This is a genomic window from Nocardioides potassii (genome assembly GCF_021648885.1).
Classification (GTDB): domain Bacteria; phylum Actinomycetota; class Actinomycetes; order Propionibacteriales; family Nocardioidaceae; genus Nocardioides; species Nocardioides potassii.
This window is the reverse complement of sequence record NZ_JAKJHZ010000009.1, coordinates 113,128-169,874: the sequence shown is the minus strand read 5'-3', so window position 1 is coordinate 169,874 and position 56,747 is coordinate 113,128. Positions and strand designations below refer to the sequence as shown.

The window sequence follows — 56,747 nt, the reverse complement described above, 5'->3', positions numbered from 1 at the left end:
GCAGCTCCTCGGGGTAGGGGTGCAGGGCCTCTCGGATGAGGTCGTTGACGACGTCGGGACCGTAGAACTGGGCGGTGTCGATGTGGTCGACGCCGAGCTCGATCGCACGCCGCAGCACCGCGCGCGCACCGTCGGGGTCGGCCGGGGGACCGAAGACGCCCGGGCCGGCGAGCTGCATGGCACCGAAGCCGATGCGGTGGACGGGCTTGTCGCCCAGGAACGAGGAGTGGGAGGTGGTCATGGCTCCACCGTGCGTCGGTCCGCGGACCCGGGCCAGTGGACCCGTTGTCCTGGGAAGGGGAGTACCACCGTCGAGGAGCGCGGCTACAGCCCGAGCATCCGCCCGATGATCTCCTTCTGGATCTCGGTGGTGCCGCCGTAGATCGTCTGGATGCGCGAGTCGACGTAGGCCTTCGAGATCGGGTACTCGTTCATGTAGCCGTAGCCGCCGTGCAGCTGGACGCCCGCGTCGACGACGCGCTTCTGGAGCTCTGTGGTCCACCACTTGGCCATCGAGGCGAGGGCGGTGTCGACCTGCCCGGCGTTGAGCTTCATGACGCAGTCGTTGATGAAGACCCGAGCGATGTGGGCCTCGGTCGCCATCTCGGCCAGCACGAAGCGGTTGTGCTGGAACTTCCCGATCGGCTTGCCGAAGGCCTCCCGCTCCCTGGCGTAGGCCAGGCACAGGTCGAGGACGTGCTCGATCGCGGCGACGGCGATGCAGCCGATCGAGATCCGCTCCTGCGGCAGGTTCTCCATCAGCGAGATGAAGCCGGAACCCTCGGCGCCCAGCAGGTTCTCCTTCGGGACGTGCACGTCGGTGAACGACAGCTCGGCCGTGTCCTGCGCGTGCAGCCCCATCTTGTCGAGGTTGCGGCCACGTTCGAAACCCTCCATCCCGCGCTCGACCACGAGCAGCGAGATGCCCTGGTGGCCGGCGTCGGGGTCGGTCCGGCAGACCACGATCACGAGGTCGGCCAGGATGCCGTTGGAGATGAAGGTCTTGGAGCCGTTGAGGACGTAGTGGTCGCCGGCGTCGACGGCGGTCGTACGGATGCCCTGCAGGTCCGAGCCCGCGCCCGGCTCGGTCATCGCGATGGCGGTGACGATGTCGCCCGAGACGCAGCCGGGCAGCCAGCGCCGCTTCTGCTCCTCGGTGCCGAGGGAGGAGATGTAGGGGACGATGATGTCGGTGTGCACGGCGAAGCCAGGGCCCGAGGCCCCGGCGCGGGCCGACTCCTCGGCGAGCACCATGTTGTAGCGGAAGTCCCTGATGCCGGGTCCGCCGTACTCCTCCTCGACGTCGAAGCACAGCAGCCCGCGCTCGCCGGCCCTGCGCCAGACCTCGCGGTCGACGATCCCGGCCTCCTCCCAGGCGGGGTGGTGCGGCACGACCTCCTTGTCGAAGAAGGCGCGCGCGACGGCACGGAAGTCCTCGTGCTCCTGCTCGAGGATCGACGGTCGGTCAGGCATGTGACTGGCTCCTTGGTACGAGTTGGTCCGGGTCGTCCTGCAGGGTGAGGTGTTGCGGTGGCGCCGCGTCTACCGTCGCTGGATGGGTCTCGTGAGCACGTCCGTCCGCGCAACGCACCTCGTCACCAACGCCGCCTGGTTCGGCGGATCGCTGTTCGGCGCCGTCGGGCTCAACCCGGCCGCGCGCGAGCCCGACACCGAGCGTGAGCGCGTCGAGGTCTCGGGGACCGGTTGGGAGCGCTGGGGGCCGGTGCAGGGCGCGGCCATCGCGCTGCACCTCCTGAGCGGCCTGGCGATCACGGCGGACAACCGCAACCGCGTGGCGAGCCATCCGCCGACCACGGCCACGACGATCGCGAAGACCGTCCTGACCGGTGCTGCGCTCGCCTCGACCGCTGCGGCCTACGTGTACGGCGAGCGGCTCGGTGACGCGTCCGGTGAGGACGGCCATCCGAAGGACCCCGGCGTCGCCGAGGATGCTCGTGACAAGCTCATGTGGCTGCAGTGGGCCACGCCGGCCCTGACCGGAGCGGTCCTCGTGCTGGACGCGCTCCTGGGCGAGCAGCAGCGAGGCGCTGCCGGCCTGCTCGACCGTCCGTGGTGACGTGGTCATGAGGCTGTCCTGTTGAGGTGGTCGAGCATGGACAGCGGGCCGAGGTCCTCGAGCCGGTAGCCGTGCGGGTAGGTGAGGGGTCGGTGGACGTACGCCGTCCGCCGGGGCGGTGCGAACCGGAGCAGGCGACCGCGCAGCCGCAGCCCGCCGCGGACCGCCCGGACGAACCACCGCGGCTGCCGCGGCAGGCCGAGCGCCTCGCGGAGCGGCTCGTCCATCACCGCGATCGTGACCCGGCGCAGCAGGGGCCGCATCCACGGAGGGGACACCTCGCGGGCGATCCGGATGGACGACTCGGCCAACCGTGTGGCGGCGGGCGTGCGGGCGAACAGCCGCCGCTCGGTGTCGACGAGCAGCGTGAGGTAGCCGTCGTACGTCGTCGGCAGGCCCTTGATGCCCATCAGCTCGCCGAAGCGCGTCGTCACCTTGGCGATCGCGGCGAGCTCCTTCGGGTCGAGGCGGCGCCAGCCATAGGCGTCGATCCAGCGGACCGGTCCGACGATCGTGGTCGCGAGGACGTAGGCGAGCTCCTCGTTGGTGATGTCGTAGTGGCCGTGGATCCGGTTGAGCCGGCGCAGCGCGGCGTGCGAGCGCGGCGAGTCGATGCCCTCGAGCGTCGCCTCGTCGCCGATCAGGATGGTGTCGTCGTAGCGCTTGGCGCCGTGGTCTGCGAACTCCCGCGTGCGGTCGAGCAGCTCGGCGATCGAGGGGATCCCGTAGTCGCGCAGGAACGCGATGCCGGTGCCCTGTGTGTAGTCCCACGGGAACTCGAAGCGCGCCGTGAGCCGCAGGATCTCGTCGTGGTCGACCTCCGGGTCCAGGGCCTGGATCCTGCTCAGGTTGGCGAAGCGGCCGGGCGCGTGGAGCTTCAGGACACCCATTCCTTCACCTGGGCCACCGTCGCAGCCGGGTCGTCGCTCACCGGGGTGATGTTGAGGTCGGTCACGCCGGCCTCCTGGAAGGCGGCGATCCGCTCCTTGACGTAGGACTCCGGGCCGACGAGGTTGGCGGCCTCGAGCCACTCGGTGGGGATGAGCGCCTCGGCCTCCTTCTTCTTGCCGGAGAGGTAGAGGTCCTGGATCTCCTCCGCCTCCTTCTCGTAGCCGTAGGCGCGGGCGACGTCGTTGTAGAAGTTCTTGCCCTTGGCGCCCATCCCGCCGACGTAGAGCGCGAAGACCGGTCGCGCGAAGTCGAGCAGCGCCTTGGTCTCCGGGCCCTCGCCGATCGCGACCATGCCGCCGGCCATCACCTGCAGCGGGTCGAGGCCGTCGAGACGCTTGGCGTTGCCGGCCGCGAGCGCGTCGCCCCAGACCAGGTGCGCCTTCTCGGGGTGGAAGAGGTGGGGGATCCAGCCGTCGGCGATCTCGGCCGTCTGCTCGACGTTCTTCGGGCCGAGGGCGGCGATCCAGATCGGGATGGTGTCGCGCTCGGGCCTCGTCAGCAGCTTGAGCGGCTTGCCGAGGCCGGTGACGGCGCCGTCCTCCTTGGTCAGCGGCAGGTGGAACTCACCGTCCGCGCTGAGCGGCTCCCGCTTCAGGCCGCTGCGGATGATCTCGACGACCTCCTGGGTGCGCGCCATGGGCTTGCGGTAGGGGACGCCGTGGAAGCCCTCGATCACCTGCGGCCCACTCACGCCGATGCCCAGGATCGCGCGACCGCCGCTGACGTTGTCGAGCCCGGCCGCTGTCTGCAGCAGCGCTCCCGGGGTGCGCGAGTAGATGTTGAGGATGCCGGAGCCGATCTTGACGGTCTCCGTCTTCGCGGCGAGGTAGCCCATCAGCGTGGGGGAGTCGAAGCCGTAGGCCTCCGCGACCCACACGCTGTCGAGGCCCGCCCGCTCCAGCGCGACCACGTCGTCGGCCGCCTTCCTCGGGTTGCCGTCGTACATCAGCAGGGTGGCGAGGCGCATGCCGCAATCGTGACAGTGACGCTGTCACGATGGCAAGAGTGCTGCGACCGCCTCCGCGTCGTCGGGCGGCAGATCGAAGAAGCCGAACCGGATCCGGCTGGTCGGGAGGTGGTCGCGCACGGCGTCCAGCGGCACCGGCTCGATCTCGCGCAGGCTGGCCGCGCGCTTCCACCCCCCTTCGATGACCGTGCTCGGCTCCGGCTCGTCGCCCGTGACCTCGCCGACGAACGTGATCGCCCGCAGCGGCTCGCCCTGGGGGAACGTGGTCGTGGGGGAGTAGACGAGGACCCGGTCACCGACGGACATCCTGGCCACCGGCGCCCGCTTGCCGTGGTTGGCCATCACGAACCCCTCGTCCGCGCCGCGCCGCGCGTGGTCGCGGGAGGCGACGAGGACCCACGTTCGTGTCATGCGATCCACGTTAGGTCGAGGGTCCGACAACACGTGTCCGAGAGATGGCCCCGATTCGGCCGATCCCGGGGCCACGACGCGGACACGTGTACGCCGTCAGCGACGGAGGTCGTCGAGGATCCGCTGCGCCGAGGATGGACCGCGGGCTACTCGACGACCGTGGTGGAGCCGTGCCAGGACTCCCAGAGGGCGGCGTAGGAGCCGCCGGCGGCGACGAGGTCGTCGTGGGAGCCGAGCTCGGAGATGACCCCGTCCTCGACGACGGCGACCCGGTCGGCGTCGTGGGCGGAGAAGAGGCGGTGGGCGATCGCGATGACCGTACGTCCCTCGAGCACCGCCGCCAGCGAGCGTTCGAGGTGGCGGGCGGCGCGCGGGTCGATGAGCGAGGTGGCCTCGTCGAGGACGAGGGTGTGCGGGTCGGCGAGCACCAGCCGGGCGAGCGCGACCTGCTGGGCCTGGGCGGGCGTGAGCGCGCGGCCGCCGGAGCCGACGACGGTGTCCAGGCCCTCGGGGAGCGCGGACACCCACTCCCACGCGTCGACGGCGTCGAGCGCGGACCGGATCGCCTCGTCGGAGGAGCCGGGGCGGGCGAGGACGACGTTGTCGCGCAGGGTGCCGACGAAGACGTGGTGCTCCTGCGTGACCAGCGCGACGTGGCCGCGCAGGTCGTCGAGCGGCAGCTCGACCAGGCCGACGTCGCCGACGGTCACGCGCCCGGTGCGCGGCGGGTGGATGCCGGCGAGCAGGCGGCCGAGCGTCGACTTGCCGGCACCCGACGGGCCGACCATCGCGATGCGCTCACCCACGCCGACATCGAGGTCGACGCCGTGCAGCACGTCGCGGCCCTCGATGTAGGAGAACCGCACGTCCTCGGCGTCGATCTTCTCGTCCACCGGCACGGCTCCCGTGACCGAGCGGTCGTCCGGCACCTCGGCCACTCCCAGCAGCCGGGCGAGCGAGGCCGCACCCACCTGGAGCTCGTCGAGGATCGAGATCAGCCGGTCGACCGGGTCGATGAGCATCTGGACGTAGAGCGTCGCGGCGGTCACCTCGGCGAGCGAGACCTGCCCCCGCGTGTAGAGCCAGCCGCCGAAGAGCAGCGTGCCGACGACCGGCAGCAGGTAGGCGATCTCCATCGACGGGAAGAACACGGTGCGCAGCCGCAGCGTGTAGCGCTCGGCGTCGTAGGACGCCTTGCAGTCCGCGTCGCCACGAGCGACCCGGTCCGCCCCGAGACCGAGCGACTCGACGGTGCGGGCGCCCTCGACGGTCTCGGCGAGGGTGGTGGTGATCTGGCTGTACGACGCCGACTCGCGCTCGTAGCCCGGGCGGGCGCGCCGGAGGTACCACCGCAGCCCCGTCACGAGCGGCGGCAGCGCGAGCAGGCAGGGCAGGAAGACCCACCAGCCCACGGACACCGCGGCGGCGAAGGTGAGGACCGCGGTGACCACCGCGATGGTCCACTCGGGCAGCGCGTAGCGCACCGACCAGCCGAGCTGGTCGACGTCGCGGCTGGTCCGGGTGAGCAGGTCGCCGGAGCCGGCCGACTCGACCGTGCCGACCGGCAGTGCGAGGGCGTTGGCGACGAAGTCCTCGCGCAGCTCGGCCAGCACCTGCTCGCCGAGGGCCTGGGACAGGTAGCGGGCGTAGCGCGTCAGCACCGTCTGCAGCAGGAGGAACCCCGCGAGCAGGACGGCGACGCGGTCGACGTGCGAGACGGTCGTGCCGTCCTCGACGGCCTGCACCAGGCCGCCGAGGAGCCGCGGTGCGGCCAGCCCGGCGCACGCCGCGAGGACGTGCAGGGCGAGCGCCGACCACAGCATCCGCGGGTGGCGGCGGGCGATGTCGCGGGCGTAGCGCCGTACGGCAGCGGGGTCGGCGACCGGCAGGCGCTGACCGGTGCTCACGACGCCACCTCCGACACGTCGCGGGTGACGACCGCGCGGTAGACGGGGTCGGTCTCGAGCAGCTCGGCGTGCGTGCCGGTCGCGACGACCCGCCCGTCGACCAGGAGCGCGACCTCGTCGACCGCGTCGAGCAGGAGCGGGCTGGCGGTCGTCACCACGGTCGTCCGCCCCGCGCGGTGATCGCGCAGGCGCGAGGCGATCCGTGCCTCGGTGTGGGCGTCGACCGCCGAGGTGGGCTCGACCAGCACGAGGACCTCGGGGTCGGTGGTCAGCGCGCGGGCGAGCACGAGCCGCTGCCGCTGACCGCCGGAGAACGTCCGGCCACGCTCGGCGACGACCGTGTCGAGGCCGTCGGGCAGCCCGTCGAGGACGTCCTCCGCCGAGGCCGTGTGCATCGCAGCCTCCACCCCGCCGCGTCCGCCCACGTCGAGGCCCGCGGCGAGCGGACCGCTGAAGAGCATGCTGCTGGTGTCGGACACCACGATGCGGCGGCGCACCTCGCCCAGCGCCATCGCCGTCAGCGGTACGCCGCCCAGCGTCACGTCGTCGTCCACGGTCGCGGCGCCGAGGCCGAGGCGGTCCGCCAGCGCCGCGGAGTCGTCGGGCTGGTCGCTGACGATCGCCACCATCCGGCCGGGCTCGGCGCGGAAGCCCGAGCGGGCGTCAGCGAGGACGCTGCCGGCCGGCGGAGCAGGGCGGGGTGCGGCGGGGTCGACGACGTCCGGGTCCAGGTCGAGCAGGAGGCACACGCGGCGAGCCGCGACGTGGGCGCGGATGAGCTTGTTGCCGAACTCCGTCGCGGTGCGCAGCGGCAGGAGGAGGAAGGCGGCGTAGCCGTAGAACGCGACGAGCTCGCCGGCGGAGATCCGCCCCGACACCGCCGTCCGTGCGCCGAGCCAGACGACCAGCACGACGAAGACGCCGGGCAGCAGCACCTGGAGGGCGTCGAGCACGGACTGGATCCGCGCGACCCGCACACCTGCGGAGCGTGCCGCCTGCGACTCGCGGCGGTAGCGGTCGAGGAACACCTGCTCCCCGCCGACGCCGCGCAGCACGCGCAGCCCGCCGACGATGTCGCTCGCGGTGTTGGCGAGCGCGCCCATCAGGTGGCGCTGGTCCGCGCTCCGCGCCTGCAGGGGCTTGAGCAGCGGGCCGATCGCCAGGACCAGGAGCGGCACGCCGATCAGCACCACGAGCCCGAGCGTCACCGACGTGCGCAGCAGCAGGACGGCGACGAGGAAGAAGGAGACGACGGAGCCGGTGAACCGGGCGCTGATGTCCATCAGGCCCCCGATGTAGGACAGGTCGTTGGTGCCGATGGCGACGACCTCGCCGGTCGACACCTTGCGCGGGAGGGTGCCGCCGAGTCGGACGGTCTGGCGGGTCACCAGCTGCACCGTGCGGTACGCGGCGGTGAGCCAGTTGGTGACGGCGAAGCGGTGCCGCATGATCCCGCTGACGGCCTGCACCAGGCCCACGCCGAGCATCACCCCGGTCCAGAGGACCAGCTGGGAGGTGTCCTTGTCGGCCACGCCGCGGTCGATCGCCAGGCCGAGGATCGCCGGCATCACGGCCTGGGCCCCGCCCCACAGGATGCCGAAGAACATCCCGCCGAGGAGGGTGACCCGCTGGCGCCGCGCCATCCACCACAGGAACCGGCCTGGTGTGCGGTGGTCCGCCGTTCCTGGGTCCGGGACGGGGAGGCTGCGCACCGGCCGATCGTAGGTTCGGCCTCCGGCGGGCGACGAATCCTTTTCGGCGCCGCTGTCAGCCGAGCAGCGTCGACACCACGAAGTCGGTCGCCCACTCCTCGAAGTCGCGTCCGTGGCGCAGCATCGCGTGCCTGCCGCCCTCGATCGTGACGCGCTCGACTTCGGTGCCCGCGGCCAGGCGTCGTACGAAGTCCGCCGAGCGCGACGGCAGCGCGACCCGGTCGTCGGTGCCGTGGACCACGAGGACGCGGCGACCGCGCAGGTCGACGGTGTCGGTGGGCAGCACCCACGGGTTCAGCGCGACGACGCACCGCACGTGCGGGTCGTCACCAGCGAGGAGCGCGGCCCGGCCGCCGAGCGAGTGGCCGACGAGCGCCACGGGCAGGTCGCCGTGCTGGTCGCGGACCTGCTCGATCGCCCACCGCGCGTCCATCACCGGCGTCGTCCGGCTGTCCCACCCGCGGTGCGAGTTCAGGAGGCGGTGGACGGCGAGCCGGGACCGGCCGGCCCGGGCGATCCGGCGGGCGATCGGGACCATCCGCAGCACCGACAGCTGGGTGGGGCTCACCATCACCTGCTCACCGCGGCTCGCGCCACCGTGCAGCAGGATGACGACGCCCTCGGGGGAGCGGGGCGTACGGACGGGGACGAGGCGCGCGTGCGTCATGGCGTGCGGCCCGTACCCGGGACGGTGCTGGGCATGCCTAGCGACCGAGCCCGTCGACGACCTCCGCACCGGGCAGGTCGGCGAGCAGCCGGCCGGGGACCAGGAGCTTGGAGCGTCGTACGCCGCTGCCGACCACGACCACCGGCTCGTCGAGCAGGGCGTCGTGGACCAGCAGCCGCCAGGCCGGCGGCAGGCCGAGCGGGGTGATGCCGCCGTGCTCCATCCCGGTCTCCTCGACCGCGCGGTCCATCGGGTGGAAGGAGCACTTGCGCACGTCGAGCAGCTTGCGGACGAGGGTGTTGACGTCGGCGCGGGTGTCGGCGCGGACGACGCAGGCAGCGATCCGCTCGTCGCCGGCGCGGACGCCGGAGACGATGACGCAGTTGCCGCTCGCGGTCAGCGGGATGCCGTACGCCTCGCTCATGGCGGCCGTGTCGGCGAGGTCCGGGTCGATGTCGACGACGGCGACCTCGGCGGCGCCGGCCCAGCCCGCGAGGGCGGTGGCGACCGGCGGGGCCACCAGCTCGGGGTGCTCCACGGCGGGCAGCGACGAGAGGGACGGGAGGCTCGGGAGCGTCACGCGGACATCATGCGGCATTCATCTCGCCGTCATCGTCCTGTCCACAGAGGGGGCCACCTTCGTCTCGTGACGGTGACACGCGAGGCGATCGAGCAGACCCCGTCGTTGGTCCTCACGCCCGCCGTGGTTGCGCACCGCGGCGCCAGCGGTCACCGTCCGGAGCACACCCTCGACGCCTACCGCACCGCCATCCGGATGGGTGTCGACGACATCGAGCTCGACCTCGTCGCCACCCGCGACGGGGTGCTCGTCGCCCGGCACGACCTCGAGCTCAGCGCGACCACCGACGTCGCGTCGCGCCCGGAGCTCTCCCACCTGCGCCGCACCCGGGTCGTCGACGGTGTGGAGCAGCAGGGCTGGTTCGTCCAGGACCTCACCCTGGCCGAGCTCAAGACCCTCGCCTGCCGTGAGCGGATGCCGGGCACCCGGCCCGCCAACACGGCGTACGACGGCGCGGAGGGGGTCCCCACGCTGACCGAGGTGCTGGCCATGGTCGGTGCCGAGTCGGTCCGCCGCGGCCGGCAGGTCGGCCTGCTGCTCGAGCTCAAGCACGCCGCCCACCACGACGCCCTCGGGCTCCCGCTCGACGGGGCGCTGCTGCGGGTGCTGGCGCGCCACGGCCTCGACCACCCGTGGGCGCGGGTCGCGCTGATGTCGTTCGAGCCCGGGATCCTGCGCCGTCTCGCCGGGCGCACCCGGCTCCCGGTCATCCAGCTCGTCGACCTCCCGCAGCGCGGGATGCTCACGCCCGAGGGCCTCGAGGACGTCGACGAGTACGCCGACGGGATCGGGCCGCACGCGTCGCTCGTCCTCCCGCGCGACGCAGGGGGAGCGATCGGTGCCCCGTCGACGGTGGTCCGCGACGCGCACCGGCTCGGCCTGACGGTCCACGCCTGGACCGTCCGCGGCGAGAACCGCTTCCTGCCGAGCAACCTCCGCCACGGCGACGCCCCCGACGCACTCGGTGACATGGCCGGACACGTCCGTGCGCTGCTCGCCGCCGGGGTCGACGGCGTGATCACCGACCATCCGGAGGACGCACTCGCCGTGCTCCGCGAGTGAGAGGCGGAGCCTTCCACCGGCGTACCCTCGGCCCGTGTCCCTCCTCGAGCGCATCCGCGCGTCCGTGATCGGCGACGACCAGGTCATGCACGGCCCCTACGGCCCGCGCCGGGTGACGTACGCCGACTACACCGCGTCGGGTCGCAGCCTGAGCTTCATCGAGGACTTCATCCGCCACGAGGTCCTGCCCGCCTACGCCAACACGCACACCGAGGCGAGCGGCACCGGGCTCCAGACGACGCGGCTGCGGGAGGACGCGCGACGGATCATCCGCGACGCGGTCGGCGGTGACGACGAGACCGTCGTGGTCTTCTGCGGCTCGGGCAGCACGGCCGCGATCGACAAGCTCATCGGCATCCTCGGCCTGCGGATCCCGGCCGCGCTCGACGACCGCTACGACCTCAGCGCGGCCATCCCCGCCGACCAGCGCCCCGTCGTCTTCATCGGTCCCTTCGAGCACCACTCCAACGAGGTCAGCTGGCGCGAGACCATCGCCGACGTCGTCACCATCCACGAGGACGCAGACGGCCGCGTCTCGCTCGCCCACCTCCGCGAGGAGCTCGAGCGGCACGCGGACCGGCCGCTCAAGATCGGCTCGTTCTCCGCGGCCTCCAACGTCACCGGCATCGTCACCGACACCGAGGGCGTCGCCGACCTGCTGCACGAGCACGGCGCGCTGAGCTTCTGGGACTTCGCCGCCTGCGCGCCCTACGTCGACATCGAGATGTACGGCCCCGGCTCGTCGTACAAGGACGCGATCTTCATCAGCCCCCACAAGTTCATCGGCGGCCCCGGCACGCCCGGCGTGCTGGTCGTGCGCAAGGAGCTGATGACCAACCGGGTCCCGGTGGTGCCCGGCGGCGGGACGGTCATGTACGTCAACCCGACCGACCACCGCTACCTCGACGACCCCTCGCACCGCGAGGAGGGCGGCACGCCCGCGATCGTCGAGTCCATCCGCGCCGGTCTGGTCTTCCAGCTCAAGCAGGCGGTCGGCGTCGACACGATCCAGGCCCATGAGGAGGAGATGCTGCGGCGCGCCGTCGAGGCATGGGTCGCCGAGCCGGGCATCCAGATCCTCGGCAACCTCGACTCCCAGCGACTCTCGATCGTGTCGTTCGTCGTCAAGGCGCCCGACGGCTCCTACCTGCACCACAACTTCGTGGTCGCCCTGCTCAACGACCTCTTCGGCATCCAGACCCGCGGCGGCTGCTCCTGCGCCGGGCCCTACGGCCACCGGCTGCTCGACATCGACCTCGACCGCAGCCACCAGTTCGAGGCCCAGATCGCCACCGGCTGCGAGGGCATCAAGCCCGGCTGGGTCCGCGTCAACTTCAACTACTTCGTCGACGAGGAGGTGTTCACCTACGTCGTCGAGGCCGTCCGGCTCGTCGCCCGCGAGGGGTGGCGCCTGCTCGGCGACTACCGCTTCGACCCGTTCACCGGCCTGTGGCACCACCGCACCGGCGCGGTCGAGCCACCGATGCGGCTGGCCCACGTGACGTACGACGACGACGGCGCGATGTCGTGGCCGGAGCACGCGACGACGGCCCCCGTCTCGGTGCTCCGGGAGCACCTCGACGAGGGCCGCGCGGTCATGGCCGCCGCGTCGCCGCCGGACTGGTCCGACACCGCCCACCTGGGCGAGGACTTCGACGACCTGCGGTGGTTCGCCCTGCCGGCCGTCTCTCTTGCGTAGCCGCTAGCTCCAGCTGCCGCTGCGCCGGCCGGGCCACACCGTGGCTGCCAGCCCGGCCGCACCGGCGGCGATCCACGGGATCGGCATCAGCCAGCGGAGCTCTTTGGTCTCGACGACGTCGCCCTGGACCAGCGCCCACACCAGCACCATGCCGGCGAAGGCGACGCCCAGGACGAGCTGGGTGATGTTGACCGGGTGGCGACCCGACTCGCGCTCCGGGGCGTCCAGCGGACCGACCATCGGCTCGCCGTAGTAGTCGGGGCGGGCTCCGTAGACGTCGGTGTCGTACGTGTCGTGGCTGTCGTTGTCGCTCATGGCGCTGCTCCTCAGGCCGCTTCGCGGACGATGATCTCGCCGGCGACCAGGTCGATGTTGATGGACATGTCGGTCCCGCCGCCGTCCAGGAAGCCGTTCTGGGTGATGTCGAAGCCCTCGCTGCGCCGGTCGAAGACCCGGCTCTCGCCGCCGACGACCTGCGTCCTGACCTCGACGTCCATCCCGTCCGGGACGATGACCTCGACCCTCCCGCCGACTCCGTCGATGGCGATGTCGCGGCCGTCGAGTGCGTCGACGTCGTCGATCCCGGACAGGTCGAGGGTGAACCGTCCGCCACCGAAGTCGTACTGGTCCCGGACGTCCCCCGCGCTGGTCGGGGCGAAGGACCGGTCCTCCTGGTCGAAGCGGTTGCCTGCGGTGGTCGCGGCCGTCGCAAGGGCGGCGACCAGGCCGAGCGCGATCAGGCCACCGGCGCGCCCCCAGAAGGCGCCGAGGATGAGCATCGCCGCGGTGATGCCGAGGGCCAGCGCCGGGTAGGCGCTGTCGACCACCCGGACGCCTGCGAGGTCGACCACGCCCAGCACGCCCTCGGAGAGCGCGATCAGCGCCACGGTGAAGAGGAACAGCTTGGGGCCGCGCTTGCGGGGGTTCCGCGGCCGGCGCGACGGGCGGGAGTACTGCTGCCACTGCGGGTCGCCGACGGGCTCGTAGGCGTAGGTGCTCGTGGAGACCGTGCCCTCGGGGTACGACGCGTCCGGGTACGACGTCTCGGCGTACGACGTCGCAGGCTCGGTCGGTGCACCGGTGAAGGTGGGCTCGGGGTAGCCGTAGCCGGTCCGCTGCCTGCCCGGGCTCTTCTCCTTGCGGTGGAGGAACCACACGGCGATCGCGGCGACCACCGCGACCGGCCACGGGAACCAGAAGGCACCGGCCCAGTCGCCGACGGCGGCGAGGAGGGCGAGGACGCCGAGCCCGGCGAGGGCCACGGAGCGGCTGCGCCGGTCGAGGCCGAGCGGCTCGTCGTCGGTGCCCTCCTCGGGCACGAGGATCCAGGCGCCGACGTAGAGCAGGAACCCCGCGCCGCCGAAGAACACCGAGACGACGAGGGCGACCCGCACGATGATCGCGTCGACGTCGAGGTGGCGGGCGATCCCGCCGGCGACGCCGGCGATGTGCCGGTCGGTGACGCTGCGGCGCAGGCGGCCGAGGTCCTTCACCTCGTCGCGGGTGACCTGCGGCCCGGTGGCCTGCGCCTGCGGCGGGGGCGGAGTCTGGGTCTGGGTCTGGGTCTGCGTCTGGGTGTGGGCCTGCTCGCCACCGGCGGGCGGGGTGGGCTGCTCGCTCGGAGCGGCGGGGTCTGCGTCGTTCATGGCTCAACTCTCGCGGTCCCGGCTGCTGCCCACCATCGGGGACAGCCCTGATTCGCAGCCGTGGGGCCGGGGTGGGACTCAGGGTCGGCTCGGGGTCTCTCCTCATGGTCCGGGCCGTGCCCGCCTGCGACGATGGACGCACGATGAGCCAGACACACGCGACCCGAGCCGGTCGGTCCCGCCGGGCCTACCGCGACATCTCGGCCCCCATCGCCGGTGGCGTCGCCTCCGGCCTGGCCGAGCACCTGGCCGTCCCGGTGCTGTGGGTGCGCGGGTTCTTCGTGGCGACGGCGTTCCTCGGCGGCTTCGGCCTGATGCTCTACGCCGGCCTCTGGATGTTCCTGCCGGCCGACCAGTTCTTCGAGACCAGCGCCCCCGGCCTGGAGAGCGCGACACGCACCGGCAAGCGTCCGCGTCGTCGCTCGCGGTTGCGCGACGCCGGGCCGGCCATAGCCCTCGGCGCGCTGTTCTTCGGCGTGGTCCTCGGGGTGGAAGGCGTCTTCGGCCAGGGCGCGCTGTTCTGGCCGGTCGTCCTCGGGGTCGCCGGGATCGCGCTGCTGTGGCGCCAGGCCGACGAGGCACAGCGCGAGCGGTGGACGGACACGACGGGGCGGATCGACCCGTTCCGCGCGGTCTTCGGCAACGGCGGCTGGGCGGCCTACGCCCGCATCGCCGCCGGGCTCGGCCTCATCGTCACGGCGATGATCGTCTTCGCCGTCGCGGCAGGGAAGGCCACGTTCGCCGTGCCGGTGCTCGTCGCCGGCCTGCTCGGCCTGCTGGGGCTGGCGATCGTCGTCGGGCCGTGGGGCCTGCGGCTGGTCAACGACCTCAGTGCGGAGCGCGCGGAACGCGTCCGGACGCAGGAGCGCGCCGACATGGCCGCGCACCTGCACGACTCGGTGCTGCAGACCCTCGCGCTCATCCAGAAGAACGCCCACGACTCCACCATGGTCGCCCGGCTCGCCCGCTCGCAGGAGCGCGACCTGCGCCAGTGGCTCTTCGAGGCGGACACGTCCGACGCGACCACCCTCGCCGGCGCGCTCAAGGAGATGGCCGCCGACGTGGAGTCGCAGCACAACGTGGTCGTCGACGTGGTCACGGTCGGCGATTGTCCGCTGGGCGAGGAGCTGCGGCCCGTCGTGCACGCCGCCCGCGAGGCGGTGGTCAACGTCGCCAAGCACGCCGGCACCCAGCGCGCCGACGTCTACGCCGAGACCTCCGACGCCGCGGTGGACGTCTTCGTCCGCGACCGCGGCGCCGGGTTCGACCTCGAGGGGGTCGCGGCCGACCGGCACGGTGTCCGCAACAGCATCGTCGACCGGATGGCCCGCCACGGCGGCCGCGCCGACGTACGCTCGGCTCCCGGCGAGGGGACCGAGGTGCGCCTGCACATGCCCCGCACCCGCACCGGCGACTCCAGCGCCTCCAGCCCCGACTCCAGCCCCGACTCCAGCCCCGACTCCAGCCCCGACTCGATGGAGAACCCATGAGCCAGACCCGTGAGGGCGGCCCCGTCCGCGTCGTGCTCGTCGACGACCACGCGATGTTCCGGGCGGGCGTCCGCGCCGAGCTCGCCGCCTCGGGCGCCGGCGTGGTGGAGGTCGTCGGCGAGGCGGCCGACGCCGACGCCGCCATCGCCGCCGTCCACGAGCTGCAGCCCCAGGTGGTGCTGCTCGACGTGCACCTGCCCGGCGGCGGCGGCGTCGAGGTGATGCGCCGCCAGCCCTCGCCCGACGCGCGCTACCTGGCCCTGTCGGTCTCCGACGCCGCCGAGGACGTCATCGGCACCATCCGCGGCGGCGCCCGCGGCTACGTCACCAAGACGATCACCGGCCCCGAGCTCGTCGACGCCATCATCCGGGTGGCCGGCGGGGACGCGGTGTTCTCGCCGCGGCTGGCCGGGTTCGTGCTGGACGCCTTCGCAGGCTCGATCGACGTGGCCGCGGTCGACGAGGACCTCGACCGGCTCACCGAGCGCGAGCGCGAGGTGATGCGCCTGATCGCTCGCGGCTACGCCTACAAGGAGGTCGCGAAGGAGCTCTTCATCTCGGTGAAGACCGTCGAGACCCACATGTCGTCGGTGCTGCGCAAGCTCCAGCTCTCGAGCCGCCACGAGCTGACCAAGTGGGCCTCGGACCGCCGTCTCCTGTGACGGCCGACTGACCCCAAGGGGTGGGCCCCGGTTGACAGTCGTTCGCCCGCTCGATAGGGTCGGGGCACCACCCGACTCTCGGAAGCGAGGTGCCCGCCGTGGCCGACACCGCCACCACCCCCCGGACCGACGCGGACGACAGCGGCCTCAAGCGGTCGATCACCGGAGCGCAGCTCTTCTTCTACACGCTCGGTGACGTGCTCGGGTCCGGCATCTACGTCCTGATCGGCCTCGTCGCAGCAGCGGTGGGGGGCGCCTTCTGGATCGCCTTCGCCGCCGGCGTGACGGTCGCCGCCATCACCGGTTCGGCCTACGCCGAGCTGGTGACCAAGTACCCCCAGGCGGCGGGCTCGTCGCTCTACGTGCAGAAGGCCTTCGGCAGCCGGCCGCTGACGTTCCTCGTGACGGTCTCGTTCCTCGCCGCCAGCTTCGCCGCCACGGGGTCGCTGGCGACGGGCTTCGCGTCCTACTTCTCCGAGCTCTGGGCGGCGCCCCCCGCGCTGCTGGTCTCGCTGGTCTTCGTCGCGTTCCTGGTCGTGGTGAACTTCATCGGCATCACCGAGTCGGTGGTGATGAACATGCTGATGACCTTCGTCGAGGTCAGCGGGCTGATCATCATCATGGTCATCGGCATCTGGTACGTCGCCGAGGGCAAGGCCGACTTCGGCACGCTCGGCGACATCAGCGTCTCGGGCAACCCGGCGCTCGCCGTCCTCGCCGGCGTCGCGCTGTCGTTCTTCGCGATGACCGGGTTCGAGAACACCGCCAACGTGGCCGAGGAGACGATCGACCCCTACAAGGCGTTCCCGCGCTCGATGATCGGCGGCATGGCCGTCGCCGGGCTGGTCTACGTCCTGGTGTCGATGGCAGCCGCGCTCACGGTGCCGGTCGACACCCTGGCGGAGTCCGAGGCCGCCCTGCTCGAGGTCGTGAAGGCGGGGATCCTGCCGATCTCGACCGACTTCATGACCAAGCTGTTCACGATCATCGCGCTGATCGCGATCACCAACACCACGCTCGTCACGCTCGTGACCCAGCCGCGGATCCTCTACGGCATGGCGCGCGAGGACGTCGTACCCGGGGTGTTCGCCCGGATCCACGCGACCCGGCGCAGCCCGTGGGTGGGCCTGCTCTTCAGCGGCCTGGTGGTGGCGGGACTGCTGGTCACCGGCTATGCGGTGAGCGCCGCCGGCGGAGGCCTGGACCTGGTGAACCGCCTCGCCACCGTGACCGTCGTGTTCCTGCTGGCCATCTACGCGCTCGTCATCGTGACCTGCCTCAAGCTGCGCGGGCACGACGAGGACGACCGCGCGTTCCGCGCCAACACGCCGCTGCTCGTCCTCGGGCTCCTCGGCAACCTCGCGATCCTCTACTACGCCGTGTACGACGACCCCCACTCGCTGTGGTGGTGCGCCGGGCTGCTCGCGATCGGCGTGGTGCTGTTCGTCGTCGAGCAGGTCTTCGGGTCCAAGGGCACGGGGGAGAAGACGCCCGACCTCGACGACGTGAAGGGAGTCTGAGATGCACGTCATCGTCGCCACCGACGGATCTCGACAGTCCCTCGCGGCCGCCAAGCACCTGAAGTCCTTCGCCGACCCGACCAAGGTCACGCAGGTCTCGGTGGTCGCGGTGGTGCGGCCGCTCGCGTCGGTCGCGTTCGCCGACGACGTCTCCGGTCGCGACTACGACGGCTCCTTCCGCGACGCCGCCCAGAGTGCGGTCGACACCATTGCAGCCGTGTTCGACGGCTGGGGCCCCAAGGTCAACAAGCGCATCCGCAGCGGCTCGGCGGCCAACGAGATCATCAAGGCCGCCAAGCAGTACGACGCCGGGCTGATCGTGGTGGCCGCCGGCGGCGGTGGCCTCAGCGACGCCGTCCTCGTCGGCAGCACCGCCCAGCGGGTCCAGCACTACGCGCCCTGCCCGGTGCTCGTCGTACGCCCTGCGCCTCGCCGCAAGAAGTAGCCGCCCTAGGGTGTCCGGCATGGAGACCCTGCGCCTGGTCCTGCTGTTCGTCCACATCCTCGGCTACGCCGCCCTGCTCGGCGGCCTGCTCGTGCAGCTGCGCACGGAGCCGAAGGTGGTGAACTCCCTCATGCGCGACGGCGCCGGCACGGCGTTCCTCGCCGGCCTGCTCCTCGTCGGCGTGCTCGAGAGCATCGGGTCGCCGGACCACGCGAAGATCGGCGTGAAGTTCGCGATCGGGTTGGTGATCCTGGTGCTGGTGATGGTCAACATGCGCAAGCCGAGCATCCCTCAGGGGCTCTACGTCGGCCTCCTGGTGCTGACGCTCGCCAACATCGCCGTCGCCGTGTTCTGGTCGCCCGTCCACAGCTGACGCACGCCCCGCGCGGCTGTCGTACGGGCCGCATAGGGTTGGGACGAGATGACTCCTCCGACCGACCCGTCCTCCTCGGATCACGCCCTGCTCGAGCACCCCCTCCTCGAGGGGCTCAACGACCCCCAGCGGGCGGCCGTGACCCACGCCGGGACGCCCCTGCTCGTCGTGGCGGGAGCCGGGTCGGGCAAGACCCGTGTGCTCACGCGGCGCATCGCGTGGCTGATCTCCGAGCGCAAGGCCCACCCGGGCTCGATCCTCGCGATCACCTTCACCAACAAGGCCGCGGCGGAGATGAAGGCCCGCGTGCAGGAGCTGGTCGGCAACCGCGCGCGCATCATGTGGGTCTCCACCTTCCACTCCTCGTGCGTGCGCATCCTGCGCAAGGAGATCGACCGCGTCGGCTTCAAGTCCAACTTCTCGATCTACGACGCCGCGGACTCCAAGCGCCTGATGACGCTGGTGCTGCGCGACCTCGAGCTCGACCCCAAGCGCTACCAGCCCAATGCGGTGCTCCACTGGGTCTCCGACCAGAAGAACGAGCTGCGCGATGCCGAGGACGCGGCCAAGGAGGCCCGCAACTCCTTCGAGGAGGCCTACGCCCGGGCCTACACCACCTACCAGCGCCGGCTGCGCGAGGCCAACGCGCTGGACTTCGACGACCTCATCATGACGACGGTCCACCTGCTGCAGGCCTTCCCGGACGTGCGGGAGAACTACCGCCGCCGGTTCCGCCACGTGCTGGTCGACGAGTACCAGGACACCAACCACGCGCAGTACAGCCTGATCCAGCAGCTGTGCGGGCAGTCGCTGGAGGAGGCGCACCACGAGGCGGTCGAGCCGAGCGAGCTCATGGTCGTGGGTGACGCGGACCAGTCGATCTACGCCTTCCGCGGTGCCGACATCCGCAACATCATGGACTTCGAGCAGGACTTCCCCAACGCGCAGACGATCCTGCTGGAGCAGAACTACCGCTCCACCCAGACGATCCTCACCGCGGCCAACTCGGTCATCGGCAACAACAGGAGCCGCAAGCCCAAGCGGCTCTGGACCGACGCGGGGGAGGGGGCGCGCATCGTCGGCTACGTCTCCGACGACGAGCACGACGAGGCGCGCTTCGTCAGCGAGGAGATCGACAAGCTGGTCGACGAGGGGGCCGTACGCCCCGCCGACGTGGCCGTCTTCTACCGCACCAACGCCCAGTCGCGTGTCTTCGAGGAGGTGTTCATCCGCACCGGCCAGCCCTACAAGGTGGTCGGCGGGGTGCGCTTCTACGAGCGCCGCGAGGTCCGCGACGCCCTGGCCTACCTCCGGATGCTGGTCAACACCGCCGACGAGATCTCGCTGCGCCGGGTGCTCAACACCCCCAAGCGCGGGATCGGCGAGCGGGCCGAGGCCTGCATCGCCGCGCTCGCCGAGCGCGACCGGATCACGTTCTGGGAGGCCCTGACCCGCGCCGCCGAGGCGCCGGGCCTGGCCACGCGCAGCCTGAAGAACATCGAGGCGTTCGTCGCGATGGTCCAGGAGATCCAGTCGATGGTCGAGGCCGACGAGCGCCCCGACGTGATCCTCGAGTCGGTGCTGGAGCGGTCGGGGCTGCTCGCCGAGCTCGAGGCCAGCGACGACCCGCAGGACGGCACGCGCGCGGAGAACCTCGCCGAGCTCGTCGCGGTCGCCCGCGAGTTCGCGGAGGACCCGCAGCCGGGCCCGAGCGCCGACCCGGCCGAGGTCGAGGCCGGGACGGTCTCGGTCGGGCTGGGCGACTTCCTCGAGCGGGTCGCCCTCGTCGCCGATGCCGACCAGATCCCCGACAGCCCCGACGGCGACGACTCGGGCGTGGTCACGCTGATGACGCTCCACACGGCGAAGGGCCTGGAGTTCCCGGTCGTCTTCCTCACCGGTCTCGAGGACGGCGTCTTCCCCCACCAACGCTCCCTGGGCGACCAGCCCGAGCTCGAGGAGGAGCGCCGGTTGGCCTACGTCGGGCTGACCCGCGCGGAGAAGCGCCTCTACGTCTCCCGCGCGCTCGTCCGCTCCGCGTGGGGTGCGCCCAGCCACAACCCGGCCAGCCGTTTCCTCGACGAGCTCCCCGTCGACCTCGTCGACTGGCGTCGTACGGCAGCCGAGCAGACCCGTTGGGGCCGTCCCGACCACACCGGTGGCTCCGCCCGCCTCGGCACCCCGACCGACGCCGGGCGGCGCAACTTCTCCTCCGCCGCCCTCCGCGCCGACGCCGCCGCCAAGGCCAAGCCCGCGCGCGAGATCCCGAGCCTGTCACCCGGCGACCGCGTCGTGCACGACTCCTTCGGCATGGGCACCGTCGTCGCCGTCGAGGGGGTGGCGGAGAAGTCCGTCGCCTCGATCGACTTCGGCTCCGAGGGCGTCAAGCGCCTCCTCCTGCGCTACGCCCCGGTCGAGAAGATCTGAGGGACCCCCGCCGCGAGCCTCCGTCGCCGACCGCCGTGCCGCCTGGCGGTGGCGCAGCCACATTTCGCCGGCTCGAAATGTGGCTCCACCACCACCGCCCCGCGTGTCGACGTACGACGCGCCCGTGGACGGTCCGTCAGGGCATGGGAGCGGTCGGAAGTCCACCTCACGCACCGCTCGGTGGGTCGAGCGGTGGTCCAGCCACATTCGACCGGCCGGGAATGTGGCTCGGCCACCGCTGGCGCGCGTGTCGTACGACGACTCGCCGGTGGGCGGTGGTCCAGCCACATCCGGGCGGCCGGGAATGTGGCTCGGCCACCGCTGGCGCGCGTGTCGTACGACGACTCGCCGGTGGGCGGTGGTCCAGCCACGTTCGGCCGGCCGGAAATGTGGCTCCACCACCGCCGGCCGTACGACGACCACACATCGACGGTGCGTGAGGAGGGTTCCAGCGGCCCGGAATGCGCGTCACTCACCGCGCGAGCGGCGAGGAGGTCAGGTGACCCCGACGATCAGGGAACGACGCCGTGCTGGACGAAGGCCGGGAAGGGGTCGACCGGTCCGCCGCCGCCGGGGCGGACCTCGAGGTGGAGGTGCGAGCCGGTGACGTTGCCGGTGGCGCCGACGGTGCCGATGGTCTCGCCACCGTTCACCCGGTCGCCGACCGAGACGTAGATCGTCGTCTGGTGGCAGTACCAGATCTCGGTGCCGTCATCGAGGGTCACGACGGTCTTGTTGCCGTAGGCGCCGTCGTAGCCGGTCGAGGTGACCGTGCCGTTGGCGATCGCGTGGATCGGGTCACCGGTGTTGCCGTTGAAGTCCAGGCCGGTGTGGTAGTTGGCCCAGAGGCCGTACTGACCGAAGGTCGCGGTGATCTGGTAGACGTCGAGCGGGAGAATCCACTTGTTCTCCTTGATCTTCGCCGCCTGCTTCTCGGCCGCCTTGCGGATCTCGGCCAGCTTGGCCTCACGCTGCGCCATCTGCTTCTCGGCGAGGGCGACCAGCTCGGGGTCGGTCTCCTCACCGGTGCTGGCGATCCGGCTGCTGCTGCGGCTGACGACGGACCCGCGGCCGGCGAGCACCTGGCTCGCGGCGGCGCCGATCGAGCCCTGGGCCTCGAGCTGGGAGCCCGACGAGGCCAGCGCGGTGACTCCCGCGCCGGACGCGGTGACGGCCCCACCTGCGGAGATGGCGAGCACGGCGACACCCGCCACGAGTGGCAGGGACGGCACGCTGCGCAACACCGATCGGCGAGCCGGCGCGGTGGCGCGGCGCTTCCCGATCTGGGGTGCATCCGTTGCCGAGGAGGTGCGTCGCCTGGGAGCGCGCTCCGCTCGGTGGTTGCCCATAGAGGTGGTTACCAATCTGCCGGGTCGTCATCAGGGGGGTTTGAGGTCGGCAAGACCGCGCACGACTGTAACGGAAAGATCACGAGAAAAGGCATTGACGGCAAAATTGGTGCATATCTGCAGGTCAGGAGCGCACGGCCTGGTAGCGCTCGAGCGCCTCGGTCCGCTCGTCGGCGTGATCGACGATCCGCAACGGGTAGTCGTGCTCGTAGCCGACGTCGGACTTCCACGGCTCGTGCGCCGCCTTGCCGGGCAGGTGGGCGAGCTCGGGGACCCAGCGGCGCACGTAGTCGCCCTGCGGGTCGAACTTCAGGCCTTGGGTGATCGGGTTGAAGACGCGGAAGTAGGGAGAGGCGTCCGTCCCGGTCCCGGCGACCCACTGCCAGCCGTGGTTGTTGGACGCCACGTCGCCGTCGATGAGCAGGTCGAGGAAGTGGCGCGCGCCCACCGGCCACCACACGTGGAGGTCCTTGGTGAGGAACGAGGCGGTGATCATCCGCACCCGGTTGTGCATCCACCCGGAGTGCAGCAGCTGTCGCATCCCGGCGTCGACGATCGGGAAGCCGGTGTGGCCGGTGCGCCACGCCTCGATGGCGTCCTCGGGGTCGTCGTAGCGCATCCCCTTGAGCGCGGGCTTGAGGTCGGCCCAGGCCGAGGCCGGCTCGTGCCAGAGGACGTCGGCGTAGAACTCGCGCCACGCGATCTCGTTCGCGTACGTCGACCGGGTGTCGATGTCGGCGAGCAGCGAGCGCGGGTGGAGCACCCCGAGGTGGAGGTAGGGGGACAGGCGCGACGTGCCGTCGTGGTCGGGTCGGTTGCGCTCGTCCTGGTAGGACCGCAGGCCGTCGTCGCGGAACGACCCCCAGCGGCGCCACGCCGCGTCCTCGCCCGCACCGGGCAGCTCGAACGGCACGTCGGCGACGGCCTTCTCCAGCAGGTCGACGGCCTTCTCGTGAGAGTCCGCGGGGGCCAGGTCGGGGGAGCGGGGCGTGGCCGCCGGCTCGGGCCAGCCGTGCTCGCGCCAGCCGCGGGCGAAGGCGCTGAACACCTGGTAGGGGTTGCCGCTGCCGTTGCGCACGCGCCCCGGCCCCACGGCGTACGGCGACCCGGTGGCCACGAGCTCGACCCGCTCGCCGACCGCCTCGTCGCGTCGTCGTCCGTAGGGCGTGGTCTCGGCGGAGACGTGCACCCGCCGCTCACCTGCGAGGCGCGGCACGACGTCGCGGGGGTCGCCGTGGAGGATCGTGAGCGGGATCCTGTCGGCGAGGGCGAGGACGTTGGCGGCGAGCCAGGCCTGCCGCGCCGGGCCCGCGCCGGACCAGATCGCCGGGTCGACCACGAACACCGCCGTGACCGTCCCGTCCTCGAGCGCCGCGAGGAGTGCCGGGTTGTCGCGCACGCGCAGGTCACGCCGGAACCACATCACCGCTGAGCTCGAGGACATGCGGTTCAACGTAGCCCGACGCAGGGACAAACCGACCCGCCGACGGGTGACCACCACCACGTCCACCCGACCTCGTGCCAGCCGCCCGCGGAGGTCTAGGGTGCCGAGAGGGAAAACCCGCCACTGTTCGCACAGACGAAAAGGATCGGTCACCTCGTGGACCTGATGGAATTCCAGGCGAAGGAGCTCTTCGCCAAGCACGGAGTCGCAACGACGCTGGGTGTGGTCGCCGAGACCCCCGAGGCCGCACGCGCTGCCGCCGAGGAGATGGGCGGGGTCACCGTCGTCAAGGCGCAGGTCAAGGCCGGCGGCCGCGGCAAGGCCGGCGGCGTGAAGATCGCGAAGACCGCCGACGAGGCCGAGTCCTACGCCCGCGACATCCTCGGCATGGAGATCAAGGGCCTCACGGTCAACCGCGTGCTGGTGACCCCCGCCACCCCGCCGGTCGAGGAGTACTACTTCTCCTTCCTGCTGGACCGTTCCAACCGCTCGCACCTGTGCATCGCCTCGGTCGAGGGTGGTGTGGAGATCGAGGAGGTCGCCAAGACCAACCCTGAGGCCGTGCGCCAGATCCGCATCGACGCGATCGAGGGCGTGACCCCGGAGAAGGCCGCCGCGATCGTCGACGAGGCCAAGTTCCCCGCCGAGCTGCGCGACCAGGCCATCGAGATGGTCCAGAAGCTCTGGCAGGTCTACGTCCAGGAGGACGCCACCCTCGTCGAGGTCAACCCGCTGGCCCGCCTCGAGGGCGACAAGCTCGAGGCCCTCGACGGCAAGGTGTCGCTCGACGACAACGCCTCCGAGGTGCGCCACCCCGACCACGAGCAGTTCGAGATCCGCGAGGAGGCCGACCCGCTCGAGGCGAAGGCCAAGGACAAGGGGCTCAACTACGTCAAGCTCGACGGCCAGGTCGGCATCATCGGCAACGGCGCGGGCCTCGTGATGAGCACCCTCGACGTCGTCGCGTACGCCGGTGAGGCGCACGGCGGCGTGAAGCCTGCCAACTTCCTCGACATCGGTGGCGGCGCCAACGCCCAGGTGATGGCGGACGGCCTCGACGTGATCCTCAACGACGAGCAGGTCAAGAGCGTCTTCGTGAACGTCTTCGGCGGCATCACCGCCTGCGACGAGGTCGCCAACGGCATCAAGGGCGCGCTCGAGATCCTCGGCGACAGCGCCACCAAGCCCCTCGTCGTACGCCTCGACGGCAACAACGTCGACAAGGGTCGCGCGATCCTCGACGAGCTCAACCACCCGCTGGTCACCCAGGTCGACACGATGGACGGCGCGGCCGACAAGGCCGCCGAGCTCGCCCACCAGGCCTGAAAGAGAGAACTGAGCAGATGAGCATCTACCTCAACAAGGACTCCAAGATCATCGTCCAGGGCATGACGGGCGGGATGGGCGCGAAGCACACCACCCTCATGGTCGAGTCGGGCGCCAACATCGTGGGCGGCGTCAACGCCCGCAAGGCCGGTACGACGGTCGAGCTCGGCGGCAAGGAGCTGCCGGTCTTCGGCACCGTCGAGGAGGCCATGAAGGAGACGGGCGCCGACGTGTCCGTCGCCTTCGTGCCGCCCGCCTTCACCAAGGACGCCTGCATCGAGGCCATCGACGCCGAGATCCCGCTCCTCGTGGTCATCACCGAGGGCGTCCCGGTCCTCGACACCGCCGAGGTCGTGGCCTACCTCGAGGGCAAGTCCACCCGGATGATCGGCCCCAACTGCCCCGGGATCATCACGCCCGAGGAGTCGCTGGCCGGCATCACGCCGCACACGATCGCGGGCAAGGGGCCGATCGGCCTGGTCTCGAAGTCGGGCACGCTGACCTACCAGATGATGTACGAGCTGAAGGACTTCGGCTTCACCACCGCCATCGGCATCGGCGGTGACCCGATCATCGGTACCACTCACATCGACGCGCTCGAGGCCTTCGAGAACGACCCGGAGACCAAGGCGATCGTGATGATCGGCGAGATCGGCGGAGACGCCGAGGAGCGGGCCGCGGCCTACATCAAGGAGCACGTGACCAAGCCGGTCGTCGGCTACGTCGCCGGCTTCACCGCTCCCGAGGGCAAGACGATGGGCCACGCCGGCGCCATCGTGTCCGGCTCGTCGGGCACCGCGCAGGCCAAGAAGGAGGCCCTGGAGGCCGCCGGGGTCAAGGTCGGCAAGACGCCGTCCGAGACCGCCGCGCTGATGCGAGCCATCCTCAACGAGGGCTAGCCTTCAGGCGCTCTGGTCCACTGCCTCCAGACGGCTCCGCAGGTCAGCCTGCGGGGCCGTCGGCGATTTCGGCTGCTCCTGCCCGTGGCGGTGACGAGCCGGTCGCTGGGCCTCCCACAGGATCCGCCAGACGACGTGCGCGCCGAGCAGGCGGACCGGCGCCACCGCTGAGACGCGGCGCGGCGAGGGAAGGGTCGGGCAGGCCGACGTGGCCAGCGTGGATGGAATGGACATGATTTCTAGCACCCCGTTTTCGTGAACACACACGTCGCCGGAACGATCTGCTCCGTGGTCCCCGTGACCCCGTCGGCCTGCTCGTCCAGCGATGCGAGCGAGCCCTCACCGTACGTCTGCACCATCAGTCGCGCCGAACCGACCCGAGTCATTCGACGTCCCCGCTCTGGGCCGCGGTCGCGCGCTCGCCGGCGAGCACCGACATCGCGTCGACGACGTCGGCCAGCAGCGCGGTGGTCTGGTCGATCCCCTCGGTCACGTCGGCCCACTCGCCGTACATCTGGGTCACCAGCAGCGCTGCTCCGACCGGTACGACGTGCACGACGACGTGCCCGGCACCCGGCTCGCCACCGAAGTCGAAGCCCTGCACGAGCACCGCCGCGGGCGCCGGGCCGAACGGCGAGTCACGCACCTCGGACGTCGTCTCCATCCGGCCGCCGTGCGCGTGGTCGCAACCGTTGGCGAGGTCGGTGTAGGCCTGCGCCACCTGCGCGGCCTCGTCGGGGCTGCCGAGCAGCACCAGCTCGCGCGTGTGGAGCGCCTCGCCGCCGCTGTTGTCGGCGACCATCCGGTCGCGGGTGCCCAGTCCGCGCAGCGGGGAAGTGCCGCACAGCTCGAGGTCCCTCAGTCCGGTGCCGGTGCGCGAGGTCGGGATCGTGTCACCGGGGCCGCCCATGCCCGCGGACAGGGGGAAGTCGTCCGGGATCCCGGTGGCCGGCGTCGGCGTGACCTGCTCGAGCGTCGTACGGTCAGCGCCCGAGGTGTCCGTGCCGGACGACGACTCGTCAGACGGCCCGCTGCCGCACCCGGCGAGCGCCAGCGCGCACGCCAGGGCCGCGCCGAGCAGCCGAGCGGAGGACCTCATGACACCTGAGACACCCCACGTGGCGAAAAGGTTGCCTCATCAGCCGGGATCGTTCAGCGGGGGAGTGCCTCGAGCCGCTCGACCATGCGCCGGGCGAGGGCCACGAAGTCGTCCCGCGACATCGTCATGTCCCGGACCGGGGCGAACCCGAGCTGCGAGACGGCCGTGCCGTCCCGCACGATCGCCATCAGGAACGGGAACGATTCGCTGTCGTTGAGCTCGATCGACAGCGCCCAGACGCTGAGGTCCGTCGTCTTCGTCGACGACGAGGCGAGCGGGGTCACCGACGTGCCGAGGTTGGCCTGGCCGCACTGGCGGATCCGGGTGCGGACGGTCTCGACGAACTTCCTCGCCCGGGCCGGGCTCATCTCGCCGATCGTCTGCGTCAGGCCGAGCTGGGTGGCGTTGGGGGTCTCGAGGAAGACGAAGGTGCGGGTCTTCGCACGCGAGATGCCGCCGCCGGTGAAGCTCGTCCGGTCGCAGCGGGTGGCGGCGAAGTTGGTGCGCGCCTTCTCGGGGTCCGTGCCGACCCACGGGCCGCGGACGGAGGCGACCGGCGGCAGGTCGACGACCGACAGGAAGCCCGGCGGCGAGCCGATGTCGAGGGGAGCGGTCCGGGTGGACCGTGCCCGTCCCGCGCACGCGCCCGCGCCGTCGGTGCCGCAGAGGGCGTTGACCGAGGCGGCGAGCCCGGTGAGCGTCGCCTTGTCACTGGGCGGTCGGCCGTCGCTGCGCACGACGGTGGTGACCACCATGCTCCCGGTGCGGGCGAGGCCGACGGTGAGCGTCGACTTCTGCTTGCCCCACGTCCGCAGCCGCAGCGCGCGGGCCTCGTCCCCGACGCGCTTCACGGTCCGGGTGTCGAGGAGCTGGGTGCGCGGGTCGGCGCACCCGGCGTACCAGACCGACGCGGTCTCGAAGGCGGTCGCCGCCCGGTCGGCGTCGCGCGACATCTCCACCATCTCCACGGCGGTCGACGTCACCCGGGTCTGCGTGGTGGTGCCCTTCTTCTTGCCCTTCGCGGTGCCCTTCGCCGCGACCTTCCGCGTCTCGGAGCCCTCCCAGGTACGGGCGAGTGCAGTGACGCCGTCGGGGTCCGCGAAGCGCTCGCGCTGGCAGGGAGCGAGCAGGCCGTCGCCGGAGAGGTTGTCCGTGGTGGCGGTCTCCGACCAGTCGAGCCCGGTCCCGAACCGCTCCGCCTGGGTCGGCGAGAGCAGCGCCGCCTCGTCGATGAGCGGCTCGCCCGTCGTGCCGGCCGGCTCGGGCGCGTGGACGGTGACACCGGCGGACGCCTTCTCCTCGCGCAGGCTGGTCGGCTCGGCGTCGGCGCCGGTCGCCACCAGGGAGCCGGAGACGAGCAGCGCGGCCGCCGCCACCCCGGCGCCGATCACGGTGTGCGTACGACGTCGCGCCGCCCCGGCGCGCCGGATGACGGTCGCGCGGGGCCACCGGATGTCCTCCAGCGGCGTGGCGAGCTCGGCGAGCAGGCGGCGTACGTCGGTCGTCTGCACGTCGCGCGCCAGCGCGAACTGGGACGTCGCCGTCTGCAGCTCCCGCTCGGCGTCGGAGCGGGGGAGGCCGACCATGCGGCCGATCTCGGTCAGGGAGAGTGACGAGAGGCCGTTGAGCACCAGCAGCTCGCGCTGCCGCGGGGTCAGCTTCGCGAGGGCGTCGAGGGTGGCGCGCACCTCGGGGGCCAGCGACTTGTCGCGGTGCCAGATGCGGGCGGTGTGCCGGCGCCGCGCCCGACGGAACGCGAGCGGGCGGACGTAGGCGTCGCGGTCGTCGAGGGGACCGACCTTGCGCCAGTGGTGCCACGTGACGACGAAGGCGTCCCGCACGGCGGCCCGGGCGGCCGGCGCGTCGCCGGTGAGGGCGTACGCCTCGTGCAGGAGGCGCGAACGTGTCTCGACGTAGTAGGCGTCGAAGGTCTCGGGGCTCCTCATGACCCGTCCACGGTACGGGAGCGGCACACGCGGCGCACATCGATCCCGGCCGGACCCCGGAGGGCCGGGAGTGCGGCGTGGGAGCACCGGCAGCCGCGGGTGCCGGGTGATGATGGATCGGCCATGACGTCGCTGCTGACCCGTCCCGACAGTGCCCGCAACAGGGCTGCCCGGAACGCCCCGCCCCGCCAGCGGCCGCTCGTCCTCATCGCCACCGTCGGTGGTGCGTGCGCGGCCCTGGCTCCGCTGGTCGTCCTCCTCGCCCTGGGCGTGATCGGCTGGTTCGTCACCGACGCCGGCGTCCACGGCGCCCCGCGTGACGGGATGCGGGTGGGCGCGCTGGCGTGGCTGGCCGGGCACGGCTCGGGCGTCACCATCGAGGGCGCCCGCGTCACGATCGTGCCGCTCGGCGTCACCGCGATGATCGTGTGGTCGATGTGGCGCATCGGCCACCGCGTCGGTGACGCGATCTCGAGCCACGGTCCCGACGCCGACCGGATCTCCGACGGCGAGCGTGACCTCACCGTTCCGATCGCCGTCACCACCTTCTTCGCCGGCTACGTCGTCGTCGCGATCGTCGTCGCCACCCTCGCGGCCGGGACGACGGCCGACCCGTCGGTGCCGCACGTGCTCGCCTGGACCGTCGCGATGACCGCCCTCGTGGGTGCCCCCGCCGTCGCGACCGGGTCCGGCCGCGCCGCCATCTGGGCGGCACTTCTGCCTCCCACCGTGCGTGCGGGAGCGGCCGTCGCGGGCGCGGTCCTGCGCCTGCTGCTCCTCGTCTCGATGCTGACCTTCGTGCTGGCGCTGGTGGTGTCGTTCGGAGAGGCGGCGACGATGACGTCGAGCCTCCACCCGAGCCCGGCCGAGGCCGGCCTCTACGCCGTCGTCAACGCCGCCTTCGCGCCCAACGCCGCGCTCTTCGCCGGCTCCTTCCTGCTCGGGCCGGGCTTCGCCGTCGGTGGGGCCACCGTGGTCTCGCCCGCGGCGGTCGTCGTCGGCCCGCTGCCGGTCGTCCCGCTGCTCGCAGCCCTGCCGTCGGCCGGTACGCCGGCCGGCTGGGTCGGCGCGACGATGCTGGTCCCGCCGCTCGTGGCCGCGGTCGCCGCCTTCCGGACGCTCCGTCCGCGTCCACTGACCTGGGACCAGGTCGCCCTCGCCGGCTGCGGCGGCGGGCTGGTCGCCGGTGTCGGCTTCGCGGTCCTCGCCTCGATCTCCGGCGGGGCCGCCGGCCCGGGCCGGATGCGCTTCGTCGGACCCTTCACGCGTGACGTGCTGGTCCACGCGGTGACCGCCTGCGGTGTGGGCGCGCTCCTCGGTGCCTCCCTCGTCGCGCTCCTGGTGTGGCGCTCCAACCGCGCGTGGCCTGATCCCTCCGCGGTCGACGAGCGGGACGAGCCTGTCGGGCCCGACGAGCCCACCACGCCTGCTGCCCCCGCAGAGGACTGACGTGGGAGCAGGTCACGGTCACGGCGACCGGCCGTCGCTCGGCCCTGCCCCGCGACGGTTGCGGGTGCTGGTCGCGCTCCTCGTCGCCCCGCTCGTCCTGGCGACCGTCGCCGGGCTCGCGGTGCTCTGGCCCGACGGCGACCTGCAGGTCACCGGGGTGGGCACCGACGTCGAGCGCGGCAAGGCCGTCGTCACGGGGATCGGCGAGTGCCGCAACGACGTCGACGGCTGCCGGCTGGCGCAGGTCGACCTCGTCAGCGGTCCGGGCGCACCCGGTGCGGCCGAGGCGCTCATGCCCTACGGCCCGGGAGCCCCTGAGGTAGCCGTGGGCGACCGCATCGTCGTGTCCTACGCCCCGCAGGCGCCCGAGGGCGAGCGCTACGCCTTCCAGGACTTCGACCGCGGACGCCCGCTGCTCACGCTGCTGGTGCTCTTCGCCGTCGGCGTCCTCGTGCTGTCGCGCTGGCGCGGCATCGGAGCCCTCGCGAGCCTGGCGTACTCCCTCGTGCTCATCGCGCTGTTCACCCTGCCCGCGATCATGGAGGGCTCCTCGCCGCTGGCGGTCGCGGTGGTGACGGCCGCCGCGATCATGCTGGTCACGCTCTACCTCTCGCACGGCTTCGACGTCCGCTCGACGGTCGCGATGCTCGGCACGCTCGTCTCGCTCGTGGTCATCGGCGTCCTCGGCTGGGCGTTCACCCGCGTCGGCCACTTCACCGGGCAGGTCGACGAGGGCAGCCAGTACATCTCCGGCATCGCCGCCCAGGTCGACCTCCGCGGGCTGCTGCTCGCCGGGCTGGTCATCGGCGCCCTCGGCGTGCTCGACGACGTCACGGTCACGCAGACCTGGGCGGTCTGGGAGCTCGCCGACCTCGACCCCACCTCCAGCGCGCGCTCGCTCTTCGCTCGGGCGATGCGCATCGGCCGCTCGCACGCCGCATCGACGGTCAACACGCTCGTCCTCGCCTACGTCGGTGCGACGCTGCCGCTGATGCTGGTGTTCTCCGCCCTCCAGCTGCCGTTCGGGATCGCGGTCAGCCAGGAGGTCGTGGCGCAGGAGGTGGTGCGCGGCCTCGTCGGTGGACTCGGGATCCTCGCGGCCGTCCCCGTCACGACCGGCATCGCCGCACTCGTCGCGAGCCGCCTGCTCCGGGAGCGGACGGCTGCGCCTGCGCCGTCCCACCGCGCCTAGGATCTGGGGCGTGAACCGCCCCGCGCGCCTCGTCGTCCTCGTCTCGGGCTCCGGCACCAACCTGCAGGCCCTGCTCGACGCCTGTGCCGACCCGTCGTACGGCGCCCGGGTGGTCGCGGTCGGCGCCGACCGGGACGGGATCGAGGGACTGGTGCGAGCCGACCGCGCCGGCGTCCCGACCTTCGTGGCGCGCGTCGACGACTACACCTCGCGCGAGCACTGGGACCGGGCGATCGCCGACAAGGTCGGTGCCTTCGAGCCCGACCTCGTGGTGTCGGCCGGCTTCATGAAGCTGCTCGCGCCCGACTTCCTGGCGAGGTTCCTGACCCTCAACACGCACCCTGCGCTGTGCCCGGCCTTCCCGGGCATGCACGGCCCGCGCGACGCCCTCGAGCACGGCGTCAAGGTGACCGGCGCGACGCTCTTCGTGGTCGACGACGGCGTCGACACCGGCCCGATCGTCGCGCAGGTGCCGGTCGAGGTGGCCGAGGACGACGACGTCACGTCGCTGCACGAGCGGATCAAGACCGCCGAGCGGGCGATGCTCGTCGACTCCGTCGGCCGGATCGCGCGCGAGGGCATCGCGGTGGAGGGCCGCCGGGTTCGCATCGGCGCCGGCGCTCGCTAGTCTGCTGCCACACGACTGGCGCAGGTGGGTGACCACCAGGGAGTGACGCGCGAGGGGGTCGAACGCCTGGGTCCCCTCGACTCGACCACCGTCCGAGGAGTCCCCGTGTCCGCTGAGAACCGCATCCCGATCCGCCGTGCGCTCGTGTCCGTCTACGACAAGGCCGGCCTCGACGACCTCGTCCGCGGCCTGCACGACGCCGGCGTCGAGCTCGTCTCCACCGGCGGGTCCGCCGCGCTGATCGAGTCGCTCGGCCTGCCCGTCACCAAGGTCGAGGACCTCACCGGGTTCCCCGAGTGCCTCGACGGCCGGGTCAAGACGCTGCACCCGCGCGTGCACGCCGGGATCCTCGCCGACCGCCGCCTCGACTCCCACGTCGCGCAGCTCGAGGAGCTCGGCGTCGAGCCGTTCGACCTCGTCGTCAGCAACCTCTACCCGTTCACGCAGACCGTCGCCTCCGGCGCCGGCCCCGACGAGTGCGTGGAGCAGATCGACATCGGCGGGCCGTCGATGGTGCGCGCCGCCGCCAAGAACCACCCCAGCGTCGCCATCGTCACCTCGCCCGCGGCGTACGACGACGTGCTGGCCGCCGTGGCCGCCGGCGGCTTCACGCTGGCCGAGCGGCAGCGCCTCGCCGCCGAGGCGTTCGTGCACACGGCGACGTACGACGTCCACGTCGCGTCGTGGATGGGCAACGTGCTCACCGACACGTCCGAGGGCTCGGGATTCCCGGCCTGGATGGGCGCGACGTGGGACAAGGAGGCCGTGCTGCGCTACGGCGAGAACCCGCACCAGGGCGCCGCGCTGTACAGCAACGGCTTCCTGCCTGGCGGCCCCGGCCTGGCGCAGGCGACGCAGCACCACGGCAAGGAGATGTCCTACAACAACTACGTCGATGCCGACGCGGCCCGCCGGGCGGCGTACGACTTCAGCGAGCCGGCGGTCGCGATCATCAAGCACGCCAACCCGTGCGGCATCGCGATCGGGGACGACGTCGCCGACGCCCACCGCAAGGCCCACGCGTGCGACCCGGTCAGCGCGTTCGGCGGCGTGATCGCCACCAACGTGCCGGTCTCGGTCGCGATGGCCGAGCAGGTCGCCGAGATCTTCACCGAGGTCATCGTCGCGCCGGGCTACGAGGACGGCGCCATCGAGGCGCTGCAGGCGAAGAAGAACATCCGCGTCCTCGAGTGCCCGCCGCTCGCGCCCGGCGGCACCGAGACGCGCGCGATCTCCGGCGGTCTGCTCCTGCAGCACCGCGACGTGCTCTCCGCCGACGGCGACGACCCGTCGACCTGGACGCTCGCCACCGGCGAGGCCGCCTCCGACGAGGTGCTCGCCGACCTCGCGTTCGCGTGGCGCGCCTGCCGCGCGGTGAAGTCCAACGCGATCCTGCTCGCCGCCGACGGCGCCTCGGTCGGCGTCGGCATGGGCCAGGTGAACCGGGTCGACTCCTGCCGCCTCGCGGTCGAGCGCGCGGGGGAGCGGGTCACCTCCGCGGTCGCCGCGTCCGATGCGTTCTTCCCGTTCGCCGACGGCCCGCAGATCCTCATCGACGCCGGCGTGCGCGCGATAGTCCAGCCCGGCGGCTCGGTGCGCGACGAGGAGGTCGTCGCGGCGTGCGAGGCCGCCGGCGTGACGATGTACCTCACCGGCGCGCGCCACTTCTTCCACTGACCCGACTCCCTAGGATGACCGACGTGACGGCACAGACCCTGGACGGCGCAGCCACCCTGCGGACCATCAAGGCGGAGCTCGCGCAGCGGGTCGCGGACCTCAAGGACAAGGGCGTGGTGCCGGGTCTCGGCACCGTGCTGGTCGGTGACGATCCCGGGTCGCACTGGTACGTCGGCGCGAAGCACAAGGACTGCGCCGAGATCGGCATCACCTCGATCCGCCGCGACCTCCCGGCGACGGCCTCGCAGGCCGAGGTGGAGGCCGTCATCGACGAGCTCAACGCCGACGACGCCTGCACCGGCTTCATCGTCCAGCAGCCGACGGGCCTCGACGAGTTCGCCCTCCTGTCGCGCGTCGACCCCGACAAGGACGTCGACGGGCTGCACCCGACCAACCTCGGCAAGCTGGTCCTCGGCGAGGCCGGCCCGCTGCCGTGCACGCCGGTCGGCTCGATCGAGCTGCTGCGCCGCCACGGTGTCGAGATCGCCGGCGCCGAGGTGGTCGTCGTCGGTCGTGGCATCACGGTCGGTCGCCCCCTCGGCCTGCTGCTCACCCGTCGCTCGGAGAACGCCACGGTGACCCTGTGCCACACCGGCACCCGCGACCTCGCCGCACACGTGCGCACCGCCGACATCGTCGTAGCCGCCGCGGGCGTGCCCGGCATCATCACCGCCGACATGGTCAAGCCCGGCGCGGCCGTCCTCGACGTGGGCGTCTCCCGCGTCGACGGCAAGGTCACCGGCGACGTCGACCCCGGCGTCTGGGACGTCGCCGGCTGGGTCTCGCCCAACCCCAAGGGCGTCGGCCCGATGACCCGCGCGATGCTGCTGAGCAACATCGTCGAGATCGCCGAGAGGTCCGTCGCGTCCCGATGACCTCGTCCGAGCCCGAGCACCTCGAGGGCGCCCCTCCCGAGGAGGAGCGGCGCTACCCCTCGACGATCGGCGGGATGTTCTACCTGCTCGTGCTGGCCGTGGTCACGGGTGCGCTCGTCCTGGTCGCGGTCGACGCCGGCCAGTGGCGCACGGGCATCCGGCTGATGGGCGGCGCGCTCGTCTTCGGCGCCCTGGTCCGGCTGGTCCTCCGCGCCCGCGACGCCGGCATGCTCGCCGTACGGCACAAGGTGTTCGACGCGCTCGTCCTGCTCGTGCTCGGCGGGCTCCTCATCTTCCTGGCCGGGTCGATCCCCGAGCAGCCGGGCGGCTTCTAGCGCCTGCCCGACCACCAGAACGCACGAGCGGTGCGCGAGGGGCGTTCCGGACCTCCGGAAGCCGCCTCACGCACCGCTCGTGCGTCAGTGCGTCAGATCAGGCCGAGCTCGGTGACGGCCTGGCGCTCGTCGGCCAGCTCGGCCGTCGAGGCGTCGATGCGGGCGCGGGAGAAGTCGTCGATCTCGAGACCCTCGACGATCGACCAGTCGCCACCCGACGTGGTGACCGGGAACGACGAGATCAGGCCCTCGGGGACGCCGTACTCGCCCTTCGAGACCACCGCCATCGAGACCCAGTCGTCGGCGGGTGAGCCGAAGAGCCAGTCGCGGGCGGCATCGATCGTGGCGGAGGCGGCCGACGCGGCCGAGGACGAGCCCCTGGCGTCGATGATCGCGGCACCTCGCTTGGCGACGGTGGGGATGAAGTCGTTCTCCAGCCAGGCCTGGTCGCCGACGGCCTCGGCCGCGTTCTGGCCGTTGACCTCCGCGTGGAACAGGTCGGGGTACTGGGTGGCCGAGTGGTTGCCCCAGATCGTCATCTTCTTGATGTCGGTGACCTTGGCGCCGGTCTTGGCCGCGAGCTGCGAGATCGCCCGGTTGTGGTCGAGGCGGGTCAGCGCGGAGAAGCGCTCCTGCGGGATGTCGGGTGCGTTGCTCATCGCGATGAGGGCGTTGGTGTTGGCCGGGTTGCCGGTCACGCCGATGCGTACGTCGTCCGCGGCGACCGCGTTGAGCGCCTTGCCCTGCGCGGTGAAGATCGCGCCGTTGGCCGACAGCAGGTCGCCCCGCTCCATGCCGGGGCCGCGCGGGCGCGCGCCGACGAGGAGGGCGAGGTTGACGCCGTCGAAGATCTTCTCGGCGTCCGCACCGATCTCGACACCGGCGAGGTTCGGGAACGCGCAGTCGTCGAGCTCCATGACGACGCCCTCGAGCGCCTTGAGCGCGGGCTCGATCTCGAGCAGGCGCAGCTCGATCGGACGGTCCGCGGCGAGCGCGCCGCTCGCGAGGCGGAACAGCAGGCTGTAGCCGATCTGGCCGGCGGCGCCGGTGACGGCCACCTTCAGGGGTTCGGAGGTCACGGGTCTTCTCCTCGTGAGGGGTGGTCTTCCTGGTCCCGCTGACGCTAGCAGCGCCGTCGCACGGGCAGGCTGGTGGGCGGCTGGCATGCTGGCGCCCATGCCCGCGTCCGTGCCCGCGTCCGTGCCTGCGCTCGTACGACGCCTGCGCGTCGCCGCGGCCGTCGTGCCGCTCGCCGCGCTCGCCGGTTGCGGGGGCGTCGGCCAGCCGCAGCCCTACGACCAGCCGGGGATCAACGGGCTCGTCATCCCGACCCCGTCGCCCGACGCGGCCGACTTCGTCGACGTCGTCGACAACCCGTGGCTGCCACTGCAGCCCGGGACCCGCTGGACCTACGACGTCACCCGCGACGGCAACCCGGCCGGCAGGCTGGTCGTCGACGTGCGCGACGGCACGATCCCGGTCGACGGCCTCGCCGCGACGGCTGTGGAGACGACCACCGACCCCGGTGACGGCGGAACGGCAAGCGTCGAGACCCGGCTCTACGCGCAGGACGACGACGGCAATGTGTGGGTCGTCGGCGAGGAGCTGGCAGCCGGGTCGTGGCGTGCGGGCGAGGACGGCGCGGAGGCCGGGCTCGTCATGCCGGCCCACCTGCGGATCGGGGACGGGTGGCCGACCTACCTCGTGCCGTCGCTGCCCCGGGCCAGTCGTCAGGTCGAGGAGCTCTCGGACGACATGGTCCAGATGCACGACGAGGCCGACACCGAGTCCCGCAGCGTGTACGAGAAGGGTGTCGGCCTCGTGTCGATCGAGGACCTCGACGACGGGTGGATCGCCGTCCTGGTGCCGAACGGGCCCAGCTAGGGCTGGTCGGGGCGTCGCACCTGGGTGCGGCCGTCGTCGTCACCGTCGGGGTTGCCCCAGTGGCCCGGAGCCCCGGGCCCGTGACCGGGTGATGCCTGGCCGGGCGCGGGCTGCTGCGGCGGGGGAGCGCCCCACTGGCCGGGCTGGCCGGGCTGCGTCGGCTGCGAGGGCTGGGTCGGCTGGCCCCACTGGCCGGGCTGCCCGGGCTGCTGCTGCGGGGCGGCGTACGGGTCGGGCTGCTGCTGCGGGGCGGCGTACGGGTCGGGGTGCTGCGGCTGGCCCCACTGCTGCTGCGGCGGGGCGCCCCACGCGGAGCCGGGCTGGCCCCAGCCACCCTGCTGGCCCTGGTTCCACTGCGCCTCGTAGCTGCCCGGGACGAACTGGTCCTTGCGGCCGCCGCCGAAGCTGAGGCCGGAGCCGGCGACCGGCTCGGCGCCGTGGCCGAACAGGACGGGATAGGTCAGGCCGGCGATCGCCGCTCCGAGCAGCGGCGCCAGGACGAACAGCCACAGCTGGACGATCGCGTCGGTGCCGGCGAAGACGCCCACGCCGATCGAGCGGGCCGGGTTGACCGAGGTGCCGGTCGCGCTCATCGACGCGAAGTGGATCATCGCGAGTGCCAGGCCGATCGCCAACGGGCCCATCGCGACGTTGATCGCGTTGCGCTCGTCGGTGACCGCGAGGATCACCCAGAGGAAGACGGCGGTCATCAGCGTCTCGAGCAGCAGCGCCGCCCACCAGGCGAAGCCGGTGCCCTGGTCGCCGAAGAAGTTCTGGGCCATGTTGCCCTCGGCGCTGAAGCCCTCGAAGCCGTGGTTGAGCCCGAAGAGCGCGGCGCCCGCGAGGAGGCCGCCGACCAGCTGGGCGGCGACGTAGATGCCGACCTGGTTCCACGGGAGCCGGCCGCCGAGGACGGCGCCGAGCGTGACGGCCGGGTTGAAGTGGCCGCCCGAGATGCGCCCGACGGCGTACGCCATCACGACCACGGTGAGGCCGAACGTCAGTCCGGTCGCGACGTAGTCACCACCGCTGCGCATGGCCGCCCCGCAGCCGAAGAAGACGAGCACGAAGGTGCCCAGGGCCTCGGCCGTGAACTTCTGGCCGGTGGACGGTGTGTCGATGGTGGTGTCGCTCATACCGAGCAGCCCTCCTGGTCGTGTGTGGCCCGTGTGGTGATCGGCCCCCCGTAGGCCGCTGTCACCCTAGCGATGCGTCGGACGGGGTGCGAGGGTAGGCGAGTCGCCCCGATTCGCCCCGTCAGGTATCTTGACGTCAAGAGTTATCGCTGGACCACCCCGATCCCCAGGAGATGTCCTACCCATGGCCAAGATCATCTACACCCACACCGACGAGGCGCCGCTGCTGGCGACGTACTCGTTCCTCCCGATCATCGCCGCCTACGCGAAGACCGCCGGTGTGGACGTCGAGACCCGCGACATCTCGCTGGCCGGGCGGGTGATCGCCCAGTTCCCCGACCGCCTCACCGACGAGCAGCGCATCGACGACGCGCTCGCCGAGCTCGGCGAGCTGGCCACGAAGCCCGAGGCCAACATCATCAAGCTGCCCAACATCTCGGCCTCCATCCCGCAGCTCAAGGCGACGATCGCCGAGCTGCAGTCGCAGGGCTACGACCTGCCGGCCTACCCGGAGAACCCGCAGACCGACGAGGAGCGCGACGTCCGCGCCCGCTACGACAAGGTCAAGGGCTCGGCGGTCAACCCGGTGCTGCGCGAGGGCAACTCCGACCGCCGCGCACCCGCCTCGGTGAAGAACTACGCCAGGTCGCACCCGCACTCGATGGGCGCCTGGAGCAGCGACTCGAGGACGTCGGTGGCGACCATGGGCCACGACGACTTCCGCAGCAACGAGAAGTCCGTCGTCATCCCCGCCGACGACACCCTCGCGATCGTGCACGTCGGCGTCGGCGGCGAGGAGACGGTCCTCAAGGACGGCCTGAAGGTCCTCGAGGGCGAGGTCGTCGACGGCACCTTCATGAGCGCCGCCGCGCTCGACGAGTTCCTCGAGCAGCAGGTCGCCAAGGCCAAGGACGACGGCGTCCTGTTCTCCGCCCACCTCAAGGCCACGATGATGAAGGTCTCCGACCCGATCATCTTCGGCCACGTCGTGCGCGCCTACTTCCGCGAGGTCTTCGCCCACCACGGCGAGAAGCTCGCCGCGGCCGGCCTGTCGGCCAACGACGGCCTCGGCGGCATCCTGTCCGGCCTGGACTCCGTGGACGGCGGCGCGGAGATCAAGGCGGCCTTCGAGGCCGGCCTGAAGGACGGCCCGGCGCTCGCGATGGTCGACTCCGACAAGGGCATCACCAACCTCCACGTGCCCTCCGACGTGATCATCGACGCCTCGATGCCGGCGATGATCCGCACGTCGGGCCAGATGTGGAACGCCGACGGCGAGCAGCAGGACACCCTCGCGGTGATCCCCGACTCGTCCTACGCCGGCGTCTACCAGGCCGTGATCGACGACTGCAAGGCGCACGGCGCGCTCGACCCGGCCACGATGGGCTCGGTCCCCAACGTCGGCCTGATGGCCAAGGCGGCCGAGGAGTACGGCTCGCACGACAAGACCTTCGAGGTCCCCGCCGCCGGCAAGGTCGAGGTCCGCAACGGCGCCGGCGAGGTGCTCATGTCGCACGACGTGGAGCCCGGCGACATCTGGCGCGCCTGCCAGACCAAGGACGCCTCGATCCGCGACTGGGTCAAGCTCGCCGTCACCCGCGCCCGCGCCAGCCAGACCCCGGCCGTGTTCTGGCTCGACGAGACGCGTGCCCACGACGCCAACCTGATCGCGCTGGTCAACGAGTACCTCAAGGACCACGACACCGAGGGCCTCGACATCTCCATCATGGCGCCCGCGGAGGCGACGACGTACTCCCTCGAGCGGATCCGCCGGGGCGAGGACACCATCTCGGTCACGGGCAACGTGCTGCGCGACTACAACACCGACCTCTTCCCGATCCTCGAGCTCGGCACCAGCGCCAAGATGCTGTCGATCGTGCCGCTGATGAACGGTGGCGGCCTCTTCGAGACCGGTGCCGGCGGCTCGGCCCCCAAGCACGTGCAGCAGCTGGTGAAGGAGGACTACCTGCGCTGGGACAGCCTGGGCGAGTTCTTCGCGCTGGCCGCCTCGCTCGAGCACCTCGCCGGGTACGACGACAACGCGCGCGCCCGGATCCTCGGGGAGACGCTCGACCGGGCGACCGAGACGTTCCTCAACGAGGACCGCTCGCCCGGGCGCAGGCTCGGCACCATCGACAACCGCGGCTCGCACTTCTACCTCGCGCTCTACTGGGCCGAGGAGCTGGCGAAGCAGACCGAGGACGCCGACCTGGCCGCGGCCTTCGCCGACCTCGCCTCGACGCTGCGGGCCGACGAGCAGACGATCGTCGAGGAGCTGCTGGCCGTGCAGGGCAAGCCGGCCGACATCGGCGGCTACTTCCGCCCCGACCCCGACAAGGCGGCCGAGGTGATGCGTCCGTCGACGACGTTCAACGAGGCGCTCGCCTCGCTCTGAGCACGCCGACTGCGCACTGAGTCGCGCGTCACAGGCAGGGCCTTCGAGGAATACCTCCTCGGGGGCCCTGTCTTGCATCCTTCTGTGACCATGACGACCGCTGCCCACGACGACACCGCGCCCGACCTCGACGTGCCGTCGGTGTCCGCGCGGCACTTCGGCCTGGCCGTCGTCGCGCTCGCGATGGGCGGCTTCGCCATCGGCACGACGGAGTTCGTCACGATGGGGTTGCTGCCGCAGATCGCCGGCGGGGTCGACGTCTCGATCCCCACCGGGGGCCACATCATCTCGGCGTACGCCGTCGGCGTCGTCGTCGGAGCCCCGCTGCTCGCCTTCCTCGGCGCGCGCCTGCCCCGCCGGGCGCTGCTGATCGCGCTGATGGCCGCCTTCGCGGTCGGCAACGCCGTCAGCGCGCTCGCGACCTCCTACGAGCAGCTGATGCTGGCCCGCTTCGCCGCCGGCCTCCCGCACGGGGCCTACTTCGGCGTGGCGTCGCTGGTCGCGGCCAGCATGGCGCGGCCCTCGCGCAAGGGACGCGCGGTCTCGCAGGTGATGCTCGGGCTGTCCGTCGCCAACGTGATCGGCGTACCGGCCGCGACCGTGCTGGGCCAGGAGCTCGGCTGGCGAGCCGCCTTCTGGGCGGCCGCGGGTCTGGCCATCGTGACGCTCGCGCTGGTCGCGTGGTTCGTGCCGTCGTGCCCCGGCGACGCCGAGGCGAGCGGTCGCCGCGAGCTGGGCGCGTTCAAGGTGCCGCAGGTCTGGCTGACGCTGCTGGCCGGCGCCGTCGGCTTCGGCGGCATGTTCGCGGTCTACTCCTACATCGCCCCCGTCGTCACCGACGTGTCCGGACTGGGGGAGCGGTCGGTGCCGGTCTACCTGTTGTTCTTCGGCCTCGGCATGGTCGCCGGCACCTGGCTCGCCGGGATCATGGCGGACTGGTCGATCTTCCGCTCCCTGATCATCGGCGGCGTCGGCATGGCGGGCACCATGCTGGCCTTCTGGCTCACCGCTCCGCACGGCTGGGCCGCGCTGCCGGTCGTCTTCCTGATCACCGTCCTCGGCTCGGTGCTCGTGGTGAACCTCCAGCTGCGGCTGATGGACGTCGCCGGCGACGCGCAGACCCTCGGCGCGGCGATGAACCACGCCTCGCTCAACATCGCCAACGCGCTCGGCGCGTGGCTCGGCGGCCTGGTCATCGCGGCCGGCTACGGACTGCGGGCCCCGGCCCTGGTCGGCCTCGCGCTGTCGCTCGCCGGGGTCGCCATCCTGCTGGTCTCCGCGCGGCTCCACGTGCGAGGCCGGGCCGTCACGGGCGGCTGATTTTTCCTGCTGTTAACACAGCGGGAACCGTTGCGTAGCCTGAGGTTGGAACGATCCAATGGAACGAGGGCGGACACGCCGCCCGACGGACCTTGGGGAGTCGTCATGGACGAGAAGAAGATCGCGATCGAGATCGAGCGGCGCCGCGAGCTGGCGGACCGCAACGTGGGCAACGTGGTGAGCCTGTTCGAGCGGCGCCAGGACCTGCGCGGCGTCTACCCGATGGCCGACCTGGTCGCCGACAACGTCGGCTGGGTCGTCTGAGCATCCGGAGCGAGGTCGCGGCGCCGGCCTGAGCCGGGATCACAGCCTGGGGTGGTCCCGCCCGCCGGCGCCCGACCCTCGCCACCGGACCGGTCCGGGCGCTTTGGCAGAATCGCCCGCATGTCCGACTCCACGCCTGCCCGGCCCCGGGTGCTCTCCGGCATCCAGCCCACCGCCGACTCGTTCCACCTCGGCAACTTCCTGGGCGCGCTGAAGCAGTGGGTGGCGTTGCAGGACGACTTCGACCCCTTCTTCTTCATCGCCGACCTGCACTCGATCACGATGCCGCACGACCCGAAGCTGCTGCGCGAGCGCACGCTGGTCTCGGTGGCACAGCTCCTGGCGGCCGGCGTCGACCCCGACCGGGCGACGATCTTCGTGCAGAGCCAGGTGCCGGCCCACACGCAGGCGACGTGGGTGCTGCAGTGCCTGACCGGCTTCGGCGAGGCGCGCCGGATGACGCAGTTCAAGGACAAGTCCGCCAAGGGCGGCGAGGGCGCGGCCAGCGTGGGCCTCTTCACCTACCCGATCCTCCAGGCCGCGGACATCCTGCTCTACCGCCCGCAGTACGTCCCCGTGGGCGAGGACCAGCGCCAGCACCTCGAGCTCACCCGCGACCTCGCGCAGCGCTTCAACACACGCTTCAAGAAGACCTTCCGCATCCCCGAGCCCTACATCCTCGCCAGCACGGCGAAGATCTACGACCTCCAGACGCCCGAGAAGCAGATGTCGAAGAGCATCGGTGGCAACGGCTGCATCTGGCTGCTCGACGACCCCAAGGTCACGGCGAAGAAGATCCGCTCCGCCGTCACCGACTCCGAGACCGAGATCCGCTTCGACCCCGAGAACAAGCGCGGCGTCTCCAACCTGCTCAACATCCACGCGGCGCTCAGCGGCGCGGACGTCGACGACCTCGTCGCGTCGTTCGAGGGCAAGGGCTACGGCGACCTCAAGGCCGAGGTGGCGCAGGTCGTGGTCGACTTCGTGACGCCGTTCCGCGACCGGGTGCACGAGCTGCTCGACGACCGCTCCGAGCTCGAGACCATCCTCGCCGCGGGTGCCGAGCGCGCCACGGAGGTGTCCGACGCGACGTTGCGGGACGTCTACGACAGGGTGGGGTTCCTGCCGAGGGCCGGCAGCTAGGGTCGACGGCGTGCCCACCATCGGAGTAGCCATCGCGATCCCCGAACCCTGGGCGAGCGAGCTGCAGGACTACCGCACGTCCATCGGCGACACGACGGCCGCGCAGATCCCGACGCACATCACGTTGATCCCGCCGACGGAGCTGGACGAGGACGAGATCGAGCCGGTGGCCGAGCACCTCGCGTCGGCCGCGGCTGCGGTGGAGCCGTTCGACATCCACCTGCGCGGCACGGGCACGTTCCGCCCGGTCTCGCCCGTCGTCTTCGTGACCCTGGCCGAGGGGATCTCCTCGTGCGAGCTGCTGGCGGACGCCGTACGCAGTGGGCCGCTCGACGTCGACCTGGACTACCCCTACCACCCGCACGTCACCATCGCGCACCACCTCGACGACGCGACGCTCGACAGGGCCTTCGGCGAGCTGCAGGACTTCGAGTGCTCGTTCGACGCGTCGGCGTTCAGCCTCTACGTGCACGACGACAGCCTGGGCTGGGTCCCGACGCGCGAGTTCGGGCTCGGCTGATGGGCCTCGTCGACACCCTCAAGGCGCGGGTCCAGGAGGTCCGCGAGCACCGGCCGCTCGTCGACCACCTCGTCCGCACGGTCGAGCACTACGGCTCGGTCAACGGGAGCGCGCTCGCCGCGGCAGTGACCTACTTCGCGTTCCTGTCGTTCTTCCCGATCCTCGCGCTGGCGTTCGCGGTCTTCGGCCAGCTGACCAAGGTCTACGACCGGGCCGACCAGACCCTTGTCGACGCGGCGAACTCGGTCCTCCCCGGACTGGTCGGTCCTCCCGACGGCGTGAGCCTCGAGACGCTCCAGGGCGCGGCGCCCGGCATCTTCAGCGTCGGGCTCGTGCTCGCCCTCTACTCCGGGCTGGGCTGGCTCTCGGGCCTGCGCACGGCGCTCGTCACGGTCTTCGAGGAGCCGGATCGGGACCAGCCGAGCTTCGTGGCGGGCAAGGTGCGCGACGTGCTGGCGCTGCTCACGCTCGGATCGATCCTGCTGGTGAGCGTCGCGGTGTCCGGCGTGGCGACCAAGGTGCTGGGACCGATCCTCGACTTCCTCGACCTCGGGCCCGTCGGCGCGGTCGTGCTCGTGGTGCTGGCGGTCGCCGTGGGCATGGCGGCCAACACCGTCCTCTTCTTCGCCTTCTTCAAGCTCCTCGCCACCCCCGAGATCCCGACCCGATCGCTGTGGTCCGGGGCGCTCCTGGGTGCGATCGCCTTCGAGGTCCTCAAGCAGGTCTCGACGCTGCTGCTGAAGTCCACGGCGAGCTCGGACGCCTTCCAGGCGTTCGGCATCGCCCTGATCCTCCTGGTGTGGATCAACTACTTCTCCCGCGTCGTGGTGTACGCCGCATCGTGGGCGTACACGACGCCCGAGGCCCGCGCCGCCCGCGAGGCCGGCCTCGTCGCCGAGCAGACCGTGGAGGGCCCGCGGATCGACCTCGCCGCAGTCGCCGGCGCCGTTCCCGCATCCGCGTCGGCCGCCCCCGCCTCCCCGGTCGGCCCCTTCGCCGCCGGTGCCGCCGCGATGCTCGCGGTCGTAGCCGTTGTACGCCGCCGCCACTGACCCTGCGCCGAGCGGTGGTGGAGCCACATTTCCGTGCGTCGGAATGTAGGTGGACCACCGCTCACGGGCGTGTCCGCACCTGACACACCACCGAGCGGTGGTGGAGCCACGTTCTCGCATCGCCGAATGTGGGTGGACCACCGCTTCCCACCGGGCCACTGATCGTCCACAGTCGGGCGTGAGGGCGACGTGTGCACAGGCCCACGTGCTCGTACGAGCGCGAGTGTCCGCCGACGTGGGGCGATGGGCGGATGTTCACGATTCCCGACGACTTCCTCCACGGGCCCTTCGGACGGTTGGACGCCCTCGACGCGGGCGTCCCGGCTCGCGTGCTCGAGGGTGTGCGGTTCCGGCGGCTGCACAAGGGCGTCTACGTCCACCGCGACCACGACATGACCTGGGCCGACCACGTCGAGGCGGCACGCTTGGCCCTCCCGGAGTCAGCGCGTACGACGGCGACGACCCGACTGCGCCAGCTCGGGTTCTCGTTGGGCAACGCGTGGCCGCTCCACTTCGTGGTGGAGGGCGACCTCCACCTCGAGCTGGACGGCGTGTTCCTCCACCGCACCGTCAAGATGCCGCCGTCCGACGACGCGGGGGTGAGCGTCGAAGCCGCTTTCGTCGCTCTGTGCGCAGACTCACGCCTGATCGACGCGATCACGATGGGCTGTGTGCTGCTCAACAAGCAACGGCTCGATCTCGGCCTCCTCGACCAGGTCTTGACGGAGGAGAAGTGGCGTCGCGGCGTGCCGGAGACGGCGTACGTCCTGCCGTTCCTCGACGGGCGCTGCAGATCCATGAAGGAGGCGGAGCTGCTGTCCTACGTGGTGTTCGCGGGTATGCCGATGCCCGACGTCAACGTGGCGATCGAGGTGGCTCCCGGGGTCGAGCTGACGCCTGACCTCCGGTTCGCGCACTACGAGCAGGTCGTCGAGTTCGAAGGCGGGCAGCACCAGGGCGAGCGGGGCCAGTACCTCGCCGACATCGACCGGTACGCCCTCTACCGCCGGCACGCCGTGCCCTACGAGCTGGTCACCAAGGAGCGGATGCGATCACCGAAGTCCGTCGTGCGCTTGGTCCACCATGCACTGGTCGAGCGCGGGTACGACGGACCCCCGCCGCACTTCGGCGAGCACTGGGACAGCCTGTTCCGGCCGATCACGGACCTCGTTCGCAGGTTGCGAGCGGCTTGAGCGGTGGTGGAGCCACATTCCTGCAGCACCGAATGTGGCTGGACCACCGCCCACGGGCGCGTCGTCGCCCAACACGCGGACGAGCGGTGGTCCACCCACATTCCTGAGCCCAGAAATGTGGGTGGACCACCGCTCGGGCGGACGAAACAGCAGACGACGCTCAGTGGCCGTGCTTGATGGCCGTGCGGAGGTCCTTGTTGAGCTGGGAGATCACGTCGAGCGGGATCTCCTTGGGGCAGGCGGCGGTGCAGGCGCCGATGTTGGTGCAGCCGCCGAAGCCCTCGTGGTCGTGCTGGGCGACCATGTTGACCACGCGCTCGTCGCGCTCGGGCTGGCCCTGGGGGAGCAGGCCGAGGTGGGTCACCTTGGCGCCCATGAACAGCGAGGCCGAGCCGTTGGGGCAGGCCGCGACGCAGGCGCCGCAGCCGATGCAGGTCGCGACGTTGAAGGCACGGTCCGCGTCGTCCTTGGGGACTGGTACGGAGTGGGCCTCGGGCGCCGAGCCGGTGTTGACCGAGACGTAGCCGCCGGCCTGGATGATCCGGTCGAAGGCGCCGCGGTCCACGACGAGGTCCTTGACGACCGGGAAGGCGTCCGAGCGCCACGGCTCGATCGTGATCGTCTCGCCGTCGGTGAAGGAGCGCATGTGGAGCTGGCAGGTCGTGGTGACCTCCGGCCCGTGCGCCTCGCCGTTGATCATCAGCCCGCACATGCCGCAGATGCCCTCGCGGCAGTCGGAGTCGAACGCGACCGGCTCCTCACCCTGGTCGTTGAGCTGCTCGTTGAGGACGTCGAGCATCTCCAGGAACGACATGTCGGGGGACACGTCGTCGAGCTGGTAGGTGTGGATCGCACCCTCGGCCGTGGGGCCGCTCTGGCGCCAGATCTTCAGGGTCAGTTTCACTTGTAACTCCGCTGCTTCATCTCGATGGCGGTGTAGACGAGGTCTTCCTTGTGCAGGACCGGGCGCTCGTCGAGGCCGGCCCACTCCCACGCGGAGACGTAGGCGAACTCGTCGTCGTGACGCAGCGCCTCGCCGTCCTCGGTCTGCGACTCGGCCCGGAAGTGGCCGCCGCAGGACTCGCGCCGGTTGAGCGCGTCGATGCACATGAGCTCACCCAGCTCGAAGAAGTCGGCCACGCGGCCGGCCTTCTCGAGGGACTGGTTGAGCGACTCGGAGGTGCCGAGCACCTTCACGTTGCGGTAGAAGTCGTCGCGCAGGCCGCGGATGAGGTCGATCGCCTTCTTCAGGCCGTCCTCACTGCGCTCCATGCCGCAGTACTCCCACATGATGTTGCCCAGCTCGCGGTGGTACGAGTCCACGCTGCGGCTGCCGTTGACCGTGAGGAAGTGCTCGATGCGCTGCTCGACCGACTCGCGGGCCTCGAGCACCGCGGGGTGGTCCTCGCCGATGGCCTCGAACGGGCCGTCGGCCAGGTAGTCGCGGATCGTGTGCGGCAGGACGAAGTAGCCGTCGGCGAGGCCCTGCATCAGCGCCGAGGCGCCGAGGCGGTTGGCCCCGTGGTCGGAGAAGTTCGCCTCACCGGTCACGAACAGGCCCGAGATCGTGGACTGCAGGTCGTAGTCGACCCACAGGCCGCCCATCACGTAGTGGACGGCGGGGTAGATCCGCATCGGCACGGCGTAGGGGTCCTCGCCGGTGATGCGGGCGTACATGTCGAAGAGGTTGCCGTACTTGTTGGCCACCGCGTCGCGACCGAGGCGGTCGATCGCATCGGCGAAGTCCAGGTAGACCCCACGCCGTACGCCGTCCACCTCGGGCCCGACGCCACGACCCTCGTCGCAGACGTTCTTCGCCGCACGCGAGGCGATGTCGCGGGGGACCAGGTTGCCGAAGGAGGGGTAGATCCGCTCCAGGTAGTAGTCGCGGTCCTCCTCGGGGATCTCGCGCGGATCCTTGTCGCAGTCGGCCTGGTTCTTCGGCACCCAGATGCGACCGTCGTTGCGCAGCGACTCCGACATCAGCGTCAGCTTGGACTGGTGCGAGCCCGAGACCGGGATGCAGGTCGGGTGGATCTGCGTGTAGCAGGGGTTGGCCATGTAGGCGCCCTTGCGGTGCGCACGCCACGCCGCCGTCACGTTGGAGCCCATCGCATTGGTCGAGAGGTAGAAGACGTTGCCGTAGCCGCCCGAGGCCAGCACGACGACGTCGGCGAGGTGGGTCTGGATCTCACCGGTGACCATGTCCCGGGCGATGATCCCGCGGGCCTTGCCGTCGGCGACGATCAGCTCGAGCATCTCGTGGCGGGTGAACATCGAGACCGTGCCGGCGGAGATCTGGCGCTCGAGCGCCTGGTAGGCGCCGATCAGCAGCTGCTGGCCGGTCTGGCCGCGCGCGTAGAACGTGCGGGAGACCTGCACGCCACCGAACGAGCGGTTGTCCAGCAGGCCGCCGTACTCGCGGGCGAAGGGGACGCCCTGCGCCACGCACTGGTCGATGATGTTGGTGCTGACCTCGGCCAGCCGGTAGACGTTGGACTCGCGCGAGCGGTAGTCGCCGCCCTTGACCGTGTCGTAGAAGAGGCGGTGGACCGAGTCGCCGTCCTCCTTGTAGTTCTTCGCCGCGTTGATGCCGCCCTGAGCGGCGATGGAGTGGGCGCGGCGCGGGGAGTCCTGGTAGCAGAACGTCTTCACGTTGTAGCCGGCCTCGCCGAGCGTCGCGGCCGCCGAGGCGCCGGCCAGGCCGGTGCCGACGATGATGATCGAGAGCTTGCGGCGGTTGGCCGGGTTGACCAGGCGCGCCTCGAACTTGCGGTTGGACCACCGCTCCGCGATCGGCCCCGACGGAGCCTTCGCGTCGACGATCGGCTCACCCGGCGTGTAGTAGCCGATGGCGTCGTCGTAGTCGCCGTCGAGCAGTCCCGAGTGGGACGCCTCCGTCGAGGTGACGGTGTCAGGCATGTCCATGTCGTGGTCGTGGCTCACGTGCGGTGACCCCTTACTTGGTGATGATGCCGGCGAGGACGGCGAGCGGGACGAGGGAGAAGCCGACCGTGACGATCAGCGCGATGACGAAGCCGACCGTCTTGGCCCGCTGGCGCTTGGCCGCGGTGCCGGTCCAGCCGAGCGTCTGGGCGGCGCTCCAGATGCCGTGGTGCAGGTGGGCGCCGAGGGCGAGCATGGCGACGATGTAGATGAGCGTCAGCCACCACACGTCGAACGTGTCGACGAGCAGGTTGTAGGGGTCGTTGGTCGCCCCGCCCTGCACGTTGACCTTGCCGATGGTGAAGTTGAGCAGGTGCCAGATGAGGAAGAGCAGGATCGTCACGCCGCCCCAGCGCATCATCAGGCTCGCGCGGGTGGCGCCGGTGTGCTTCTTCATCACGTAGTGCGTCCCGCGGGCGCGAGCGGCGCGGCGCCACAGCACGACGGCGCAGTAGACGTGCACCACGAGCGCGGCGATCAGGCCGACGCGGAGGATCCAGAGCAGGCCCTCGTGGGGGAGCATCGGCTCGCCGATCTCGCGCAGGTGCTCGGCGTACTCGTTGAAGGCGTCGTGGCCGGCGAAGGCCTTGAGGTTGCCGTACATGTGCGCCAGCACGAACCCCAGGAAGAGGATGCCGCTGACCGCCATGCCCAGCTTGAGGGCGATCGTCGTACGGGAGGCTCGAGCGCCCTTCACCAGGGTGGGAGTCTTGAGTTGGGTTGCCACACCTGCACGGTATCGCGCGCTCCGCGAGCGCGACGCGCCGAGGGCGTGTGACGTTTTCGTTGGCGCGTTGCCTTCCGCTCGCGTGTGACACAGGTCATAGTCAGGCATGGCTACGACGGATCACGGGGTCACCAGTCCGGGCCGGGCACGCATCGACGCGCGCACCCTCCGCGAGGACCGGTGGTGGCTCCAGCCACTGGCCACCTTCGTGGTCTTCTCGGCCTTCGTCGTCTACGCGACCAGCCGCGCGTTCATGGGCCGCGACTACTACGCCTCGCCCTACCTCTCGCCGTTCTACTCGCCCTGCCTGGGCGACTGCGTCGAGGGTGCGTCCGACTTCGGCCAGCCGTTCGGGTGGTGGCCGCTGTCCGCGGCGCTGATCATCCTGATCTTCCCGCTTGGCTTCCGGATGACCTGCTACTACTACCGCAAGTCCTACTACCGGGCGTTCTGGCTCAGCCCGCCGGCGTGCGCGGTGGCCGAGCCGCACGCGTCGTACTCCGGCGAGACGCGGTTCCCGCTCATCCTGCAGAACGTCCACCGCTGGTTCTGGTACGCCGCCGTTCTCGTCGGGCTGGTGCTGACCTACGACGTGCTGCTCGCCTTCCGGCCCATGCCGGCGGAGTACGCCGTCGGCGACGGGGAGACCAGCGGGATCCACATGGGCCTCGGCACCCTGCTGATGATCGCCAACGTCGTGCTCATCTGGCTCTACACGCTCTCGTGCCACTCCTGCCGCCACATCGTCGGTGGCCGGCTGCGGCACTTCTCGAAGCACCCGGTCCGCTACCGGCTGTGGACCTGGGTCTCGCGGCTCAACGGCAGCCACGGCCGGTGGGCGTGGTACTCGCTGTTCTCGGTCGCGATCGTCGACCTGTACGTGTTCCTGCTCGCCACCGGCACGATCCAGGACGTGAGGTTCTTCTAGATGAGCGAGAGCAGCCGTCACCCGATGACGGGCAACGAGATGTCCTACTACGCCGAGGGCGGCATCGAGCGGCACCAGTACGACGTCGTGGTGGTCGGCGCCGGCGGTGCGGGCCTCCGCGCTGCGATCGCCGCGCACGAGGCGGGCGCCAGCACCGCGATCGTCTGCAAGTCGCTGCTGGGCAAGGCGCACACGGTGATGGCCGAGGGCGGGATCGCCGCCGCGATGGGCAACCGGTGGCCGGAGGACAACTGGGAGGTCCACTTCCGCGACACCATGCGCGGCGGCAAGATGCTCAACCACTGGCGGATGGCCCAGCTCCACGCCCAGGAGGCTCCCGAGCGCGTCATGGAGCTCGAGGACTGGGGCGCCCTCTTCGACCGCACCGAGGACGGGCTGATCAGCCAGCGCGACTTCGGCGGCCACAAGTACGCGCGCCTCGCCCACGTCGGCGACCGCACCGGCCTGGAGATGATCCGCACGCTCCAGCAGCGGGCGGTGCAGATCGGCATCGACGTCTTCATGGAGTGCACGGTCACCGAGCTGCTGCAGTCCCCGGGCGCCGACGGTGCCGACGTCATCGCGGGCGTCTTCGGCTACTGGCGCGAGACCGGCCGCTTCGTGACGATCGAGTCGCCGGCCGTGATCCTCGCGACCGGGGGCATCGGCAAGTCGTTCAAGGTGACCTCCAACTCCTGGGAGTACACCGGGGACGGCCACGCGCTGGCGCTGCGCGCCGGGGCCTCGCTCATCAACATGGAGTTCGTGCAGTTCCACCCGACGGGGATGGTCTGGCCCCCCTCGGTGAAGGGGCTGCTGGTGACGGAGTCGGTGCGCGGCGATGGCGGCGTCCTGAAGAACTCCGAGGGCGAGCGGTTCATGTTCGACTACATCCCCGAGTTCTTCAAGGCGGAGACGGCCGACACGGTCGAGGAGGCCGACGCCTGGTACGAGGACAAGAAGAACAACCGGAGGCCGCCGGAGCTGCTGCCGAGGGACGAGGTCGCCCGCGCGATCAACTCCGAGATCAAGGCCGGCCGCGGCTCACCGCACGGCGGCATCTACCTCGACATCGCCTCGCGCCGCGACGCCGACTTCATCCGCAAGCGGCTGCCCTCGATGTACCACCAGTTCAAGGAGCTGGCCGACGTCGACATCACCCAGGAGCCGATGGAGATCGGCCCGACCTGCCACTACGTGATGGGCGGGATCGAGGTCGACCCCGACACCGAGCTGAGCTCGGTCACCGGGCTCTACGCCGTCGGTGAGTGCTCGGGCGGCATGCACGGGTCCAACCGGCTCGGCGGCAACAGCCTCTCGGACCTGCTGGTCTTCGGCCGCCGCGCCGGTGAGTCCGCAGCGGCGTACGTCGCCGGGCTGGCGCAGCGGCCCGCGGTCTCCGAGGAGTCCGTGCGGGCCGGCGGGTGGTCGGCGCTGGCGCCCTTCCAGGCGGAGGGGGGCGACAACCCCTACACGATCCAGCAGGAGCTCCAGCAGGCGATGAACGACCTCGTCGGCATCATCCGCACGGCGAGCGAGCTCGAGGACGCACTCGTGCGCATCGAGGAGCTGAAGGAGCGCGCGAAGGGGATGACCGTCGAGGGCCACCGGCAGTACAACCCCGGCTGGCACCTCGCCCTCGACCTGCGCAACATGCTCCTGGTGTCGGAGTCGATCGCGAAGGCGGCGCTCGCGCGGCAGGAGTCGCGCGGCGGTCACACGCGCGACGACTTCCCGAAGACCAGCCCCGAGTGGGGCACCAGGAACCTCGTCGTACGCCTCGACGAGCACGGCACCGGCGTCACGCTCCAGGAGCAGCCGTTGCCGGAGATGCCAGCCGAGCTCAAGAAGTACTTCGAGGGGGCCTGACATGGGATACGACCTGAAGATGCGCGTGTGGCGCGGCGACGAGAGCGGCGGCGAGCTCGCGGACTACACCGTCGAGGTGTCGGAGGGCGAGGTCGTCCTCGACGCGCTCCACCGCCTCCAGGCGACCCAGACCGGCGACCTCGCGATCCGGTGGAACTGCAAGGCCGGCAAGTGCGGCTCGTGCAGCGCCGAGATCAACGGGCGCCCGCGGCTGCTCTGCATGACCCGGCTGTCCGACTTCGAGCCGACCGAGACGATCACCGTCACGCCGATGCGGACGTTCCCGGTGATCCGCGACCTGGTCACGGACGTGTCCTTCAACTACCGGAAGGCGCGACAGCTGCCGGGCGTGCAGCTCGGCCCGCGGGACGCCGACGGCAAGCGACGGATGGCCCAGATCGACGTGGAGCGGGGCCAGGAGTTCCGCAAGTGCATCGAGTGCTTCCTGTGCCAGGACGTGTGCCACGTCGTGCGCGACCACGAGGACAACAAGGAGGCCTTCGCCGGTCCGCGCTTCTTCCTTCGCTACGCCGAGCTCGACATGCACCCGCTCGACACCCACGACCGGCGCGAGCTGGCCCAGGGTGCCGCCGGCCTCGGCCTCTGCAACATCACCAAGTGCTGCACCGAGGTCTGCCCCGAGGGCATCCACATCACCGACAACGCGATCATCCCGATGAAGGAGCGCGTGGTGGACAAGAAGTACGACCCGCTCGTGTGGCTCGGCAACAAGATTGGGATCCGCAACAAGGACGCCAACGGCCGCACCGAGGTGTGAGGAGCTCGTGATGGGCGCGAAGGTCCTGGCCGTCGTCGTCGCGCTGCTCGCGACCCTGGTCCCGGGCGCCCCGGCGAGCGCGAGCCCTGACTGGCTCGACCACGGCACCTCGGCGTCGTTCGACCAGGGCGGTCGCCGCACCCTGGTGCGCGACGTGCGCTTCGCCGTCCACGACGGCTTCGACCGCGTCGTCATCGACCTCACCGGCCCGATCCCGGACTACAACACACGCTACTCCCGCACATTTCGCTACGAAGGCAGCGGCGAGCCGATTCCGATCCGGGGTCGGTCAGGGATGTGGATCAACCTCTTCGCCGCCGGCCACCGTGACGACGGTGGTGAGGTGTACGAGGGGCCACGGCTGGCCCGTCCCGGGTTCCCCTGCGTGAAGGCCCTCGCCGTCGGTGGCGACTCCGAGGGCGTGTTCAGCCTCGTCGTGGCGCTGCGTCGACGCGCCGACCACCGCGTCATCCGGCTCGAGTCGCCCCGCCGCCTGGTCATCGACTTCCGGCACCCCTGAGGCAGCCGACCGGCTCAGGCGGCTGCCGGCTCGGCGACCGCCTGCCGCGTCATCCGCCGGACGAGCACGATCGCGAGCATCGCGGCCACCATCGACAGCCCGGCCGACCAGCGCTCCCACGCCGCGGCAGTGCCGATGAGGTCGACGTATCCGGGGAAGTCGTCCTCGGGGATCGCGTTGGTGCGGTTGTAGAAGTACGACGCGACCTGGCCGATCGCCAGCGACGTCGCGAAGCAGCCCCACCACCAGCCCTGGAGCCGCCACGGCCGCGCGGCCCCGTCGCCGGTGAGCCCGCGGCGGACGTCGGTCACCATCTGGAACGGGCGCCAGAGGCTGAGGACGGGCACCAGCCACCCGCCGATGGTCCAGCCGGTGCCGTGGCGCATCGCCGAGCGGTCCATCCGCGAGCTGTTGTGCAGCTGGTAGTGCCAGGAGATGAACAGGACACCGGTGAGCAGCGTGGCCCCGACATCGACGAGCGAGAGCGCCATCAGCCGGTCGATGCGGACGCCGTCCTCGACGTCGACGCCGTCGGGACGCAGGGCCAGCTCCTCGACGAAGTCGAGGATCGCCAGGTCGGTGTAGAGGACGAAGGCCGACGTCGCGACGCAGCCGAGCAGCGCGAGCTGCACGACGACGGCCAGCGCGCGCCACCCCGTGCCCAGGCGGGGGTGGGAGCGGCCGGAGCCGGCGGCCTCCCGCGCGTGGGTGTGCTCGGTCCACCGCTCGCCGTCCCACCACCTGAGCCTGCGCCCGTCCTGCGGGTCGGCGTACCAACCCTCCCCCTGGAGTGACATGGCGGGAGCGTAGTGGCCGAGACGGGGATCGGTACCCCCAAACGGTGACCCATCGCACAGTCGTCAGGGTGTCGCCCTCCGTGACGACCGTCCTATTGTGCGGACATGACCGACCGCGATGCCGGCCCTGTCGACGGCGGCCTGGACGAGCCCACGGACCTGCAGCCGGCCGAGGGATCGCTGCGGCTGGTCGGCGAGCGCGACACGTACGACGTCGCGGCCTGGGAGGCGGCGACCGCGGCCGTGCTGCGCAAGGCGCGCCGCCTCGGTAAGGACGCTCCCGACTCCGACGTCTGGTCCGCCCTCACTCGCACCACCCTGGACGGCATCGAGGTCGCGCCGATCGGCCAGCCCGCCGACCTCGACGGCCTCGTCACGAGTGGCCGTCCGCAGCGCACCGGCGCCTGGGACGTGCGTACGCAGCTCGAGGTCGTCGACGAGAAGCAGGCCAACGAGGCGGCCCTCCAGGACCTCGAGAACGGCGCGACGTCGCTGGCGCTGCACCTCGACGGCCACGACTCCCCCGACTGGAACGCGGTGCTGGACGGTGTCCTGCTCGACCTCGCGCCCGTGGTGCTGGACCGGGCCTCGACCGAGCAGGTCGAGGGGTTCGCCGAATTCCTCGAGGGCGTCGAGGGGGCGCTCCACCCGGGCACGAACCTGTCCTTCGACCTCCAGACCCTCGAGATGCTGTCCTACCGGGTCCGCGACGACGAGGTGTCGGCCCGCGAGCTGTTCGGCCCGGTCGTGCGCCGCGGCTTCCAGCTCGGGGTGCGCGCCCTGCTGGTGGACGGGACTGCCCTGCACGACCAGGGCGCGAGCGACGCGCAGGAGCTGGGCTGGGCGATCGCCACCGGCGCGTCGTACCTCCGGCTCCTGGCCGACGAGGGCTTCACCGTCGACCAGTCGGCACGGCTCATCGAGTTCCGCCTCGCCGCGACCGACGAGCAGTTCCCCACTATCGCAAAGATGCGAGCGGCCCGTCGGCTGTGGGCGCGGGTTCTGGAGGCATCCGGCGGCACCGGCGAGATGGCGCTCCACGCCGTCACCAGTCGCCCGATGACCAGCCGCCGCGACCCCTGGGTCAACATGCTGCGCGGCACGGTGGCGGCGTTCGCCGCAGGTGTCGGGGGAGCGGACGCGGTCACCGTGGTCCCGTTCGACGAGCCCCTCGGGCTGCCCGACGCGTTCGGGCGCCGGATCGCGCGCAACACCTCGTCGCTCCTGATCGAGGAGTCGCACGTCGCCTCCGTCACCGACCCCGCGGGCGGGTCCTACGCCGTCGAGAAGCTGACCGACGACCTCGCGATCGCCGGGTGGGCCGAGCTCGGCCGCATCGAGGCCGACGGCGGTTCGCTGGCGGACGCCGCGCGGCTCGCCGTGAAGGCGCGCGTCAAGGAGGTCGCCGCCGTTCGTGACGGACAGGTCGCCGACCGGTCGCGGCCGTTGACCGGCGTCTCGGAGTTTCCGCACCTGGACGAGTCGCTGCCCGAGCGGCCGCGCAAGCCGCACCGGTACTCCCACCACTACGGCTGGGCCTTCGACGACATGCGCGCGCAGCCCGCGGACCAGCCGGTCTTCCTGGCCACGATGGGCACGGTGGCCGCCCACACCGCGCGCGCCACGTTCGCCACCAACCTCCTCGCCGCCGGTGGCGTCGCGGTCGAGGCCGCCGGCGCGACCGACTCGGTGGAAGCCGTGGTCGACGCCTACGCCGGCCAGCGGGTCGTCTGCCTGGCCGGCACCGACGCGGCCTACGCCGAGTGGGGCGCCGAGCTCGTCACGGCGCTGCGCGCGGCAGGGGCGTCGTACGTCGTCCTGGCGGGCAAGCCGGGGGAGCGGACCGTCACCCTGGGAGAAGGTGGCGACGACACGGTTGATGACTGGGCCGCGATGGGGGTCGATGCGCTCGCGTTCCTGGGGCGCGTGCGAGAGGAGCTGGACCGATGAGCATCCCGGAGAACTTCGCGGAGGTCGAGCTCGGGTCGGGTCTCGTGACGGGACTTCGTCCCTCCTCGACCAGCGAGAGCAAGGAGGCGTGGGCGAGCCCGGAGGGGATCGACGTCCTCCCGGTCTACGGTCCCGAGCACCTCGAGGGCCTCGACGGGCTCGACACCTGGCCCGGGATCGCGCCGTTCCTGCGCGGGCCCTACCCGACGATGTACACGACGCAGCCGTGGACGATCCGGCAGTACGCCGGCTTCTCGACGGCCGAGGAGTCCAACGCGTTCTACCGTCGCAACCTCGCCGCCGGCCAGAAGGGACTGAGCGTCGCCTTCGACCTCGCCACCCACCGCGGCTACGACTCCGACCACCCGCGCGTGCGCGGCGACGTCGGCATGGCGGGCGTGGCGATCGACTCGATCTACGACACCCGGACCCTCTTCGACGGCATCCCGCTCGACGAGATGTCGGTGTCGATGACGATGAACGGCGCCGTGCTGCCGGTGCTCGCGCTCT

Annotated in this window: 52 protein-coding genes and 1 riboswitch (2 of these 53 only partly in view); of the genes, 31 read left to right on the top strand and 21 right to left on the bottom strand. The window is 71.4% G+C overall.

Going from position 1 to position 56,747, the window contains the following annotated elements; genetic code table 11:
• Both L2K70_RS14550 and L2K70_RS14545 read right to left on the bottom strand, forming a co-directional pair.
• A protein-coding gene (locus L2K70_RS14550; protein ID WP_236402902.1) for an aldo/keto reductase crosses the window boundary here: on the bottom strand, positions 1 to 241 show its 5' end (the start). Its footprint begins 653 nt before the window's first position; 241 of the gene's 894 nt are visible here — the first part of the coding sequence; it begins with the start codon at positions 239 to 241; its stop codon lies beyond the left edge, outside the window.
• Positions 242 to 324: 83 nt separating this feature from the next.
• Positions 325 to 1,473 (bottom strand): acyl-CoA dehydrogenase family protein, encoded by a 1,149-nt coding sequence (locus L2K70_RS14545; RefSeq protein WP_236402901.1) that lies wholly within the window; start codon positions 1,471 to 1,473, stop codon positions 325 to 327.
• 82 nt (positions 1,474 to 1,555) lie between these two features.
• On the opposite strand from L2K70_RS14545, the gene L2K70_RS14540 reads away from it, so the two are divergent.
• Positions 1,556 to 2,077, top strand: a complete 522-nt coding sequence (locus L2K70_RS14540; RefSeq protein WP_236402900.1) for a hypothetical protein — start codon at positions 1,556 to 1,558, stop codon at positions 2,075 to 2,077.
• A gap of 5 nt (positions 2,078 to 2,082) precedes the next feature.
• On the opposite strand, the gene L2K70_RS14535 is transcribed toward L2K70_RS14540, so the two are convergent.
• The 7 genes from L2K70_RS14535 to L2K70_RS14505 all read right to left on the bottom strand — a co-directional run bounded on the left by L2K70_RS14535 (position 2,083) and on the right by L2K70_RS14505 (position 9,272).
• Positions 2,083 to 2,967, bottom strand: a complete 885-nt coding sequence (locus L2K70_RS14535; RefSeq protein ID WP_236402899.1) for an oxygenase MpaB family protein — start codon at positions 2,965 to 2,967, stop codon at positions 2,083 to 2,085.
• Positions 2,955 to 3,995 (bottom strand): LLM class F420-dependent oxidoreductase, encoded by a 1,041-nt coding sequence (locus L2K70_RS14530; RefSeq protein ID WP_236402898.1) that lies wholly within the window; start codon positions 3,993 to 3,995, stop codon positions 2,955 to 2,957. The genes L2K70_RS14535 and L2K70_RS14530 overlap by 13 nt, the downstream gene beginning before the upstream one ends.
• 24 nt (positions 3,996 to 4,019) lie before the next feature.
• Entirely contained in the window at positions 4,020 to 4,406 is a 387-nt protein-coding gene (locus L2K70_RS14525; protein ID WP_236402897.1) for an EVE domain-containing protein, read from the bottom strand.
• Positions 4,407 to 4,552: 146 nt separating this feature from the next.
• On the bottom strand, positions 4,553 to 6,313 hold the full coding sequence (locus tag L2K70_RS14520; protein ID WP_236402896.1) for an ABC transporter ATP-binding protein: 1,761 nt from the start codon (positions 6,311 to 6,313) through the stop codon (positions 4,553 to 4,555).
• Entirely contained in the window at positions 6,310 to 8,025 is a 1,716-nt protein-coding gene (locus L2K70_RS14515) for an ABC transporter ATP-binding protein (RefSeq protein ID WP_236402895.1), read from the bottom strand. Before L2K70_RS14515 ends, L2K70_RS14520 begins: the two co-directional genes overlap by 4 nt.
• Before the next feature lie 55 nt (positions 8,026 to 8,080).
• Entirely contained in the window at positions 8,081 to 8,692 is a 612-nt protein-coding gene (locus tag L2K70_RS14510; protein WP_236402894.1) for an alpha/beta hydrolase, read from the bottom strand.
• Positions 8,693 to 8,729: 37 nt separating this feature from the next.
• Positions 8,730 to 9,272: a YbaK/EbsC family protein gene (locus tag L2K70_RS14505; RefSeq protein WP_443689321.1), complete on the bottom strand. Its 543-nt coding sequence runs from the start codon at positions 9,270 to 9,272 to the stop codon at positions 8,730 to 8,732.
• Positions 9,273 to 9,338: 66 nt separating this feature from the next.
• Here L2K70_RS14505 and L2K70_RS14500 point away from each other — a divergent pair, with 66 nt between their 5' ends.
• Both L2K70_RS14500 and L2K70_RS14495 read left to right on the top strand, forming a co-directional pair.
• On the top strand, positions 9,339 to 10,334 hold the full coding sequence (locus tag L2K70_RS14500; RefSeq protein WP_236402892.1) for a glycerophosphodiester phosphodiesterase family protein: 996 nt from the start codon (positions 9,339 to 9,341) through the stop codon (positions 10,332 to 10,334).
• A 34-nt stretch (positions 10,335 to 10,368) separates the two neighbouring features.
• Positions 10,369 to 12,033, top strand: coding sequence for an aminotransferase class V-fold PLP-dependent enzyme (locus L2K70_RS14495; protein WP_236402891.1), 1,665 nt, complete (start codon positions 10,369 to 10,371; stop codon positions 12,031 to 12,033).
• 3 nt (positions 12,034 to 12,036) lie between these two features.
• On the opposite strand, the gene L2K70_RS14490 is transcribed toward L2K70_RS14495, so the two are convergent.
• Entirely contained in the window at positions 12,037 to 12,348 is a 312-nt protein-coding gene (locus L2K70_RS14490) for a hypothetical protein (protein ID WP_236402890.1), read from the bottom strand.
• An 11-nt stretch (positions 12,349 to 12,359) separates the two neighbouring features.
• Entirely contained in the window at positions 12,360 to 13,679 is a 1,320-nt protein-coding gene (locus L2K70_RS14485; protein WP_236402889.1) for a PspC domain-containing protein, read from the bottom strand.
• 143 nt (positions 13,680 to 13,822) lie between these two features.
• On the opposite strand from L2K70_RS14485, the gene L2K70_RS14480 reads away from it, so the two are divergent.
• The 6 genes from L2K70_RS14480 to pcrA all read left to right on the top strand — a co-directional run bounded on the left by L2K70_RS14480 (position 13,823) and on the right by pcrA (position 20,596).
• Positions 13,823 to 15,169: an ATP-binding protein gene (locus L2K70_RS14480; protein WP_236402888.1), complete on the top strand. Its 1,347-nt coding sequence runs from the start codon at positions 13,823 to 13,825 to the stop codon at positions 15,167 to 15,169.
• Entirely contained in the window at positions 15,166 to 15,831 is a 666-nt protein-coding gene (locus L2K70_RS14475) for a LuxR C-terminal-related transcriptional regulator (protein ID WP_236402887.1), read from the top strand. Before L2K70_RS14480 ends, L2K70_RS14475 begins: the two co-directional genes overlap by 4 nt.
• A 98-nt stretch (positions 15,832 to 15,929) precedes the next feature.
• Positions 15,930 to 17,351 carry an APC family permease gene (locus L2K70_RS14470; RefSeq protein ID WP_236402886.1) on the top strand — a complete coding sequence of 474 codons (1,422 nt, stop codon included), beginning with the start codon at positions 15,930 to 15,932 and terminating at the stop codon, positions 17,349 to 17,351.
• Position 17,352: 1 nt separating this feature from the next.
• Positions 17,353 to 17,796, top strand: a complete 444-nt coding sequence (locus L2K70_RS14465; protein WP_236402885.1) for a universal stress protein — start codon at positions 17,353 to 17,355, stop codon at positions 17,794 to 17,796.
• A gap of 19 nt (positions 17,797 to 17,815) precedes the next feature.
• A complete protein-coding gene (locus L2K70_RS14460) occupies positions 17,816 to 18,169 on the top strand; it encodes a hypothetical protein (RefSeq protein ID WP_236402884.1) in 354 nt (117 codons plus the stop codon).
• A gap of 48 nt (positions 18,170 to 18,217) precedes the next feature.
• The gene (gene pcrA / locus L2K70_RS14455) at positions 18,218 to 20,596 is read left to right on the top strand and encodes a DNA helicase PcrA (RefSeq protein ID WP_236402883.1); all 2,379 of its coding nucleotides are present in this window, start codon (positions 18,218 to 18,220) and stop codon (positions 20,594 to 20,596) included.
• Between the two features lie 512 nt (positions 20,597 to 21,108).
• Here pcrA and L2K70_RS14450 read toward each other — a convergent pair.
• Together L2K70_RS14450 and L2K70_RS14445 are read right to left on the bottom strand one after the other, a co-directional pair.
• Complete coding sequence (locus L2K70_RS14450; protein ID WP_236402882.1) at positions 21,109 to 21,828, bottom strand: M23 family metallopeptidase; 720 nt, start codon at positions 21,826 to 21,828, stop codon at positions 21,109 to 21,111.
• A gap of 241 nt (positions 21,829 to 22,069) precedes the next feature.
• Positions 22,070 to 23,389 (bottom strand): cryptochrome/photolyase family protein, encoded by a 1,320-nt coding sequence (locus L2K70_RS14445; protein WP_236402881.1) that lies wholly within the window; start codon positions 23,387 to 23,389, stop codon positions 22,070 to 22,072.
• Positions 23,390 to 23,545: 156 nt separating this feature from the next.
• Here L2K70_RS14445 and sucC point away from each other — a divergent pair, with 156 nt between their 5' ends.
• Together sucC and sucD are read left to right on the top strand one after the other, a co-directional pair.
• Entirely contained in the window at positions 23,546 to 24,715 is a 1,170-nt protein-coding gene (sucC, locus tag L2K70_RS14440; protein WP_236402880.1) for an ADP-forming succinate--CoA ligase subunit beta, read from the top strand.
• Positions 24,716 to 24,732: 17 nt separating this feature from the next.
• The gene (gene sucD / locus L2K70_RS14435) at positions 24,733 to 25,614 is read left to right on the top strand and encodes a succinate--CoA ligase subunit alpha (RefSeq protein WP_236402879.1); all 882 of its coding nucleotides are present in this window, start codon (positions 24,733 to 24,735) and stop codon (positions 25,612 to 25,614) included.
• Positions 25,615 to 25,996: 382 nt separating this feature from the next.
• Here the strand turns inward: sucD and L2K70_RS14430 are convergent, their stop codons facing one another.
• Complete coding sequence (locus L2K70_RS14430) at positions 25,997 to 26,713, bottom strand: hypothetical protein (protein ID WP_236402878.1); 717 nt, start codon at positions 26,711 to 26,713, stop codon at positions 25,997 to 25,999.
• Between the two features lie 53 nt (positions 26,714 to 26,766).
• On the bottom strand, positions 26,767 to 28,659 hold the full coding sequence (locus tag L2K70_RS14425; protein ID WP_236402877.1) for a SigE family RNA polymerase sigma factor: 1,893 nt from the start codon (positions 28,657 to 28,659) through the stop codon (positions 26,767 to 26,769).
• 123 nt (positions 28,660 to 28,782) lie between these two features.
• On the opposite strand from L2K70_RS14425, the gene L2K70_RS14420 reads away from it, so the two are divergent.
• The 6 genes from L2K70_RS14420 (at position 28,783) to L2K70_RS14395 (ending at position 34,815) form a co-directional block, all read left to right on the top strand.
• Complete coding sequence (locus L2K70_RS14420) at positions 28,783 to 30,108, top strand: cell division protein PerM (RefSeq protein ID WP_236402876.1); 1,326 nt, start codon at positions 28,783 to 28,785, stop codon at positions 30,106 to 30,108.
• Between the two features lies 1 nt (position 30,109).
• Positions 30,110 to 31,300 carry a YibE/F family protein gene (locus tag L2K70_RS14415; RefSeq protein WP_236402875.1) on the top strand — a complete coding sequence of 397 codons (1,191 nt, stop codon included), beginning with the start codon at positions 30,110 to 30,112 and terminating at the stop codon, positions 31,298 to 31,300.
• Position 31,301: 1 nt separating this feature from the next.
• Complete coding sequence (gene purN / locus L2K70_RS14410; RefSeq protein WP_236403511.1) at positions 31,302 to 31,928, top strand: phosphoribosylglycinamide formyltransferase; 627 nt, start codon at positions 31,302 to 31,304, stop codon at positions 31,926 to 31,928.
• A gap of 1 nt (position 31,929) precedes the next feature.
• A riboswitch (ZMP/ZTP riboswitch) is annotated at positions 31,930 to 32,007 on the top strand.
• A gap of 26 nt (positions 32,008 to 32,033) precedes the next feature.
• On the top strand, positions 32,034 to 33,605 hold the full coding sequence (purH, locus tag L2K70_RS14405; protein WP_236402874.1) for a bifunctional phosphoribosylaminoimidazolecarboxamide formyltransferase/IMP cyclohydrolase: 1,572 nt from the start codon (positions 32,034 to 32,036) through the stop codon (positions 33,603 to 33,605).
• Positions 33,606 to 33,628: 23 nt separating this feature from the next.
• The gene (locus L2K70_RS14400) at positions 33,629 to 34,480 is read left to right on the top strand and encodes a bifunctional methylenetetrahydrofolate dehydrogenase/methenyltetrahydrofolate cyclohydrolase (protein ID WP_236402873.1); all 852 of its coding nucleotides are present in this window, start codon (positions 33,629 to 33,631) and stop codon (positions 34,478 to 34,480) included.
• Positions 34,477 to 34,815: a DUF3017 domain-containing protein gene (locus L2K70_RS14395; protein WP_236402872.1), complete on the top strand. Its 339-nt coding sequence runs from the start codon at positions 34,477 to 34,479 to the stop codon at positions 34,813 to 34,815. The genes L2K70_RS14400 and L2K70_RS14395 overlap by 4 nt, the downstream gene beginning before the upstream one ends.
• 92 nt (positions 34,816 to 34,907) lie before the next feature.
• Here the strand turns inward: L2K70_RS14395 and L2K70_RS14390 are convergent, their stop codons facing one another.
• Positions 34,908 to 35,894, bottom strand: a complete 987-nt coding sequence (locus L2K70_RS14390) for a malate dehydrogenase (protein ID WP_236402871.1) — start codon at positions 35,892 to 35,894, stop codon at positions 34,908 to 34,910.
• 97 nt (positions 35,895 to 35,991) lie between these two features.
• Here L2K70_RS14390 and L2K70_RS14385 point away from each other — a divergent pair, with 97 nt between their 5' ends.
• Positions 35,992 to 36,699 carry a hypothetical protein gene (locus L2K70_RS14385; RefSeq protein ID WP_236402870.1) on the top strand — a complete coding sequence of 236 codons (708 nt, stop codon included), beginning with the start codon at positions 35,992 to 35,994 and terminating at the stop codon, positions 36,697 to 36,699.
• On the opposite strand, the gene L2K70_RS14380 is transcribed toward L2K70_RS14385, so the two are convergent.
• A complete protein-coding gene (locus L2K70_RS14380; protein ID WP_236402869.1) occupies positions 36,696 to 37,835 on the bottom strand; it encodes an aquaporin in 1,140 nt (379 codons plus the stop codon). The two genes, L2K70_RS14385 and L2K70_RS14380, sit on opposite strands and share 4 nt — an antisense overlap.
• 184 nt (positions 37,836 to 38,019) lie before the next feature.
• Between L2K70_RS14380 and L2K70_RS14375 the strand changes: the two genes are divergently transcribed.
• The 7 genes from L2K70_RS14375 (at position 38,020) to L2K70_RS14345 (ending at position 45,722) form a co-directional block, all read left to right on the top strand.
• Positions 38,020 to 40,230 (top strand): NADP-dependent isocitrate dehydrogenase, encoded by a 2,211-nt coding sequence (locus tag L2K70_RS14375; RefSeq protein ID WP_236402868.1) that lies wholly within the window; start codon positions 38,020 to 38,022, stop codon positions 40,228 to 40,230.
• Between the two features lie 90 nt (positions 40,231 to 40,320).
• Positions 40,321 to 41,550, top strand: coding sequence for an MFS transporter (locus tag L2K70_RS14370; RefSeq protein ID WP_236402867.1), 1,230 nt, complete (start codon positions 40,321 to 40,323; stop codon positions 41,548 to 41,550).
• Positions 41,551 to 41,655: 105 nt separating this feature from the next.
• Positions 41,656 to 41,814 (top strand): hypothetical protein, encoded by a 159-nt coding sequence (locus L2K70_RS14365; RefSeq protein WP_236402866.1) that lies wholly within the window; start codon positions 41,656 to 41,658, stop codon positions 41,812 to 41,814.
• A 120-nt stretch (positions 41,815 to 41,934) separates the two neighbouring features.
• Positions 41,935 to 42,957 (top strand): tryptophan--tRNA ligase, encoded by a 1,023-nt coding sequence (gene trpS, locus L2K70_RS14360; protein ID WP_236402865.1) that lies wholly within the window; start codon positions 41,935 to 41,937, stop codon positions 42,955 to 42,957.
• Between the two features lie 10 nt (positions 42,958 to 42,967).
• Entirely contained in the window at positions 42,968 to 43,477 is a 510-nt protein-coding gene (locus tag L2K70_RS14355) for a 2'-5' RNA ligase family protein (protein ID WP_236402864.1), read from the top strand.
• The gene (locus L2K70_RS14350) at positions 43,477 to 44,529 is read left to right on the top strand and encodes a YihY/virulence factor BrkB family protein (RefSeq protein WP_236402863.1); all 1,053 of its coding nucleotides are present in this window, start codon (positions 43,477 to 43,479) and stop codon (positions 44,527 to 44,529) included. The genes L2K70_RS14355 and L2K70_RS14350 overlap by 1 nt, the downstream gene beginning before the upstream one ends.
• Before the next feature lie 251 nt (positions 44,530 to 44,780).
• On the top strand, positions 44,781 to 45,722 hold the full coding sequence (locus L2K70_RS14345; protein ID WP_236402862.1) for a hypothetical protein: 942 nt from the start codon (positions 44,781 to 44,783) through the stop codon (positions 45,720 to 45,722).
• A 160-nt stretch (positions 45,723 to 45,882) separates the two neighbouring features.
• Here the strand turns inward: L2K70_RS14345 and L2K70_RS14340 are convergent, their stop codons facing one another.
• From L2K70_RS14340 to L2K70_RS14330, 3 genes are read right to left on the bottom strand one after another with little or no spacing between them, the layout of a single operon-like run.
• On the bottom strand, positions 45,883 to 46,626 hold the full coding sequence (locus tag L2K70_RS14340; RefSeq protein ID WP_236402861.1) for a succinate dehydrogenase/fumarate reductase iron-sulfur subunit: 744 nt from the start codon (positions 46,624 to 46,626) through the stop codon (positions 45,883 to 45,885).
• Complete coding sequence (locus tag L2K70_RS14335) at positions 46,623 to 48,644, bottom strand: fumarate reductase/succinate dehydrogenase flavoprotein subunit (RefSeq protein WP_236402860.1); 2,022 nt, start codon at positions 48,642 to 48,644, stop codon at positions 46,623 to 46,625. Before L2K70_RS14335 ends, L2K70_RS14340 begins: the two co-directional genes overlap by 4 nt.
• Positions 48,645 to 48,681: 37 nt before the next feature.
• Entirely contained in the window at positions 48,682 to 49,395 is a 714-nt protein-coding gene (locus L2K70_RS14330) for a succinate dehydrogenase cytochrome b subunit (protein ID WP_236402859.1), read from the bottom strand.
• A gap of 106 nt (positions 49,396 to 49,501) precedes the next feature.
• Here L2K70_RS14330 and sdhC point away from each other — a divergent pair, with 106 nt between their 5' ends.
• From sdhC to L2K70_RS14310, 4 genes are read left to right on the top strand one after another with little or no spacing between them, the layout of a single operon-like run.
• Positions 49,502 to 50,323 carry a succinate dehydrogenase subunit SdhC gene (gene sdhC / locus L2K70_RS14325; protein WP_236402858.1) on the top strand — a complete coding sequence of 274 codons (822 nt, stop codon included), beginning with the start codon at positions 49,502 to 49,504 and terminating at the stop codon, positions 50,321 to 50,323.
• Positions 50,324 to 52,192 carry a fumarate reductase/succinate dehydrogenase flavoprotein subunit gene (locus L2K70_RS14320; protein WP_236402857.1) on the top strand — a complete coding sequence of 623 codons (1,869 nt, stop codon included), beginning with the start codon at positions 50,324 to 50,326 and terminating at the stop codon, positions 52,190 to 52,192.
• 1 nt (position 52,193) lies between these two features.
• A complete protein-coding gene (locus tag L2K70_RS14315) occupies positions 52,194 to 52,970 on the top strand; it encodes a succinate dehydrogenase/fumarate reductase iron-sulfur subunit (protein WP_236402856.1) in 777 nt (258 codons plus the stop codon).
• A gap of 10 nt (positions 52,971 to 52,980) precedes the next feature.
• Entirely contained in the window at positions 52,981 to 53,490 is a 510-nt protein-coding gene (locus L2K70_RS14310) for an AMIN-like domain-containing (lipo)protein (RefSeq protein ID WP_236402855.1), read from the top strand.
• A 14-nt stretch (positions 53,491 to 53,504) separates the two neighbouring features.
• Here L2K70_RS14310 and L2K70_RS14305 read toward each other — a convergent pair whose 3' ends face one another.
• Positions 53,505 to 54,287, bottom strand: a complete 783-nt coding sequence (locus L2K70_RS14305; RefSeq protein ID WP_236402854.1) for a DUF4328 domain-containing protein — start codon at positions 54,285 to 54,287, stop codon at positions 53,505 to 53,507.
• Between the two features lie 105 nt (positions 54,288 to 54,392).
• Between L2K70_RS14305 and L2K70_RS14300 the strand changes: the two genes are divergently transcribed.
• Both L2K70_RS14300 and scpA read left to right on the top strand, forming a co-directional pair.
• Entirely contained in the window at positions 54,393 to 56,237 is a 1,845-nt protein-coding gene (locus L2K70_RS14300) for a methylmalonyl-CoA mutase family protein (protein ID WP_236402853.1), read from the top strand.
• Positions 56,234 to 56,747: the 5' end (the start) of a methylmalonyl-CoA mutase gene (gene scpA / locus L2K70_RS14295; RefSeq protein WP_236402852.1), read on the top strand. It continues 1,685 nt past the right edge of the window; the window shows 514 of its 2,199 coding nt (coding positions 1–514); the start codon lies at positions 56,234 to 56,236; the stop codon falls past the right edge of the window. Before L2K70_RS14300 ends, scpA begins: the two co-directional genes overlap by 4 nt.

Coding starts and splice junctions, on each gene's coding strand:
- L2K70_RS14540 (WP_236402900.1), top strand. CDS start 1,556: ATGGGTCTCGTGAGCACGTCCGTCCGCGCAACGCACCTCGTCACCAAC.
- L2K70_RS14525 (WP_236402897.1), bottom strand. CDS start 4,406: ATGACACGAACGTGGGTCCTCGTCGCCTCCCGCGACCACGCGCGGCGC.
- L2K70_RS14300 (WP_236402853.1), top strand. CDS start 54,393: ATGACCGACCGCGATGCCGGCCCTGTCGACGGCGGCCTGGACGAGCCC.
- L2K70_RS14380 (WP_236402869.1), bottom strand. CDS start 37,835: ATGAGCGACACCACCATCGACACACCGTCCACCGGCCAGAAGTTCACG.
- L2K70_RS14425 (WP_236402877.1), bottom strand. CDS start 28,659: ATGAGGAGCCCCGAGACCTTCGACGCCTACTACGTCGAGACACGTTCG.
- L2K70_RS14535 (WP_236402899.1), bottom strand. CDS start 2,967: ATGGGTGTCCTGAAGCTCCACGCGCCCGGCCGCTTCGCCAACCTGAGC.
- L2K70_RS14335 (WP_236402860.1), bottom strand. CDS start 48,644: ATGCCTGACACCGTCACCTCGACGGAGGCGTCCCACTCGGGACTGCTC.
- trpS (WP_236402865.1), top strand. CDS start 41,935: ATGTCCGACTCCACGCCTGCCCGGCCCCGGGTGCTCTCCGGCATCCAG.
- L2K70_RS14430 (WP_236402878.1), bottom strand. CDS start 26,713: ATGAGGTCCTCCGCTCGGCTGCTCGGCGCGGCCCTGGCGTGCGCGCTG.
- L2K70_RS14530 (WP_236402898.1), bottom strand. CDS start 3,995: ATGCGCCTCGCCACCCTGCTGATGTACGACGGCAACCCGAGGAAGGCG.
- L2K70_RS14320 (WP_236402857.1), top strand. CDS start 50,324: ATGAGCGAGAGCAGCCGTCACCCGATGACGGGCAACGAGATGTCCTAC.
- L2K70_RS14310 (WP_236402855.1), top strand. CDS start 52,981: ATGGGCGCGAAGGTCCTGGCCGTCGTCGTCGCGCTGCTCGCGACCCTG.
- L2K70_RS14460 (WP_236402884.1), top strand. CDS start 17,816: ATGGAGACCCTGCGCCTGGTCCTGCTGTTCGTCCACATCCTCGGCTAC.
- L2K70_RS14305 (WP_236402854.1), bottom strand. CDS start 54,287: ATGTCACTCCAGGGGGAGGGTTGGTACGCCGACCCGCAGGACGGGCGC.
- L2K70_RS14345 (WP_236402862.1), top strand. CDS start 44,781: ATGTTCACGATTCCCGACGACTTCCTCCACGGGCCCTTCGGACGGTTG.
- L2K70_RS14350 (WP_236402863.1), top strand. CDS start 43,477: ATGGGCCTCGTCGACACCCTCAAGGCGCGGGTCCAGGAGGTCCGCGAG.
- L2K70_RS14480 (WP_236402888.1), top strand. CDS start 13,823: ATGAGCCAGACACACGCGACCCGAGCCGGTCGGTCCCGCCGGGCCTAC.
- L2K70_RS14395 (WP_236402872.1), top strand. CDS start 34,477: ATGACCTCGTCCGAGCCCGAGCACCTCGAGGGCGCCCCTCCCGAGGAG.
- L2K70_RS14485 (WP_236402889.1), bottom strand. CDS start 13,679: ATGAACGACGCAGACCCCGCCGCTCCGAGCGAGCAGCCCACCCCGCCC.
- L2K70_RS14510 (WP_236402894.1), bottom strand. CDS start 8,692: ATGACGCACGCGCGCCTCGTCCCCGTCCGTACGCCCCGCTCCCCCGAG.
- L2K70_RS14375 (WP_236402868.1), top strand. CDS start 38,020: ATGGCCAAGATCATCTACACCCACACCGACGAGGCGCCGCTGCTGGCG.
- L2K70_RS14545 (WP_236402901.1), bottom strand. CDS start 1,473: ATGCCTGACCGACCGTCGATCCTCGAGCAGGAGCACGAGGACTTCCGT.
- L2K70_RS14365 (WP_236402866.1), top strand. CDS start 41,656: ATGGACGAGAAGAAGATCGCGATCGAGATCGAGCGGCGCCGCGAGCTG.
- pcrA (WP_236402883.1), top strand. CDS start 18,218: ATGACTCCTCCGACCGACCCGTCCTCCTCGGATCACGCCCTGCTCGAG.
- L2K70_RS14475 (WP_236402887.1), top strand. CDS start 15,166: ATGAGCCAGACCCGTGAGGGCGGCCCCGTCCGCGTCGTGCTCGTCGAC.
- L2K70_RS14420 (WP_236402876.1), top strand. CDS start 28,783: ATGACGTCGCTGCTGACCCGTCCCGACAGTGCCCGCAACAGGGCTGCC.
- L2K70_RS14315 (WP_236402856.1), top strand. CDS start 52,194: ATGGGATACGACCTGAAGATGCGCGTGTGGCGCGGCGACGAGAGCGGC.
- L2K70_RS14490 (WP_236402890.1), bottom strand. CDS start 12,348: ATGAGCGACAACGACAGCCACGACACGTACGACACCGACGTCTACGGA.
- sucD (WP_236402879.1), top strand. CDS start 24,733: ATGAGCATCTACCTCAACAAGGACTCCAAGATCATCGTCCAGGGCATG.
- L2K70_RS14370 (WP_236402867.1), top strand. CDS start 40,321: ATGACGACCGCTGCCCACGACGACACCGCGCCCGACCTCGACGTGCCG.
- L2K70_RS14465 (WP_236402885.1), top strand. CDS start 17,353: ATGCACGTCATCGTCGCCACCGACGGATCTCGACAGTCCCTCGCGGCC.
- L2K70_RS14445 (WP_236402881.1), bottom strand. CDS start 23,389: ATGTCCTCGAGCTCAGCGGTGATGTGGTTCCGGCGTGACCTGCGCGTG.
- L2K70_RS14385 (WP_236402870.1), top strand. CDS start 35,992: ATGCCCGCGTCCGTGCCCGCGTCCGTGCCTGCGCTCGTACGACGCCTG.
- sdhC (WP_236402858.1), top strand. CDS start 49,502: ATGGCTACGACGGATCACGGGGTCACCAGTCCGGGCCGGGCACGCATC.